Annotated in this window: 53 protein-coding genes (1 of these 53 only partly in view); 20 read left to right on the forward strand and 33 right to left on the reverse strand. The window is 43.5% G+C overall.

All coding sequences use genetic code 11. The annotated features are described in order from the left end of the window. The 17 genes from AB5123_RS03250 to AB5123_RS03330 form a co-directional block, all read right to left on the reverse strand. Positions 1-269, reverse strand: the 5' end (the start) of a protein-coding gene (locus AB5123_RS03250) for a hypothetical protein (protein ID WP_207732694.1). It extends 466 nt beyond the left edge of the window; only the first 269 of its 735 coding nucleotides appear in the window; it begins with the start codon at positions 267-269; the stop codon falls past the left edge of the window. A gap of 18 nt (positions 270-287) precedes the next feature. Further along, complete coding sequence (locus tag AB5123_RS03255) at positions 288-1,034, reverse strand: EAL domain-containing protein (RefSeq protein ID WP_118159030.1); 747 nt, start codon at positions 1,032-1,034, stop codon at positions 288-290. Positions 1,035-1,197: 163 nt separating this feature from the next. Then, on the reverse strand, positions 1,198-2,169 hold the full coding sequence (locus tag AB5123_RS03260) for a hypothetical protein (RefSeq protein WP_347512496.1): 972 nt from the start codon (positions 2,167-2,169) through the stop codon (positions 1,198-1,200). 396 nt (positions 2,170-2,565) lie between these two features. Then, positions 2,566-3,939 carry a thioether cross-link-forming SCIFF peptide maturase gene (gene scfB, locus AB5123_RS03265; RefSeq protein ID WP_117863730.1) on the reverse strand — a complete coding sequence of 458 codons (1,374 nt, stop codon included), beginning with the start codon at positions 3,937-3,939 and terminating at the stop codon, positions 2,566-2,568. Positions 3,940-4,057: 118 nt separating this feature from the next. Continuing rightward, the gene (scfA, locus tag AB5123_RS03270) at positions 4,058-4,201 is read right to left on the reverse strand and encodes a six-cysteine ranthipeptide SCIFF (protein WP_013498654.1); all 144 of its coding nucleotides are present in this window, start codon (positions 4,199-4,201) and stop codon (positions 4,058-4,060) included. A 98-nt stretch (positions 4,202-4,299) separates the two neighbouring features. Next, positions 4,300-4,704: a TIGR04086 family membrane protein gene (locus AB5123_RS03275; protein WP_117897578.1), complete on the reverse strand. Its 405-nt coding sequence runs from the start codon at positions 4,702-4,704 to the stop codon at positions 4,300-4,302. A gap of 108 nt (positions 4,705-4,812) precedes the next feature. Continuing rightward, the gene (gene yajC, locus AB5123_RS03280) at positions 4,813-5,145 is read right to left on the reverse strand and encodes a preprotein translocase subunit YajC (RefSeq protein ID WP_022287272.1); all 333 of its coding nucleotides are present in this window, start codon (positions 5,143-5,145) and stop codon (positions 4,813-4,815) included. Between the two features lie 94 nt (positions 5,146-5,239). Further along, the gene (gltA, locus tag AB5123_RS03285; protein WP_278649296.1) at positions 5,240-6,625 is read right to left on the reverse strand and encodes an NADPH-dependent glutamate synthase; all 1,386 of its coding nucleotides are present in this window, start codon (positions 6,623-6,625) and stop codon (positions 5,240-5,242) included. Next, entirely contained in the window at positions 6,625-7,458 is an 834-nt protein-coding gene (locus AB5123_RS03290) for a sulfide/dihydroorotate dehydrogenase-like FAD/NAD-binding protein (protein ID WP_046440370.1), read from the reverse strand. Before AB5123_RS03290 ends, gltA begins: the two co-directional genes overlap by 1 nt. Positions 7,459-7,662: 204 nt before the next feature. Beyond that, on the reverse strand, positions 7,663-8,910 hold the full coding sequence (locus tag AB5123_RS03295) for a glycoside hydrolase family 10 protein (protein WP_368364523.1): 1,248 nt from the start codon (positions 8,908-8,910) through the stop codon (positions 7,663-7,665). Between the two features lie 153 nt (positions 8,911-9,063). Next, positions 9,064-11,937: an Asp-tRNA(Asn)/Glu-tRNA(Gln) amidotransferase subunit GatB gene (gatB, locus tag AB5123_RS03300; RefSeq protein ID WP_368364524.1), complete on the reverse strand. Its 2,874-nt coding sequence runs from the start codon at positions 11,935-11,937 to the stop codon at positions 9,064-9,066. A 14-nt stretch (positions 11,938-11,951) separates the two neighbouring features. After that, positions 11,952-13,385 carry an Asp-tRNA(Asn)/Glu-tRNA(Gln) amidotransferase subunit GatA gene (gatA, locus tag AB5123_RS03305; protein ID WP_368364525.1) on the reverse strand — a complete coding sequence of 478 codons (1,434 nt, stop codon included), beginning with the start codon at positions 13,383-13,385 and terminating at the stop codon, positions 11,952-11,954. A 40-nt stretch (positions 13,386-13,425) separates the two neighbouring features. After that, the gene (gene gatC, locus AB5123_RS03310) at positions 13,426-13,704 is read right to left on the reverse strand and encodes an Asp-tRNA(Asn)/Glu-tRNA(Gln) amidotransferase subunit GatC (protein WP_038671608.1); all 279 of its coding nucleotides are present in this window, start codon (positions 13,702-13,704) and stop codon (positions 13,426-13,428) included. 197 nt (positions 13,705-13,901) lie between these two features. Next, the gene (locus AB5123_RS03315; RefSeq protein ID WP_038671606.1) at positions 13,902-15,176 is read right to left on the reverse strand and encodes a diaminopimelate decarboxylase; all 1,275 of its coding nucleotides are present in this window, start codon (positions 15,174-15,176) and stop codon (positions 13,902-13,904) included. A 220-nt stretch (positions 15,177-15,396) separates the two neighbouring features. Further along, positions 15,397-17,175 (reverse strand): ABC transporter ATP-binding protein, encoded by a 1,779-nt coding sequence (locus AB5123_RS03320; protein WP_368364526.1) that lies wholly within the window; start codon positions 17,173-17,175, stop codon positions 15,397-15,399. A 16-nt stretch (positions 17,176-17,191) separates the two neighbouring features. Next, on the reverse strand, positions 17,192-18,949 hold the full coding sequence (locus AB5123_RS03325) for an ABC transporter ATP-binding protein (protein WP_337812123.1): 1,758 nt from the start codon (positions 18,947-18,949) through the stop codon (positions 17,192-17,194). A gap of 15 nt (positions 18,950-18,964) precedes the next feature. Further along, positions 18,965-19,420, reverse strand: coding sequence for a MarR family transcriptional regulator (locus tag AB5123_RS03330; protein ID WP_270762025.1), 456 nt, complete (start codon positions 19,418-19,420; stop codon positions 18,965-18,967). Positions 19,421-19,693: 273 nt separating this feature from the next. Here AB5123_RS03330 and AB5123_RS03335 point away from each other — a divergent pair, with 273 nt between their 5' ends. From AB5123_RS03335 to sigE, 8 genes are all read left to right on the forward strand, one after another. Continuing rightward, complete coding sequence (locus AB5123_RS03335) at positions 19,694-19,882, forward strand: DUF951 domain-containing protein (protein WP_022287283.1); 189 nt, start codon at positions 19,694-19,696, stop codon at positions 19,880-19,882. 68 nt (positions 19,883-19,950) lie between these two features. Further along, positions 19,951-21,030: a peptide chain release factor 1 gene (gene prfA / locus AB5123_RS03340; RefSeq protein ID WP_368364527.1), complete on the forward strand. Its 1,080-nt coding sequence runs from the start codon at positions 19,951-19,953 to the stop codon at positions 21,028-21,030. A gap of 3 nt (positions 21,031-21,033) precedes the next feature. Continuing rightward, a complete protein-coding gene (locus AB5123_RS03345) occupies positions 21,034-22,053 on the forward strand; it encodes an L-threonylcarbamoyladenylate synthase (RefSeq protein WP_337812124.1) in 1,020 nt (339 codons plus the stop codon). Continuing rightward, positions 22,050-22,652, forward strand: coding sequence for a dephospho-CoA kinase (gene coaE, locus AB5123_RS03350; RefSeq protein ID WP_337812125.1), 603 nt, complete (start codon positions 22,050-22,052; stop codon positions 22,650-22,652). The genes AB5123_RS03345 and coaE overlap by 4 nt, the downstream gene beginning before the upstream one ends. Then, a complete protein-coding gene (locus AB5123_RS03355; protein ID WP_302839028.1) occupies positions 22,642-23,304 on the forward strand; it encodes a lytic transglycosylase domain-containing protein in 663 nt (220 codons plus the stop codon). The genes coaE and AB5123_RS03355 overlap by 11 nt, the downstream gene beginning before the upstream one ends. Before the next feature lie 82 nt (positions 23,305-23,386). Beyond that, on the forward strand, positions 23,387-24,799 hold the full coding sequence (locus AB5123_RS03360) for an aminopeptidase (RefSeq protein ID WP_046440354.1): 1,413 nt from the start codon (positions 23,387-23,389) through the stop codon (positions 24,797-24,799). A gap of 119 nt (positions 24,800-24,918) precedes the next feature. Continuing rightward, the gene (locus AB5123_RS03365; RefSeq protein ID WP_302839029.1) at positions 24,919-25,749 is read left to right on the forward strand and encodes a sigma-E processing peptidase SpoIIGA; all 831 of its coding nucleotides are present in this window, start codon (positions 24,919-24,921) and stop codon (positions 25,747-25,749) included. A gap of 16 nt (positions 25,750-25,765) precedes the next feature. Continuing rightward, a complete protein-coding gene (gene sigE / locus AB5123_RS03370) occupies positions 25,766-26,485 on the forward strand; it encodes an RNA polymerase sporulation sigma factor SigE (RefSeq protein WP_051706493.1) in 720 nt (239 codons plus the stop codon). A gap of 38 nt (positions 26,486-26,523) precedes the next feature. Here the strand turns inward: sigE and AB5123_RS03375 are convergent, their stop codons facing one another. Further along, the gene (locus tag AB5123_RS03375) at positions 26,524-27,300 is read right to left on the reverse strand and encodes a LytTR family DNA-binding domain-containing protein (RefSeq protein WP_330019265.1); all 777 of its coding nucleotides are present in this window, start codon (positions 27,298-27,300) and stop codon (positions 26,524-26,526) included. Between the two features lie 217 nt (positions 27,301-27,517). Here AB5123_RS03375 and AB5123_RS03380 point away from each other — a divergent pair, with 217 nt between their 5' ends. The 10 genes from AB5123_RS03380 (at position 27,518) to AB5123_RS03425 (ending at position 34,844) form a co-directional block, all read left to right on the forward strand. After that, the gene (locus AB5123_RS03380) at positions 27,518-28,564 is read left to right on the forward strand and encodes a bifunctional glycosyltransferase family 2/GtrA family protein (protein ID WP_242988902.1); all 1,047 of its coding nucleotides are present in this window, start codon (positions 27,518-27,520) and stop codon (positions 28,562-28,564) included. After that, positions 28,554-29,669, forward strand: coding sequence for a phosphodiester glycosidase family protein (locus AB5123_RS03385; RefSeq protein WP_337812584.1), 1,116 nt, complete (start codon positions 28,554-28,556; stop codon positions 29,667-29,669). The genes AB5123_RS03380 and AB5123_RS03385 overlap by 11 nt, the downstream gene beginning before the upstream one ends. 2 nt (positions 29,670-29,671) lie before the next feature. Beyond that, complete coding sequence (locus tag AB5123_RS03390) at positions 29,672-29,881, forward strand: hypothetical protein (protein ID WP_038671587.1); 210 nt, start codon at positions 29,672-29,674, stop codon at positions 29,879-29,881. A 138-nt stretch (positions 29,882-30,019) separates the two neighbouring features. After that, positions 30,020-30,790, forward strand: coding sequence for an RNA polymerase sporulation sigma factor SigG (gene sigG / locus AB5123_RS03395; RefSeq protein WP_337812585.1), 771 nt, complete (start codon positions 30,020-30,022; stop codon positions 30,788-30,790). Between the two features lie 181 nt (positions 30,791-30,971). Next, the gene (locus tag AB5123_RS03400; protein ID WP_337812586.1) at positions 30,972-31,757 is read left to right on the forward strand and encodes a sporulation initiation factor Spo0A C-terminal domain-containing protein; all 786 of its coding nucleotides are present in this window, start codon (positions 30,972-30,974) and stop codon (positions 31,755-31,757) included. Positions 31,758-31,821: 64 nt separating this feature from the next. Further along, entirely contained in the window at positions 31,822-32,112 is a 291-nt protein-coding gene (locus AB5123_RS03405) for a YlmC/YmxH family sporulation protein (RefSeq protein WP_278642979.1), read from the forward strand. 175 nt (positions 32,113-32,287) lie between these two features. Beyond that, a complete protein-coding gene (gene rpsB, locus AB5123_RS03410; RefSeq protein WP_038671579.1) occupies positions 32,288-33,031 on the forward strand; it encodes a 30S ribosomal protein S2 in 744 nt (247 codons plus the stop codon). 75 nt (positions 33,032-33,106) lie between these two features. After that, on the forward strand, positions 33,107-34,027 hold the full coding sequence (tsf, locus tag AB5123_RS03415) for a translation elongation factor Ts (protein ID WP_022287299.1): 921 nt from the start codon (positions 33,107-33,109) through the stop codon (positions 34,025-34,027). Positions 34,028-34,252: 225 nt separating this feature from the next. Next, positions 34,253-34,582, forward strand: coding sequence for a hypothetical protein (locus tag AB5123_RS03420; RefSeq protein ID WP_046440343.1), 330 nt, complete (start codon positions 34,253-34,255; stop codon positions 34,580-34,582). Between the two features lie 4 nt (positions 34,583-34,586). Continuing rightward, positions 34,587-34,844 (forward strand): hypothetical protein, encoded by a 258-nt coding sequence (locus AB5123_RS03425; RefSeq protein WP_038671575.1) that lies wholly within the window; start codon positions 34,587-34,589, stop codon positions 34,842-34,844. Between the two features lie 484 nt (positions 34,845-35,328). Here AB5123_RS03425 and AB5123_RS03430 read toward each other — a convergent pair whose 3' ends face one another. The 14 genes from AB5123_RS03430 to AB5123_RS03495 all read right to left on the reverse strand — a co-directional run bounded on the left by AB5123_RS03430 (position 35,329) and on the right by AB5123_RS03495 (position 51,999). After that, positions 35,329-35,988 (reverse strand): HAD family phosphatase, encoded by a 660-nt coding sequence (locus AB5123_RS03430; protein ID WP_278945900.1) that lies wholly within the window; start codon positions 35,986-35,988, stop codon positions 35,329-35,331. A 14-nt stretch (positions 35,989-36,002) separates the two neighbouring features. Then, positions 36,003-37,121 carry a class I SAM-dependent RNA methyltransferase gene (locus tag AB5123_RS03435; protein ID WP_117892865.1) on the reverse strand — a complete coding sequence of 373 codons (1,119 nt, stop codon included), beginning with the start codon at positions 37,119-37,121 and terminating at the stop codon, positions 36,003-36,005. A 49-nt stretch (positions 37,122-37,170) separates the two neighbouring features. After that, on the reverse strand, positions 37,171-39,393 hold the full coding sequence (locus AB5123_RS03440) for a transglycosylase domain-containing protein (RefSeq protein ID WP_337811942.1): 2,223 nt from the start codon (positions 39,391-39,393) through the stop codon (positions 37,171-37,173). Between the two features lie 179 nt (positions 39,394-39,572). Next, positions 39,573-41,531 carry a bifunctional 4-hydroxy-3-methylbut-2-enyl diphosphate reductase/30S ribosomal protein S1 gene (locus AB5123_RS03445; protein ID WP_022287303.1) on the reverse strand — a complete coding sequence of 653 codons (1,959 nt, stop codon included), beginning with the start codon at positions 41,529-41,531 and terminating at the stop codon, positions 39,573-39,575. Further along, positions 41,532-42,863, reverse strand: a complete 1,332-nt coding sequence (gene cmk / locus AB5123_RS03450; protein ID WP_368364528.1) for a (d)CMP kinase — start codon at positions 42,861-42,863, stop codon at positions 41,532-41,534. A gap of 12 nt (positions 42,864-42,875) precedes the next feature. Further along, on the reverse strand, positions 42,876-44,111 hold the full coding sequence (locus AB5123_RS03455) for an NAD(P)/FAD-dependent oxidoreductase (RefSeq protein ID WP_368364529.1): 1,236 nt from the start codon (positions 44,109-44,111) through the stop codon (positions 42,876-42,878). After that, complete coding sequence (locus AB5123_RS03460; protein ID WP_022287306.1) at positions 44,108-44,980, reverse strand: MurR/RpiR family transcriptional regulator; 873 nt, start codon at positions 44,978-44,980, stop codon at positions 44,108-44,110. Before AB5123_RS03460 ends, AB5123_RS03455 begins: the two co-directional genes overlap by 4 nt. Before the next feature lie 56 nt (positions 44,981-45,036). Then, positions 45,037-45,252 (reverse strand): DUF3006 domain-containing protein, encoded by a 216-nt coding sequence (locus AB5123_RS03465; protein WP_138337116.1) that lies wholly within the window; start codon positions 45,250-45,252, stop codon positions 45,037-45,039. A gap of 1 nt (position 45,253) precedes the next feature. Beyond that, positions 45,254-46,195, reverse strand: coding sequence for a ComEC/Rec2 family competence protein (locus AB5123_RS03470; protein WP_368364530.1), 942 nt, complete (start codon positions 46,193-46,195; stop codon positions 45,254-45,256). A gap of 20 nt (positions 46,196-46,215) precedes the next feature. Beyond that, positions 46,216-48,807 (reverse strand): DNA translocase FtsK, encoded by a 2,592-nt coding sequence (locus tag AB5123_RS03475; RefSeq protein ID WP_117957846.1) that lies wholly within the window; start codon positions 48,805-48,807, stop codon positions 46,216-46,218. A gap of 135 nt (positions 48,808-48,942) precedes the next feature. Further along, on the reverse strand, positions 48,943-49,809 hold the full coding sequence (locus tag AB5123_RS03480; protein ID WP_117856282.1) for an undecaprenyl-diphosphate phosphatase: 867 nt from the start codon (positions 49,807-49,809) through the stop codon (positions 48,943-48,945). 27 nt (positions 49,810-49,836) lie between these two features. Further along, on the reverse strand, positions 49,837-49,971 hold the full coding sequence (locus tag AB5123_RS03485) for a hypothetical protein (protein WP_272114507.1): 135 nt from the start codon (positions 49,969-49,971) through the stop codon (positions 49,837-49,839). Further along, positions 49,943-50,611, reverse strand: a complete 669-nt coding sequence (locus AB5123_RS03490) for a ClpP family protease (protein ID WP_081856029.1) — start codon at positions 50,609-50,611, stop codon at positions 49,943-49,945. Before AB5123_RS03490 ends, AB5123_RS03485 begins: the two co-directional genes overlap by 29 nt. Before the next feature lie 269 nt (positions 50,612-50,880). After that, positions 50,881-51,999, reverse strand: a complete 1,119-nt coding sequence (locus tag AB5123_RS03495; RefSeq protein ID WP_278340217.1) for a hypothetical protein — start codon at positions 51,997-51,999, stop codon at positions 50,881-50,883. Between the two features lie 272 nt (positions 52,000-52,271). Here AB5123_RS03495 and AB5123_RS03500 point away from each other — a divergent pair, with 272 nt between their 5' ends. Beyond that, positions 52,272-53,564: an adenylosuccinate synthase gene (locus AB5123_RS03500; RefSeq protein WP_347512657.1), complete on the forward strand. Its 1,293-nt coding sequence runs from the start codon at positions 52,272-52,274 to the stop codon at positions 53,562-53,564. A 181-nt stretch (positions 53,565-53,745) separates the two neighbouring features. Here AB5123_RS03500 and dprA read toward each other — a convergent pair whose 3' ends face one another. After that, the gene (gene dprA / locus AB5123_RS03505; protein ID WP_117865317.1) at positions 53,746-54,633 is read right to left on the reverse strand and encodes a DNA-processing protein DprA; all 888 of its coding nucleotides are present in this window, start codon (positions 54,631-54,633) and stop codon (positions 53,746-53,748) included. A gap of 175 nt (positions 54,634-54,808) precedes the next feature. Between dprA and AB5123_RS03510 the strand changes: the two genes are divergently transcribed. After that, a complete protein-coding gene (locus AB5123_RS03510) occupies positions 54,809-57,526 on the forward strand; it encodes a beta-glucuronidase (RefSeq protein WP_368364531.1) in 2,718 nt (905 codons plus the stop codon). Positions 57,527-57,671 lie beyond the last annotated feature (145 nt).

Below are 57,671 nucleotides of genomic sequence, written 5' to 3' on the forward strand. Positions count from 1 at the left end.
CTTGAATTGCTCGTGGTATAGTCAGGAGTTTCCGAAAGAGTAAGCCCCTGATTTATCATATCATACTTACTTATCTTAACTGTAAAGCTACCATACTTGTCGTAAAAATAAGACACCGCATAAGCCGCCGCCACGATAGCGATAAGTATAATGGCAAGTATTTTAAGCAATCTCATCAATACCACATAGCGTTTAGCTTCCTTGGCGGTCCTGCGAAGTGCAAGGGTATCGACTACTCTTGTATTTTTATCTATATTTTTACCGTCCAAAACCGTATCACCCGTTTATTACTCATTTCTATTGCGAACGTATCTTTCCGCAATATATTTTCCTGCATTTTCTCCCGAATAGTAAAGGCACTGCATACCGCTGAGCTGTTTCACCTGCTTATCATCAGTAATTCCGTCAGCTATGACCTCAGCATTAAGGTCAAAAACGAAATTAAGCAGAGAGTTCACGCAGGTATCATACCTGTCGCTCTTACCAAGAACCTGAGCCACTGAGCCGTCAAGCATGATATTATCTACCTTGAATTCAGCGGTCTTAAGCATTTTAAAGCCCTCAGTGCCGAAGCCTGTAAGCAGAAAATGAAAGCCCTGTCTTCTCATAAGAGCCACGTTATCTGCCGCTGTGCTGTCAGCTTCATCAAGCACATCAGGCGACAACTCAAAGCAGACACGCTCATACTTCACGCCAAACTTATCGCAATAATCTGCCACAACTCTCGGAGCTTCCGTCTGCCTTAAAAATCTTGCAGGCATGAACACGCTTGCCCAATCAACGTCCACTTCCCTTTCGTGAAACTTGCCCAAAGCCTGCAAAAGCTGAACGAAAGCAAGCTTGAATATGCTAACACATCGGTCGGAAAGCTGAGCCACAGGGAGATAATCCGCAGGCATGAGCGTACCCATAGCAGGAGAATTTAGCCTTGTTTGCGACTGCAAAAACGTGACCCTGCCGCTGTCGGTATTTTTTATAGGTCTATAGAAAAGCTCCACGGCACGAACGCCGTCAACTGTTGAATTACCGTTCAAAGCAAGTCACTTCCTTTCTGCTCCAATGTATTATTATAGCATATTTTCGACAAAAAACAAAGAAAAATCGGGAGATTTCCCCAAATATGGAAAATTATTTTTTATACCCATTTACCAAAAAACGCCGAATTTCTTCGGCGTCTTTTTTGTTATGTAATAGATTTTACTTGTTGCTCAAGTCATGGAATTTAAGGTTAATTACAAAGTCCTGACCTGCATTTGCATTCCAACAAGCCTCATCTTCTCCCTCAAGCCATACACGAATGTAATACTTAACAGCGCCACCATAGCCTGTTCCCGTAGAAGCTGTAACAGTTGCGACCTGAGTTGCAGCGTCAGGGTTAGTCACCTTTCCACCAGTAACAGTTGCTTCAGTTGCAGCTGATACGTCGCCATAAGAAGCAGCCAATGTTGCACCCGCTGTCGCAACCGCTTTTCCGTCTTTATAGTATTTTGCTCCTGTTTCAGAAAATACTTTCTGAGCACTCTTTGTTTCAGGAAGAATTGCAACTCGAGCAGCCTTATACAGCACGGACTTTGTATCATCATCACTACTGTTCTTGATTTCAACTTCAAGACCAAGGGTTACAGCGTCAGTACTTGTTGTTCTAAACCAAACAGGGATATCAAGATAATAGCCTGATCCATCGTTTTCAGCCGCATTTACAACGGCACCTGTTTCAGCGGATTTACCGCCCTCTTTAAATTCCCAGCCAACAGCAGTTTCTGCTTTTGTGAAAGGATTTGGAACATCTGAAACTTTCTTACCATTCTCTGTAGCCTTTTCTGTGTAGAACATATTAAAACCGTCAACAGAGGAAACAGGAATTAATTTACCAAAATCTTGGTATACAGAGCCTGTTGCCGCAGTGTGTGTCCACATATCGTCAGAGTTAGGAGCTGTAGCTTCAACGCCGTGTGTCAGTGTATTGCTCGTTGTAGCCTGACCCAAAGAAATTTCAATAGTCTGTGGAGTTGTAGCAGTGAGCTTAATGCCTGTTACTTCAACTTCTCTGCTCATCGTAAACCAAGCATAAGTAGCAGTAGAAAGCATTACAACGGAAGTTGTGAGCATTGCAACTGCAGGTATAAGTTTCTTCTTAGCAGAAGTATTCTTCTTTTCATTAGTTTTCATATCTCTTCGTCCTTTTCATAATAATTTGTCGTTTTATCCTGTCCGATACAGAGGGCGCTCGTTATAGCCGATTTGCGGTAACATGACCGCCAAGCACCTTTTGTTTATGTCAATCTTATACTAAATTCGACCCACTTTGTCAATAAGCTACCAGCTTAGTATACATTATATTTATCTTAATACTTATTAATATGACAGACACATTTTGCTATTTTTCGACATTATCATACTATGTAATAACAACAGAAAGCACGAAATAACGTCATTTGTTATTCCGTGCTTTTTAAACCGATTATTCAATAAATTTTTTTGTTAAACTTCAAACGTTTTTGTACATATTAAGTTTATATATGTACGCAAAAGTTACAATGCGTGAAATTTACAAAATATTTATATTCATTCTGCGCTGTCGAGCATTTTAACAGCCTTCATCATGATAGCGCATTCAAGACGCTTCTTCTGTATCTGACATGACAGCTTGTGCGCATTGTGGATATCACCTGCGTAAATGTAGTTGTTTGCATTGCAACCGCCACTGCAATAGAACTTTGCCCAGCACTTTTTGCACTCTGGCTTGTTGTAAACGTGTGCGTGAGCAAACATATCTTTCATTTCCTCGTTAAATGTGCCGTCATAGAGATTGCCCATTTTGAACTCGGTGATACCAACGAACTGATGACATGGGTAAATATCGCCGTCAGGAGTAACAGAAACATACTCGTTTCCGCTTCCACAGCCCCTAAGTCTCTTTATCGCACAAGGACCCTGATCGAGGTCTATCATAAAATGGAAGAAGTTTATGAACTTGCCCTCGTCTCTTATCTTCTGTATCTTCTCAGAAAGTATCTCATACTCCTTGAAGATCCTCGGCAGGTCAGCCTCAGTGATAGCATAAGGCTCGCTAGGGTCAGCCATAACAGGCTCAACGGATATCTGGTCGAATCCAAGGTCATAAAGGTGCATTACATCATTTGAGAAGTCAAGATTATACTTTGTGTAAGTGCCTCTTACATACCAATCCTTGTTCTTAGGACGCTTGTCCACAAGCTTCTTAAAGTTAGGGATAATCCTGTCATAGCTTCCCGAACCGTCAACACGCACTCTCATTCTGTCGTTGACTTCTTTTCTTCCGTCGATAGACAGAACAACGTTGTACATTTCCTTGTTGATGAAGTCTATCATCTCGTCAGTGAGGTGTACACCATTTGTTGTAACAGTAAATCTGAACTTTTTATTGTGAGGCTCCTCCTGTGAACGTGCATACTCAACAAGCTGCTCCACCACGCCAAAATTCAGTGAAGGCTCGCCACCGAAAAAGTCCACCTCAAGAAATTTTCTGTCTCCTGAACGCTCTATAAGAAAATCTATAGCACGCTTGCCTGTTTCATAGTCCATGAGCATTCTGCCCTGACCGAAATCGCCTGTTGAAGCAAAGCAATATTTACATCTCAGGTTACAGTCGTGAGCAATATGCAGACACATTGCCTTGATAGGCGAAGCCACAGCAGACAGGGCATACTTCTCGTAATCGTCCTCGCTGAACAATATCTTGTCATTGTAAAGAGAAACTATCTCCTCATAACAATCCTCGATATCCTTGCTGTCATACATCTTTGACAGCTTTCTTACAACGTCCTCAGGACATTTCTCCTCAAAAGGCGGCTCAACATTGTCTAACAAATCATATGTCAGATCGTCTATAATATGTACTCCGCCACTGTTCACGTCAAGCAGTGCATTAAAGCCGCCAAGCTTAAACTTGTGTATCATTTAAAAATCACCTTTCGCATTTATATTCATATACAAATTTATACAAAAATAAAGGGACATAAAAATGTCCCTTTAGCAAGGCGTGTGTACGCTCGCACGCCTCAGAAAGATCGGAATATTAAGCCTCTCTCTCGCACTTCTGGTTAGCAACTGTGCAGGAGGTCTTGCAAGCTGACTGACATGATGCCTGACACTTGCCGCAGCCACCCTTAGCAGCAGTCTTCTTGAGATTAGCCTTATTGATCGTCTTAATATGTTTCATAGGATTTTACCTCCAATAATTGATTTACACTAATTATACCACATATCCCACTATGTTTTATGAACGAATAGTTAATGCAGTATAAATATTTATCCTTATCAGAATCGGCTGCTTTTAGAATTTACCCCTACAACTCCGCCTACGCCTGCACACACAAGGGTAAGCACAAGCTTTGCAGGCACGGAAAAGCTTTCGGCTGCCTTAGAAAACAGTGCACTGAGAATGACAATGATAAGAAAAATGAACACTCCGCACAGCACACCTGACAGCAGACCGTTTCTACGTTGCCTTTTTCCGCAGACATATCCCCCTGCATACGCTCCGATACCAAGTGCCGCTGTTGACATCACCGACAGCATAAGATCGGTGGCATCTATCTTAGTAATAACATACGCAAAAGCAAGCACAGCAACAAATATCGCACCGCACCCCACGCAGGCAGAAATTGCCGTAGATGACAGCACAGAAAGCTTTCTGCCCCCAAAAAGTCTGTTGTTTTTCATATCCGCACCCCCGTATACAAAATTCCCTAGGAAAATTATATTCAAAGCCACAGACAATAAGAACACAAAAAGGGACGGATAAAACTACCCGTCCCTTAAAAGCGATATTTACTTTGCGTCACCGTCATGAATTGTTTCGTTCTTAGCGATAGCCCACTTTTTAACACGTATCTTGCTTCTGTCGCCGCCTGTTTCGATAACAACAGTGTCGTCCTTGATAGAGAACACGATACCAACGATTCCGCCGTTTGTAACGACCTCGTCACCTATCTCAAGGTTATCTCTCATCTCAGCGTCTTTCTTATCCTGCTTTTTCTGCGGACGGATAATAAAGAAATAGAAGAACACGATTATGAGTACCAGTGGGATAAAAGTCATGGCAAGTGATGCAGGTGAACTCTGCTCAGCAGCCAAAACTGAAATAATTGCTGACAAATTCATCAAAAGACCTCCAAATCTAATAATACTATATTAGTATATCAGATATTTGCACAAACTTCAAGCCTTTTAACAAATAATTTTCATTTACAAGAAATTATTTCTTGTTCTTGATATACTCGTCGATAGCAGCGGCAGCCTTTTTGCCTGCACCCATAGCGAGGATAACAGTAGCAGCGCCTGTAACAGCGTCACCGCCTGCGTAAACGCCTTCCTTAGTTGTTGACTCGTTCTCGTCAACGATAAGGCAGCCGTGATCGTTTGTTTCAAGACCAGGAGTTGTGCTTCTGATAAGTGGGTTAGGTGATGTACCGATAGACATGATAGCTGTATCAACGTCAAGAATGAAGTTTGAACCCTCGATAGGGATAGGACGTCTTCTGCCGCTTGCGTCAGGCTCGCCCAGCTCCATTTTGATGCACTCCATGCCTTTTACATGACCGTTCTCGTCGCCAACTATCTTAACAGGGTTGTTAAGAACGAGGAACTCAATGCCCTCTTCCTGAGCGTGATGAACCTCTTCCTTTCTTGCAGGAAGCTCGTCCATTGAACGTCTGTATACGATATAAACGTGCTCAGCGCCAAGTCTCATTGCAGAACGAGCAGCGTCCATAGCAACGTTACCGCCGCCGACAACAGCTACGTTCTTAGACTTCATGATAGGAGTCTCATAATCGTCCTTGTATGCCTTCATAAGGTTGATTCTTGTAAGGTACTCGTTAGCAGAGTAAACGCCTACAAGGCCTTCGCCCTCGATATCCATGAACCTTGGAAGACCTGCGCCTGAGCCTACAAATACAGCCTCATAACCCATGCCCATAAGCTCGTCAATAGAAAGAACTCTGCCGATAACCATGTTTGTCATGATATGTACGCCCATGTTTGTCAGATTGTCTATCTCGTGCTGAACGATAGCCTTTGGAAGTCTGAACTCAGGGATACCATACATAAGAACGCCGCCTGCTGTATGGAATGCCTCATAGATAGTTACGTCATAACCAAGCTTAGCAAGGTCGCCTGCAACTGTAAGGCTTGAAGGACCGCCGCCGACAACAGCTACCTTGTGACCGTTTGGTTCAGCCTTTTCTACGGCAACTGCCTTGTCCATCATATAGTCTGCACAGAATCTCTCAAGTCTGCCTATACCAACAGGCTCACCCTTGATACCTCTTACACACTTGCCCTCACACTGATGCTCCTGTGGACATACACGTCCGCAAACAGCCGGCAGAGCGTTTGTTGTCTTGATGATAGCATAAGCCTCTTCAAACTTGCCCTCTGCTACCTTTGCGATAAACTCAGGTATTCTAACGCTTACAGGACATCCTGTCATACAAGGCTTGTGCTTGCAGTTAAGACATCTCTGAGCTTCTTCTATAGCCTGCTCAGGGGTGTAACCCAAAGTAACTTCCTTGAAGTTTCTAGCTCTTACCTTTGGCTCCTGCTCTGCGATAGGAGTCTTTGTCAAACTCATATTAGCCATTATCTTACACCTCCAGTAAGTCTGCACAAGTGAGCCTTTTCCTGCTCCTTATAAGTTGAGTTTCTTCTCATAAGCTCGTCGAAATCTACCTTCTGACCGTCAAAGTCAGGGCCGTCAACGCAAGCATACTTGATCTTGCCGTCAACAGTTACACGACATCCGCCGCACATTCCTGTGCCGTCGATCATGATAGGGTTGAGTGAAACGAGAGTCTTGATGTCATAAGGCTTTGTTACCTTGCAAACGAACTTCATCATTGGAACAGGTCCGATAGCGATGACCTCGTCAAACTTAGCACCACCGTCAATAAGCTCCTGAAGCTTGTTTGTAACAAATCCGTGATAGCCGTATGAACCGTCGTCTGTACAGATGTGAAGATGTGAAGAAGCCTTGCCCATTTCGTCCTCGAGGATAACGATATCCTTGCTTCTGAAGCCTGCGATAAGGTCAACTTCAACGCCCATGCTGTGGAGTTTCTTAGCCTGTGGGTAAGCGATAGCACAGCCAACGCCTCCGCCTACTACTGCAACTCTCTTGATACCCTCGTCATACTCTGTAGCAACGCCGAGAGGACCAACAACGTCATGGATATAGTCGCCCTCATTAAGTCTTGCAAGCTCAGTTGTAGATGCACCTACTACCTGGAAAATAATTGTGATCGTGCCCTTTTCTCTGTCATAGTCAGCGATAGTGAGCGGAACACGCTCGCCCTTCTCATCAACTCTGTAGATGATGAACTGACCAGCCTCAGCCTTAGCGGCAATGTAAGGTGCGTCGATCTCCATAAGAACAACAGCGTCGTTGAGCTGTCTTCTTGTTACGATTTTGTACACTAAAATCCCTCCCTGAATAATTAGCAAAATAATATTGTTTTAGGCAAATAATACAAAAACATTTTCTATTATCGCCTTACAGCATATAACATTATACTATATTTAAAAAGAAATTTCAATAGTTTTTTGTTTACTTCCATAAATTTTATAATAATATATCACAATTTGTTTACATTTAACATACCATAATTTATATATCACATATCATTTTACAGATGTATTAAGTTTATCAAAAGCAATTTCGATACACTCCTGCTCCTGAACACCTCTATCACTGCCACCAAACAAGCTTGCATAGCCGTAGACTGCCGCTCCTGCGTAGTTATAACTAACTACAGCGTCATTTATCTGCCTGCCGATAATGCCGATATTTTCAGAAAATTCACTTTCGCTGTCTATCTTATATACTCCCAGACCTGCCACCAGCGTAACATCAGTTGTGCAGACATCAGCCCATTGCTGTAGGGTATCCTCATAAGGCTTGACAGAATTTTCATAACCGAAGTATATCTGCGGACAGATATAATCTATATACCCCTCCTCACTGCACCACTTTTTCACATCAGCGTACATATACTCATAGTTGTTCTCCATATTTCCCTGAGGCGAAACTCCCACCAGAATATCCTTATCCACTGCTTTTACCGCACTGTATATCTCCCCCACCATAAGGGAGATATTGTTCAGCCGCCATTTTGCTAGATCGTCAAACTCCGTCTGGGCAGAAAAGCACTGAGCGTCAAAATCCTCAGCCGTTGTGGGATAAAAATAATCGTCGAAGTGCAAGCCGTCAATATCATAATTTTCTGCAAGCTCCGCTGCACCCTCTGCTATAAGCTGTCTTACCTCATCATAAGCAGGATCAAGCCACAAATGGCTGTCGCCATCAACCTGTTCTAGGTAGCCGCCGTCCTCGTCATACCACTTTTTCAGAAGAAAGCTATCGTCATAATTCTGAAAACATTCCTCATTCTCACACCTGAGAGGATTTATCCATGCGTGAAAAGACAGCCCCTTATCATGTGCAGTCTGTATCATTATATCAAGCGGGTCAAAGCCGCCCTGCTCCCCTGCCACGCCTGTTATATATTTTGATGCAGGATAAAGTTCCGAATCATATATAGCATCCCCGAAAGGTCTGACGTGAACATACAGCGTATTACAACCTATGCTCAAAGCATTTTCACACGCCTGAGAAAAGTTCTCACGAAATTCCTCGGCACTTTTCCCTGTGAGCATATCAGCAAGGTCAATATAGGATATCCATATAGCTTTCTGCACAGTATAATTAAGCTTGTGTGACGTTTCCACATCAGTGTAGTTTTTCTCTCCGCACACAGGTATCACCGATGCTTTTTCCATAGTCACAAGCCTGTCCCTCTGGGAATTTACCTCACCTCCGCAGGAGCAAAGGGTCAAAAAACAAATAAGTAAAATAAGAATTTTTTTCAAGAATATCAGTCCTCCGAATCAGTATCATTGAATTATACTATTCTTATTGGACAAATATTCTGCTTTTATACAGCCCCGACGTACCGCCTTTTTGCCTTATCATAAAAAAAGAACGGACAGACCTGCCCGTTCTTTGATAAACATATTTGCAGACTATGGAAGAAGTCTGTTGATATCTCTTGGGAACAGTGATGTTTCCCTGATGTTGTTCTTGTTAAGAAGCTTCATGAGAAGTCTTTCAAGACCGATACCAAGTCCACCGTGAGGTGGCAGACCATACTTGTGAGCCTCAAGATAGTTCTTGAAGTCAGCAGGGTCAAGTCCCTGAGCCTTCATCTTCTCTACCTGCTCGTTGTAATCGTGTATTCTCTGACCGCCCGAAGTAATTTCAAGTCCTCTGAACAACAGATCGAACTTGTATGCTTCTCTTGGGTCTTCTCTGGAGTTCATTGCATAGAACGGAGGCTTTGATGACGGGAAGTGTGTAACAAAGATAAAGTCTGAATCGTACTTTTCCTTGGCATACTTGCCGAGGTTTACCTCGTCCTCCGGGTCAAGATCGAACTTCTTGCCGCTTCCCTCGCCGCCTCTCAGCAGTTCGATAGCGTCAGCGAACTTGATAGACGGAACTTCCTTTATCTCAGGAACGTCAGCCTCAAGTATCTTCAACTCGTTCTGATAGTTTTCCTTGATATACTCGAAAATGGACTTGAGCATTGCAATCTCCATTTTCATAACGTCATACATACTGTCGATATAGCCCATTTCAAAGTCAAGACCGATATACTCGTTGATATGACGTGAAGTAGCGTGCTTTTCAGCTCTGTATACAGGTGCTATCTCATAAACTCTGTCAAAGAATGCCACAGCCATTTGCTTATAGAACTGCGGTGACTGGTTAAGGAACGCAGACTTGCCGAAATAGTCAAGACGGAAGATGTTAGCGCCGCCCTCAGCACCCTGAGCAACTATCTTTGGCGAGTGTATCTCAGTGAAGTTGTTTGCCTGCATGAACTTGTGCATACCCTGAACAAGACCCTCCTGGAGCTTGAATATAGCTCTCTCATATGGGTTTCTCAGTGAAGCCGCACGGTTGTCAAGGTTTACTTCTATTGTGCAGTTAAGTCTGCCCTGTGATATCTTCAAAGGAAGCTCAGCGGCGTTCGTTGAGATAAGCTTGATAGAATCAAGTTCTATTTCAAGACCGTTGAAATCCTTAGGATTTTCCTTAACGATACCCTTTACGTTTACAAAGAATCCCTCTCTCAGACCCTCGATAGAATCCTTGCAGTTGTCGGCAGAGTAAACTGTCTGTATAACATCTCTTGAAGTTCTTACAACGATAAAGGCAATGCTTCCCATGTTCTTTATTCTGTGAACACAGCCTGAAAACTCAACTTCCTTGCCCATGTTAGCCTTAGCGTCAGCAAGCATAAACTCTTTCTTTACGTCAGCCGTATCTATCATAAGCATTTTGCCGTCATTTTCAGGTACATACTTATCAGCGTTCTCATACTTTGTGAGCTTTGAAGCGTCGATAACGTTGTCCTTTACGTCCTCTTTCTTCTCATTGTCAGAAGCGGCACTTGCGGCGGCAGCTTTCAGCTTGCTTTCAAGAATTTCCTTGATTATCTTAGGTGTAGCAACGCCCTTGAGAGCCTTTGTACACTGACCCATGATAAAGCCGAATACCTTTGTTTCGCCGTTCTTATACTGCTCTACCTGTGCGGCATTTGCGGCGAGTATCTCGTCAACGCCTGCCTCGACCTTTGCAGTATCTACAGTGATTATCATACCCTTGCTCTTTGCAATGTCCATAGGCTTGCCGCCCTCTTCTACCATTGCTCTGAACACGGTCTTAGCGTCGTTCTTTGATACCTTTTCTGTATCAGCCATTTCAACAAGCTCAGCGAACTCCTCAGGTGTGAAGCTGATATTGTTTATATCTATCTCGCCCAAATTTACTCTTCTCATAAACTCGCCGAGAATGAAAACAGCCACGCTCTTAGGATTGTTATATCTCTTAAGTGCATTCTCAAAGAAATCTGAGATTATCTTTGTTTGGATAAGCGTTTTTGCGTCTATCTCAGAAATACCGTATTCCTCAGTGTATCTCTTGAATCTGCTGCTTGGCATTTCAGGCAGCTTAGCCTTTATCTCATCAAGCTGAGCGTCTGTAAGGTTTACCTGAAGAATATCAGGCTCTGGGAAATAACGATAATCGTTAGCGTTTTCCTTTGTACGCATTGAAGTTGTCTTATCTCTGTTTGCGTTGTAACGTCTTGTTTCCTGAACGACCTTTTTGCCAGCTTCAAGAAGAAGCGCCTGTCTTTTTTCCTCATACTTGATAGCTCTGCCAACAGACTTGATAGAGTTGATGTTCTTTATCTCTGCACGAGTACCGAACTCAGTAGCGTCAGGTCTCATAAGAGAGATATTAACGTCACATCTCAGTGAGCCTTGCTCCATTTTACAGTCGCAAACGCCTGCATACTGCAAAAGCAGAGATATCTGCTCAACGAAAGCCATAGCTTCTTCAGCTGACGCTATATCAGGCTCAGTAACTATCTCGATAAGCGGGATACCGCATCTGTTATAGTCAGCCATTGAGATTCCGTTGAAAGCGTCATGAACGAGCTTACCGGCGTCTTCCTCAAGGTGGATATGGTTTATTCTGATATTCTTTTTCTGACCGTTCACCTCGATAGGCACATATCCAGGACCTACGATAGGTCTGTAAAGCTGTGATATCTGATATGCCTTTGGCAGGTCAGGATAGAAGTAGTTCTTTCTGTCGAATACTGAAAACTTGTTGATACCGCAGTTGAGTGCATAGCCTGCCTTTACAGCATACTCTACAGCCTGCTGATTGATGATAGGCAGAGTACCGGGCATACCTGTACATACAGGGCAGCATCTTGTATTTGGCGCACCTCCGAACTCAGCGGAGCAGTTACAAAAGATCTTAGTTTTGGTAAGCAGCTCGGCGTGGATCTCAAGGCCGATGACCGTTCTCCATTTTTCCATTTGTCTTACCTCCCTTAAAGCTTTGGCGCAACAGGCTTGAAGCCCTTTTCGTATGCGTCGGCAGTCTTGATGATAGTTGCCTCGTCGAACTTTCTGCCTATAACAGACATACCGATAGGCATACCCTTGCTGTCATAGCCGCAAGGAGTTGATATAGCAGGCAGACCTGCGATATTTACTGTAACTGTGCATATATCAGCCTGATACATCTGAACAGGGTCGGAAGTCATCTCAGGGCTGTATGCAACAGCAGGAGTTGTCGGAGTAAGAATAACGTCGCACTTCTCGAATATATCGTTGTATTCTTTTCTTATAAGCTGTCTGAGAGCCATTGCTTTTCTATAGTAAGCGTCATAATATCCGCTTGACAGGCAGTAGTTTCCAAGAAGTATTCTTCTCTTTACTTCCTCGCCGAAGCCCTCTGAACGTGACTTGATTATAAGCTCCTCATAGCTGTCGGCTGTAAGCGTTCTGTGACCGTACTTGATACCGTCATATCTTGACAGGTTTGAAGCCGCCTCAGCACAGGCAAGAAGATAATAACAAGGAACAGCATACTTAAGCGACGGCATAGAACACTCGATAAGCTCAGCGCCCATTGCCTTATATTCCTCAGCAGCCTTTAAAACGGCAGCCTTTACCTCATCATTGATGCCCTCTGCATAGAACTCCTTAGGGAGTGCTATCTTCATGCCCTTCATTGACTCGCCTATCTTTGCGGTGAAGTCAGGCACTTCAAGCTTTGAGCTTGTGCCGTCATGGAAGTCATAGCCGCATATCTCATTAAGAAGGATAGCACAGTCATGAGCGTCAAGACCGATAGAACCTATCTGGTCAAGAGATGAAGCGAAAGCCACAAGACCGAATCTTGAAACTCTGCTGTATGTTGGCTTGATACCTGTTACGCCGCAGAAAGCAGCAGGCTGTCTGATAGATCCGCCTGTATCAGTACCAAGAGCAACAGGTGCAAGTCCCGCAGCAACTGCCGCAACAGATCCGCCTGATGAGCCTCCAGGTACACGGTCAAGATCATAAGGATTCTTTGTCTTTGCAAAAGCGGAGGTCTGCGTAGAGCCTCCCATTGCGAACTCGTCCATAGAAGTCTTGCCGAGCATTACGATATTCTCAGCGTCGAGCTTTTCCATAACGGTCGCATTATAAGGCGGAACAAAGTTTTCAAGCATTTTTGACGCACAGGTGGTCTTTACGCCCTCTGTACAAATATTGTCCTTTACTGCCACAGGTATTCCTGTGAGAGCCTTTGCTTCGCCCTTATCGATAACGCCCTGAGCCTTTTCAGCCTGCTCCAGAGCCTTTTCCTCAGTAACAGTGATAAAGCTCTTTACCTTATCGTCATATTTCTTTATTCTCTCAAAATATGTCTGTGCAAGCTCTTTAGCGGAAATTTCCTTACTGTCAAGAGCCTTACGCATATCACGGATTTTCATTGAAGAAACGTCCAAATTTCACACTACCTTCCTGTTAAATTTACTCTACGACCTTAGGCACTACAAAGCAGTTGTTTGTATTCACTGCATTTGAAAGGACCTTTGAAGTAGGCATAGATTCGATGACCTCGTCTTTTCTCAGATCGTTGAGGTAAACATCATGATTGTCCTTGAGATCGTCATAGGTAATGTCGATTTCCTTTACGGTATCCATAAGATCAATAATATCAGTCATCTGCTCGGCTGTGGCTGCAAGCTCTTTATCGGAATATTCCAGCTTGCTAAGCTCTGCCAGATACTTGACCATGTTCAAATCCATATATAATCCCTGACCTTTCTTAATATTAAGGCAACGCCTTAGGTGCAAAAATACACCAATTCAATTTAATATTATACTACATCTCATACTATTTTGCAAGCAAAAATCACATAAATTCCGATTTTTTTAATATTTGCTCACCAAACGCCCAAAAACAGCAAGACCCACAGAGAAATTCCCTGTGGATCTAAGCGTCATTACTTATTATTCTTTGTATATTTATCGAAAATATCAGTGAAATCAAATGTTGCGAAATAGTCAGCAGGAGTTTCGGCACGTCTGATCATGTCGAAAGAGCCGTCCTCGTGGAGAAGTATCTCTGCTGAACGGAGCTTTCCGTTGTAGTTATAACCCATTGAGAAACCGTGTGCGCCTGTATCGTGGATAACGATTATATCGCCAGTGTCTATCTCAGGCAACATTCTGTCGATCGCAAACTTATCGTTGTTCTCGCAAAGACCGCCAGTTACGTCATACTTGTGGTCGCACGGAGCGTTCTCCTTGCCAAGAACTGTAATGTGATGATATGAACCGTACATAGCAGGACGCATAAGGTTGCAGGCACAAGCATCAAGTCCAACATACTCCTTATAAGTATGCTTATGATGTGTGCAGGTAGCAACGAGATGACCGAATGGAGCGAGCATATATCTGCCAAGTTCTGTGAAGATAGCAACGTCACCAAGACCAGCAGGAACCATTATATCCTCAAATGCCTTGCGAACGCCCTCGCCGATAGCGAAGATATCGTTCTGTGGCTTGTCAGGCTCATATGCTATACCAACACCGCCTGAAAGGTTTACGAACTTGATGTCTGCACCCGTCTTTTCATGAAGCTCAACAGCAAGCTCGAAAAGTATTCTTGCAAGCTTTGGATAATAAGCGTTTGAAACAGTGTTTGAAGCAAGGAAAGCGTGAAGTCCGAAATGCTTTGCGCCTTTCTGCTGAAGTACCTTGAAGCCCTCAAAAAGCTGCTCTCTTGTGAAGCCGTACTTAGCCTCACCAGGGTTGTCCATTATCTGAGTTTCTATCTCGAAATGTCCGCCCGGATTGAAACGGCAACAGATAGTTTCAGGAATACCGCAAAGGTCGTCAAGATAATCTATGTGTGTGAAATCGTCAAGGTTGATATAAGCGCCAAGCTCTCTTGCCTTGAGAAAATCCGCCTTTGGAGTTACGTTTGAAGAAAACATGATGTCGCTTCCGCTGAATCCGCAGCAGTCGCTCATCATAAGCTCAGTAAGAGAAGAACAGTCAACGCCGCAGCCCTCTTCCTTGAGTATTTTCAAAATGAATGGGTTAGGAGTAGCCTTTACAGCGAAATACTCTTTGAAGCCTTTGTTCCAGCTAAATGCCTTGTAAAGATCTCTGGCTCTCTGTCTGATACCCTTTTCGTCGTAGATATGAAAAGGTGTAGGATACTGCTTGATTATCTCCTCAGCCTTTTCCTTGGTTATAAATGGTGTTTTCATTATATATCAATCCTTCTGCAAATAATATATTTTATAAAAATACATATTTATCATACCATTTTAATACGGATTAGTCAAGTGAATTATCTGATTTTAAGAAATAAAATACACTTTATTGTCATTTTTCAATACAGCCACACCACTGTCACACCCATTTTAGTAAAAAAAGCACAAAGCACACAGCCGTAAAAGCCGTGTGCTTTGCATATAAAAGCCTGCTTTATGAAGCCTGATCGAACTGGCTGTTATAAAGCTCGGCATAAAATCCACCCTTTGCCATAAGGGTTTCATGGTTTCCGCTTTCGATAACGTCGCCGTCACGCATAACAAGTATCAGGTCTGCGTTTTTGATAGTCGAAAGTCTGTGTGCGATAACAAAGCTCGTTCTGCCCTTTGTGAGCTTATCCATTGCCCTTTGGATAAGAAGCTCCGTTCTCGTATCGACAGAAGATGTTGCTTCATCAAGTATGAGCATAGGCGCATTCTGGAGCATTGCCCTTGCGATAGTGAGAAGCTGCTTCTGTCCTGCGGATATTGCCACGCTTTCAGAAAGCACTGTATCAAAGCCCTCAGGGAGCGTATGAACGAACTTATCAAGACCGCAGGCTTTGCACACTCTTTCAAGGGACTCATCGCTTATGCCCTCCATGTTGTAAACAAGGTTTTCTCTCACAGTGCCCTCAAAAAGCCATGTGTCCTGCAAAACCATGCTGAACATATTGTGAACAGTTTCACGGCTCAGCTGTGAGATAGGCGTGCCATCTATGGAGATACTTCCACTGTTTATCTCGAAAAATCTCATAAGCAGATTTACCATTGTGGTCTTACCTGCACCAGTCGGTCCAACGATAGCCACCTTCTGACCTGCCTTTACCTCTGCGGAGAAGTTCTTTATTATCACCTTGTCAGGAGTATCAGGATAGCTGAAACGAACATTTTCAAAGCTTACGTTGCCCTTTACCTCAGGCATTTCACTGCTCTTGTCGCTCTCGTCTGGAAGTTCCTCGCTTTCGATAAAGTCAAATATTCTCTGAGCTGACGCAGAGGCTGTCTGCATATTCGTCATGCCCTGAGCTATCTGACCAAGAGGCGATGTGAAAAGTCTTACATAAAGAATGAACGATATTATTACGCCGAATGTGATAGTGCCGTTAAGGGCGAGCATTGAGCCGAAAACGCATACTGCAACGTATGCAAGATTGCCGATAACGTTCATAAGCGGCTGCATGATACCTGACAGAAACTGTGACTTCCAGTTTGCGTTGTATACAGCCTCGTTAAGTCCGCCAAAATGTTTCTTTACATTATCTGCTCCACGGGATATCCTTACTACCTCGTGACCTGAATACATCTCCTCAACATAGCCGTTAAGCTTACCAAGGCTTTCCTGTCTGTCGAGGAAGAACTTCTGTGATTTTGACATTATGAAAACTATCAGGAAAAGTCCGAAGAATGTGATGAACAGTGAGATGAGTGCAAGTCGCCATTCTGTAACGAACATCATTATAAGACAGCCCACAAACTGTGCCGCTGCACTGATTATGGTCGGAAGACTATTTGTAAGACCCTGTTGTAAAGTTGATACATCATTTGTGATACGGCTGAGTATATCGCCCTGTGAATGTGAGTTGAAATACTTCTGTGGAACGCAGTTTATCTTTCTTGAAAGGTCGCTTCTCATTCTGTATGACATTTTCAGCGTGACAGTTGCCATTATATACTGCTGAATAAAGGTAAAAAGCGAGCTTGAAATATATATCGCTCCAAGGAATATTCCTACCCTTGCCACCGCTTTAAGGTCAATGCCTGTCATAAGTCCGTCTGCTATAAGGTCGGTTATCTCGCCCACCTTGTCAGGCCCTATGATAGTCAGCACCGCACCAAGCGCCGCAAGAACCAATGCCACGGCAACGATACCTACACTGCCTTTCATATACTCTATTATTTTTTTCATAGCGGACGCCATTTCGCCCTTACTAGACTTCTCGTATTTTCTCATTATGTAGTCCCCCTTTCTATGCAAGTTCTGCCGCACTTAGCTGTGAAAGTGCTATCTCTTTGTATACGTCGCAGTTTTTCATAAGCTCATCATGAGTACCCATGCCCACGGCTTCGCCACGGTCAAGGACTATTATCTTGTCTGCATGACGGATAGTGCTTATTCTCTGTGCAACGATTATCTTTGTTGTGTCCCCAAGCTTCTCGTTAAGACCCTCTCTGAGCTTTGCGTCTGTCTTGTAATCAAGGGCTGAGAAAGAATCATCAAATACAAGTATCTCAGGCTTTCTTGAAAGCGCTCTTGCAATAGACAAACGCTGCTTCTGTCCGCCTGAAACGTTTCTGCCCATTTGAGATATCATATGCTCTGTGCCGTCAGGAAGCTTATCCACAAACTCCTCCGCCTGAGAAAGCTCGATAGCGTTTTTAAGCTCCTCGTCAGTTTCAGGAGCGGCACTCTCGCCAAAGAAAACATTTTCTCTTATACTTCCTGCAAAAAGCACAGCCTTCTGTGTTACATATCCAAGCTTGTCATAAAGGGTATCGAACTTGTAGTTTTTTACGTTTACGCCGTCCACGAGGACTTCGCCCTCTGTTGCGTCATAAAATCTTGGTATAAGGCTTATAAGCGTTGTCTTGCCGCTTCCTGTTGCGCCGATTATGGCAAGGGTCTGACCCTTTTCTATCTTGAAACTTATGTTGCTCAGCTCGTCCTCAGAGGCATGAGGATATCTGAAAGAAACGTTTTTGAACTCAACAGTACCCTGCTCTCTTCCCTCGCCGACGCTTCCCTCTTTTATGTTCACGTCACGCTCAAGCACTTCGTTGATACGCTCTGCAGATACCTGAGCCGCAGGGAGCATCATGAATATCATAACGAGCATCATAAATGACATTACAACGTATGTGGCATATGTGCTGAATACCACCACGTTGCTGAAAAACGTTATCCTGTCCTGAACAGCCGTCAGGGCTATCTGCTGGATAAGCACTGCTCCAAGCCAGTAGATAGCAAGGGTCAGACCATTCATTCCGATATTCATAACTGGCATCATAAGTGCGAACATTCTCTGGTTTTTGAGCTGTGTGTTCATCATATCCTTGCTTGGAACATCGAACTTGTCGTTCTGATATTTCTCAGCATTAAAAGCATGGACAACGTTTATGCCTGTGAGATTTTCTCTTGCCACACGGTTTATTTTATCAGTTAGCTTCTGAACAATACGGAATCTCGGTATGCAGGTAGCCATAACTGCAAGAACGAATACGCATATCACCACAACGAACGCCGCAGTCACCGCTGAAAGCTCCCAGCTCTTGCCCAGTATCTTTATAACAGCCCAAACCGCCATGATAGGAGATTTTATTATCATCTGAAGTCCCATTGACACTATCATCTGTATCTGTGTGATGTCGTTTGTTGTCCTTGTTATAAGGCTAGGTATGGAAAAGTCCTGCATCTCCTCGCTGCCCATATCCATAACATGGTTGAACAGCTTTTCTCTTATTGTGTAGCTGAATCCTGAGGCAGTCTTTGCGGAAAGATAGCCGCAGACGATAGCAAGAGCGGCACTTGCAAGGGTACAGCCAAGCATTTTAAGTCCGACGTTCAGGATATCGGAAGTTTCACTGCCTGCCGTGTTGAGCATCATGGTCAGGTCAGTCATATAGTCAGGCAGCGTCAGGTCAAAATACACCTGTCCCAGCACCAGAAGTGCACAGAGAACAGCCATAAGCACCTCACGCTTGCCCATCTTTTTAAGCAGTTTTATCATAGTTGTTACCTCCTTCTACATACATTCTTTAAGAATGCTGTCTATATTGTCGCTAACGATATGCAGGCATTTTTTGAAATGTGCCATGTCATCGTCCGAAAAGCCAGCGATAAGCTTGTGTGCGAACTTTTTCTGCAGCTCTCTGCCCTCTTTTATAACAGGCTGGGCCTTTTCTGTGCAGACCAGACGGCATTTTCTTCTGTCGCCCTTTACCGCCTGCCTTTCAACAAAGCCTGCTTCCACAAGCTTTTCTACATGGAAAGACACAAGCGCCGCCTTGATATTCCTATATCTACACACATCACCCGCTGTGTTGAACTCAGGATTGTTCGCAAGAAACATGAGTACGTCAAGCGCCGTCTTTGGCATATCGAGCTTTTTACAAAGGGGCTGCATGACTTTTTCATATGCTTCTGCAAGCTTCTTTGAATGATCAAACATATGAGTTGCTGTTGTCATATTATCGTTCATTGTCAAACCTCCAATATTAGATATTTCAAATTTGAACAATCTAATATTAACACTTTTTCAAAAGCTATTCAATGAACATTTTGTAAATTCAGCTTCTTATAATGTCATTTTTGTAACAATGCAACAAAAATCAAATATATGGACTATAATATTTGTACAGCAATAAAACCGCCCTCTCCGCTATTGCAATAAAGGGAGAAATGTGTTATAATAACGATGTATGGGCAGAGTATTCGCTCTGCTTCACCTTTTAAGAAAGGAAAGTGGTGCAAAATGGATATTGTAAAAGGCGATATTCTTGTAATGAAGAAAAGTCACCCCTGCGGCAGTAACAGAATGATAGTTCTGCGCTCAGGCATGGATTTCAAGCTGCGCTGCGAGGGCTGCGGACGAGAGTTCATGATAGTACGCAGCAAAGCCGAAAAGAACGTAAAAACTATTATCAGAGAGGCTGAGTCATAGCTATTCTCGCAATTTATGATATATAACAAATGTATGATATGAAATAAAAATGACAGGAGAATATAACTATGTTTGAAAAGCTCAAAGCACTCGAAGATAAATTCAATGAAATAAACGAAAAGCTCATGCAGCCTGAAACTATAAACAACACTTCACTGTATACGAGCCTTATGAAAGAATACAAGACACTTACGCCGATAGTTGAAAAGTTCGGCGAATACAAAAAGGCAAAGGCTGCCAATGACGAAGCCATCGAGCTTCTTGACGCAGGCGGAATGGATAAGGACTTCAAGGAAATGGTGCAGATGCAGCTTGAGGAATCCAAGGAAGATATGGCTAAGCTTGAAGAAGAGCTTAAGCTTCTCCTGCTGCCGAAAGACCCTAACGATGAGCGTAACGTTATCATAGAGATAAGAGGCGGAGCAGGCGGTGAGGAAGCTGCGCTGTTTGCAGGCTCTCTTTATAGAATGTATTCAATGTATGCCGCTTCAAAGGGCTGGACCATAGAAGTCATGAACGCCAACGAAACAGAGCTTGACGGCTATAAGGAAATAACTTTCAGCGTGTCAGGCGAGGGAGCATATTCAAGACTTAAATACGAAAGCGGAGTACACAGAGTTCAGCGTGTACCTGAAACTGAGTCACAGGGCAGAGTTCACACGTCTACTGTTACAGTTGCCGTGCTTCCAGAGGCTGACGAAGTGGAGCTTGACCTTAACGAAGAAAAAGATCTGAAAATAGACGTGTTCCGTTCATCAGGAGCAGGCGGACAGCACATCAACAAGACATCTTCCGCTATCAGAATAACTCATCTGCCTACAGGTATGGTAGTTGAGTGTCAGGACGAGCGTTCACAGTTCAAGAACAAGGAAAAGGCTCTGAAAGTTCTCCGTTCAAGACTTCTTGACCAAAAAGTTCAGGCTCAGAACAAGGAGATCGCAGACAACAGACGTTCACAGGTGGGAACAGGTGACCGTTCCGAAAGAATAAGAACTTACAACTATCCTGAGGGAAGAATTTCCGACCACAGAATCGGTCTTACTATCTACAGACTTGAACAGGTGCTTAACGGCGCACTTGATGAAATAATCGACGCACTTGCAACAGCCGATCAGGCTGCCAAGCTTGCAAGTCAGGAAGAAGAATAAAAAATGTTTGACACAAAAATACTTGGCACTGACGAGGACAGCATAGCATATGCCGCAAAGCTGCTCTCACAGGGTGAAGTCGTTGGTATGCCGACGGAAACTGTATATGGTCTTGCGGCGAACGCTTTTGATGAAGCGGCTGTAAGAAAAATATTCGCCGCAAAGGGCAGACCTGCCGACAATCCTCTAATAGTGCATATATCTGACATTTCTCAGCTTGAGGGACTTGTGGATAAGATACCGCCCCTTGCTGTAAAGTGCGCAGAAAAATTTTGGGCAGGACCTCTCACAATGATAATGCCAAAGTCTGAAAAGATACCAATGGTAACGAGCGGAGGACTTGACACAGTGGGCATAAGAATGCCGTCACATAAGGTGGCAAGAGCGCTTATCTCAGCCTGCGGCTTCCCTATCGCCGCACCGTCGGCAAACCTTTCAGGAAGCCCGTCACCTACAACAGCACAGCACGTCCTTAACGATATGCACGGCAGGATACCTGCCATAATAGACGGCGGAGCTTGCGGAGTGGGCGTTGAATCAACTGTTATAAGCTTTGAAGGCGAGGACGGAATAAGACTTCTCAGACCGGGATTTATCTCAGCCGAGGATCTTATGGAGATCACCCCGAACGTTCTTATCGACAAGGGCGTTTTGGAAAAGCTGGGTGAGAACGTAAAAGTTCGCTCACCTGGTATGAAATACAAGCACTATGCCCCAAAGGCTGATGTGACTATCATTGACAGCAGTCTTGAAGCTTTCAGAGAATATGTGAAAACTCACGCTGACAATGACACCACACTTATGGTGTTCACTGACAGCGATTGCGAGGGGCTTGATATACCCCACATCTGCTATGGCGCAAATGACGAGGAACAGGCAAAAGAGCTTTTTGACGTTCTCAGAGGACTTGATGATATAGGTGCAAAGAAAGTTTTTGCACGCTGTCCTAACAAAGACGGCGTGGGGCTTGCAGTGTATAACCGACTTTTAAGAGCCGCAGGCTTTCAGGTGGTGAAACTGTGAAAAAAACAGTAGTAGGGCTTACAGGTCAAAGCGGTGCAGGCAAGACAACTATATCGGACGCTTTCAGAGAAAGTGGCTTTGAGATAATAAACTGCGATATAGTTGCAAGAGAAGTCACAAACGCTGATAGCGAATGCTGTAAAGAGCTTGCAAAGCTTTTCCCAAGCTGCTTTGACGAGAACTGTTCTCTTGACAGACAGAAGCTCGGGGAGATAGTTTTTTCAGATAAGAATAAGCTTCAAATGCTCAATGATACCATATACCCTTTTATAAACAAGCTTATTGACGAAAAGATAAACGCCGCACCAAGCAGGTTCATACTTCTTGACGCACCGACCCTTTTTGAAGCAGGTGCGGATAAGCTTTGCAGTGTTATCGTAAGCGTTGTGGCAGACTTTGGCATAAGGCTTGAAAGGATAACCAAAAGGGACGGCATTTCGGCGGAGCTTGCAAAAAAGCGTTTTTCTTCTCAGCATACTATGGAATTTTTCAAGGCTCACAGCGATTTCGTCATTGAGAACAACGGCTCTGTGAATGACACATTCCAAAAGACCTGTGAGGTCATAGAAACAATAAAGGAAAGATATAATGGCGGCTAATGGAAAAAACAGCAGGCGTAAAAAGAAAAAGCACATAAAAAAAGGTCCCGTACTCATAGCAGTCATACTTCTGCTGTGCGGTATAGGCTGGCTCACATATCTTTATCACGAGCAGATAATCAACAAGGCAAAGGATATTCCGAACTCTTTTTCATATCCTACAGATTATGAGGAGTATGTAATAAGATACAGCACCAAGTACAAGTGCGACCCTGTGCTTGTGTTCTCTGTGATAAAAGTGGAAAGCGGCTTTAATAAGGACGCTGTTTCATCAGTGGGTGCCAGAGGTCTTATGCAGCTTATGGAGGACGCATACGATTGGATAAAATATCGCCTTGACGATCAGCGTGACAACACCTATGATGATATGTTCGACCCTGAACTTAATATCCAATATGGCACATACTATCTCAGCTATCTTATGGAAAAGTATGACGGCTCTGTAGAGCTGACAGCGGCAGCATATCACTGCGGAATGAATCTTGTTGACAGTTGGATAGAAAACGGCACTGTTGACCCTGACAATTTCAAAGTCAGCGACATACCTGACGAAAATGACCAGACTTCAAACTATGTGCGCAAGATACGCAAAGCCTATGACAATTATAAGGATATACTCAGCAGTCATGGGGATATTACAGAAAGCAGTTAAGCAAAACCATGCGCAGGGGCGAACAGTGTCCGCCCATTGTAACGCAGTTTCAATAAGAATACATTAAAAGGAGGACTTTACAATGGATAACAAGAAGAAAGAAAAGTCCGAGGGCGAAAAGCTTGCAGAAAAGCTTCTTTCGGATAAGAAAAACGGTGGACTTCGCCTTAGCGAAGAAAAAATCAAAAAGGCAGACAAGTTCTGCGAGGGCTATAAAAGCTTTCTGAACACTGCAAAGACAGAGCGTGAGGCTGTTATCGAGGCAGTGGCTCAGGCTGAAAAAGCAGGCTTCAAGCCTTATGAAAAGGGCAAGAAGTATGACGCCGGCGACAAGTTCTATTTTGTAAACAGAGGAAAGGCTATCATACTTACAGTTATGGGCAAGGACGGTCTTGAAAAAGGTATCAGACTTGCTGCTGCTCATATCGACTCACCACGTCTTGACCTTAAGCAGAACCCACTTTACGAGGACAAGGAACTTTGCCTGTTCAAGACACACTATTACGGCGGCATAAAAAAATATCAGTGGACAACTGTTCCAATGTCACTTCATGGCGTTGTTATAAAGGCTGACGGCGAAAGCGTTACAGTAAATATCGGCGAGGACAAGGACGACCCTGTTTTCTGCGTAACTGATATCCTGCCACACCTTGCAGACGCTCAGATGAAAAGACCTGCTCCACAGCTCATCAAGGGCGAGGAGCTTAATCTGCTCATAGGCTCCAGACCATTCAGAGATGACGCTGTTTCAAACAAGGTAAAACTCAACATAATGGCTATTCTTAACGAGAAATACGGCATCGTAGAGGACGATTTCGTTTCCGCAGAGCTTGAAGCTGTTCCTGCATTCAAGGCACAGGACGTTGGCTTTGACAGAAGCATGGTAGGCTCTTATGGTCAGGACGACAGAGTTTGTGCATACACAGCTTTGCAGGCTATCCTCAAATGCAAAGACCCTAAAAAGACCTGCATGACCATACTCACAGACAAGGAAGAAACAGGAAGTGACGGCAACACAGGACTTAACAGCTCATATCTGCCATACTTCATTGCTGACCTTGCAAAGGTATACGGACTTGAGGGCAGAAATGTTATCTCTGCTTCTGAGTGCCTTTCAGCAGACGTAAATGCGGCATATGACCCAACATTCTCAGAGCCGTTCGAGATAAGAAACTCATCACAGATAAACTACGGCGTTGTTGCCACAAAGTTCACAGGCGCAAGAGGCAAGTCAGGCACTTCCGATGCTTCTGCTGAATTTGTGGGCAGAGTAAGAAAGCTCTTTGACGAACACAACATCGTTTGGCAGACAGGCGAGCTTGGCAAGGTCGACGGCGGCGGTGGAGGAACTGTCGCACAGTATATCGCAAACCTTGACATGAACGTTATCGACGTTGGCGTACCAGTGCTTTCAATGCACGCACCATTTGAGATAACCTCGAAGATAGACACTTATATGGCATATAAGGCTTTCTCAGTTTTCTTTGCTGACTAATTTGATATCAAATAAGCATATCCGCTTTCCCATTTGGGGAGGGCGGATCTTTTTTTGTCCCCATTGCGACAATTTTTCCATCCAAGCAGTGCTATCATAATATCAAAGGGAGGAACGCCATGAAAATTTACATAGATATACTCCTTGTGACAAACGCCATTATGACGCTTATCATGCTGGAAGCGGCAGGCAGGATATGTCACAAGGTCATAAGTCCGCTGCGGCTGTTGACAGCTTGCTCGGTGGGAGGACTTTCGTCGCTTGTTATGGCTATAGACAGCAGAGGATATTTCACTGCAGTTCTTATTGTGGTGATAAAGCTTGTCAGTGCGGTATTCTCAGTGCTTATAGCCTTTGGGTGTAAAGACCCTTGGCAACTACTTCGATACTTTATAATATACTGTGCAGTGGACGCAGTTTTCACGGGTATAGTGGTGACCCTTTGGCAGATATCAGGTAGCAAGGTGATTTTTTTCAGAAACCTCACTGTGTATTTTGACATCTCTCTATTTAAGCTTGCCCTTGCCTGCGGTATAGCATATGGTCTGCTCTGTCTTTATGAGAACATCACACGCAGGTGTTTCAACAAGGTCGCAAAATACGAAGCCATATACGAAAATGGTGGCTGTATAGTGAAAGTCCCTGCCATATGCGACAGCGGGAACAGGCTTTGCGACAGCTTCACAGGAACGCCAGTGGTGGTTTTCTGCTGTGACAGGCTTTTCTATCACTACGACCTTGACCGTGACGAGCCTGACCCTCTAAGCGGTTTCAGGCTTATCCCCTGCTCTACTGTCAGCGGTGAGGGAATTATCCACATAACCGCCGCAGGGAGCGTAAAGATAATCGACGATAAAGACCGTGTACACAACGTCAGATGCTATGTGGGCATAAAGCCCTCGCTAAACGGAAAATCACGGGCTATATTCAACCCCGCATTGCTGGGATAATACAGGAGGAATACAAATGACCACACTTAAAACACTCGCTCTAGGGCTGAACAGATTTTTGAGCCGTTTGTTTTCAGACGACCCCGAAACTATAGATTACCTAAATGGTGCAGATTCGTTACCGCCGCCTCTAAACAAAGAGGAAGAGAAAAAAGCCTTTGAGCTTCTTGAAACAGACCCCAAAAAAGCCCGAGAACTGCTTATCGTGCATAATCTCAGGCTTGTGGTATATATAGCAAAGAAGTTTGAGTCAACAGGCACAGGCATAGAGGATCTTATCTCAATAGGCTCTATAGGGCTGATCAAGGCGGTGAACACCTTCTGTCCTGATAAAAACATCAAGCTCGCGACCTATGCTTCACGGTGCATAGAAAACGAGATACTTATGTTTCTGAGAAAATCAAATCAGTATAAAAATGAAATATCCATAGACGAACCGCTGAATGTTGACTGGGACGGCAACGAACTGCTTTTATCTGATATTCTAGGCACCGATGACGACACCGTGAACAAGGGCATAGAAAGCGAAGTTGAGAAACAGCTTCTTCTGGAGGAGATCGAAAAGCTCTGCCCTCGTGAAAAGCAGATAATGAAAATGCGATTTGGGCTTTCAGGCAAAAAAGAAATGACCCAGAAGCAGGTCGCTGATGAAGTCGGTATATCTCAATCCTACATATCAAGACTTGAAAAGCGGATAATAAAATCCATACGGCGAAATTTAGAAAAAATATGCTGATTAAAAAACTGGCGAACACGCAAAATGTTCACCAGTTTTTATGTTATATGGGATAATTTTGTTTTCACAGCAGTGTAATTCTTCTCAGAAATAGGGATCACCTTGCCATATGTAAGTTCTATTCTGTAACGGCTTATACGGCTTACATATTCAGGATTTACAAGATAATTTTCATGACAGCGCACAAACATATCCCTATATCGTCTTTCAAACACCTTAAGGCTCTGCACTGATTCAAATGAGCCGTCAATGGTATATATGACGCAGTGACTGCCACTGCTTTCCACATAAGCTATCCATGACCTATCCAGAAAAACAAGCGACCTGTCTACGCCATTTACTATCACTCTCTTTGTACGCCTTTCACCTGAACAGACATTTTTCTTGTATATTTCTTCATAATGTACAGGATATATCCTGTCACGTTCATCATATTTAATGGCATTGGAAATGTGACAAAGCCTTATTTTTTCCTCACCGTTCTCGCTCACCCATGTAAACTGCATCCTTTGATCTGCTCTCCCAACACTGCTGTCAGGCCAAATCGTATCCAAAATGAAAAACATTATGACCTCGCAGGAACATTCCGTAAGACCTATGGAAAACACCTTTAGGTCGCTGAGCACAAATTCAAGCTTGTGTTCTTCTTGCGAAAAAGCATCAACAAGCGCCTTTCTGGTGCGTATCACATGCTTCTCAGCAGGACCTATCCACAGAATGTCTTCATGACAGGCATTAAGAAAGCTGTCTATCTCGTTATTGTAGTACTTAGTGAGAATATCGGCTGAACGTGTTTCAAGAACTCTATATTCCATGAAATCAAATCCTCCGTTTGCTGAATTAATTTGTACATTTTTTATTGTTTCTTCTATTATACGACATTTTTATTATTTTGTCAATAATACTGACACAATTTCATTTTCGCAAAATTTCGACAGATAAACTATGTATAAATTCTTCAGAAGTTTTATTGTAATTTTAAAGCATATGTGATATACTTAGACCATACGATAAATGAAAGGAGAAGATATCTTGGCGATAGATAGATTTTATGCGGTGATACCCGCTTATGAGCCTGATGAAAAAATGCTGGCTGTTATTGACGATATATCTTCATTGACCGATTTTCATATAATTGTCATTAATGACGGCAGCGGCAAGGATAAGCTGCCGATTTTTGCCGAAGCCGCAAAAAAAGCCATAGTTCTCACCCATGAGGTAAACAAAGGCAAGGGGCGTGGCATAAAAACCGCACTTGAATACATAAAAGAACATGAAGCCGATACTGTGGGCATCGTCATTGCGGACGCAGACGGACAACACAAGGTGGAGGATATAATAAGGGTGTCGGAAGCCCTGAAAAGCTCCCCCGACAAGCTTATTATGGGTTGTCGCAGATTTTCGGGAAAGATACCACTGCGAAGCAAATTCGGCAACAACATCACAAAATTCGTTTTCTCATTTGCCGCAGGAGTAAAGGTAAGCGACACGCAGACGGGCTTGCGTGGCTTTTCCTCAAAGCTCATACCTTTTATGCTGTCGGTAAACGGTGACAGATATGAGTTTGAGATGAATATGCTACTTGAATGTGCAAGAGAAGGCATAAGATTCTATGAAGTGCCTATCGAAACAGTTTACCTTGGCAAAAACGAGTCATCACATTTTAATCCTATCAAAGACTCATGGAGAATATACAAGGATATACTGAAATTCTCATGCTCATCACTTCTTAGCTTCTGCGTGGACTATATTTGCTACAGCATTTTCGCAATGATAAGCGGGAACGTAGCGTTTTCTAACATATGTGCAAGAGTGATAAGCTCCATTTTCAACTTTTCCATGAATAAAAAATTCGTCTTTAAAAATAAGGAAGGCATTGCAAAGACAGCTGCAAAATACTTTCTGCTTGCCGCATTCATACTAGCTGCAAACACAATAATGCTAGAGCTATGTGTGAAATATCTCATACACAACAAATATATCAGCAAAATACTTATAGAAGTGCTGCTTTTCTTTATAAGCTGGGCGGCGCAAAAAAGTTTCGTTTTCAGAAAGAGGGAAAGAAAAATTGACGAATAAGACAAAAAAGCCAATGCCTGTCTGGGCAATGATCATAACGGACGTTGTGCTTACAGCGGCAGCGATAGGCGTGTTCATGCTTTTTGACTACGTTATGCCGCAAAGTTCAGGAATAAAGGGAGAAGTGATCGCAACAGTTGACAGCTCCGCAGAGGGTAGCTTCACCCTGCCAAATGCGGCTGACAACTCGCAGGCAGAAAGCACTGCGCAGGACGACAGCGAGCCTGCAGTTACCACAACAGCTCCGCAGGCAGAAAAGGCTACAACCACACTGCGTACTGAGCAGACGAACCGCAGAAACTGGGGCAATCAGGACACTGCCGACTATCGTTCAGACCAGAACGCTATAAGCAGTATAACAAACGGTGCCATAACCTCTGAGGAGCTTGGCTCGGCTTCAACTGACAATGCTCAGGTGACATTATACAAAAAATCTATCGGTGAGGGAAGCAACAAGATAACCTATTTTGTGGCTGATGTTTATGTCACAAGCGCAAGCGAGATAAAAGCCGCCTTTGCAGACGGAGAATTCGGTAAGAACATCAAGGACTCAGTATTCAGTATGGCGGTGGAAAACAAAGCTCTTTTCGCCATAAACGGTGATTTCTATGGTAATTCAGAACGCAGTATCGTTATAAGAAACGGTATAAAATACCGTGATGATGTCAACGACGCAGACGTGTGCGTGCTGTTCACAGACGGCACAATGCAGACCTACTCCCCGTCTGAATATGACAGCGACGCTGTTATAGCAAAAGGTGCATGGCAGGCTTGGAACTTTGGTCCTGCACTTCTTGACGGAAGTGGCAACGTTCTTGAAACGTTCAACACAACAAAATATCTCAACAGTGCAAATCCACGTTCAGCTATCGGCTGTGTGTCGGCAGGCCACTATATTTTCGTGACAGTTGACGGCAGAAACGAAGGCTACTCAAAGGGCGCAACTCTCAGCGAGCTTGCGGCTATCATGAGCGATGAGGGCTGTATGTCTGCGTTCAATCTTGACGGTGGAAAGTCCGCTATGATGTACTTCAACAAAAGCATTGTGAACGCTCCTGACGGCGGTGGACGTGACCTCAGTGACATTATCTATATAGGAGGATAAAAATGAAAAGACTAAGCAAAATTCTCCCACATATCACGATAATACTTGCGGGAATGTTCATTGTATTCTGGATATTGGATATACTCAACCCTACAATGAATTTCATAAACAGAAAAATATCCAACAAGCTTCTGCTGGCGTTTTGCATATCAGCCATAATAACAGCGATACTAGCGGTCTACTATCAGCGCAAGAGCGACAGAAAAGAATAGAACTAATGCAGAGTCACACGGCTCTGCATTTTTTTATGGTCAGATTTTCCTGAAAAATATCTGTATAGTTCCTGATTGAAAGGTAATAATTATATTATCACAGCAGCATAAAATGCTGCTTTTTAACAGGAGCGTGCGATGCAGTACAATAAAGTTGAGATAAGCGGAGTGAACACCAATGAGCTTAAAACGCTGAAAGAGTCGGAAAAGCTGGAGCTTTTGAAAAAAGCCCATTCAGGTGACAAGAAAGCCCGTGAGGAGCTTATAAACGGCAATCTCAGGCTCGTGCTGAGCGTTTTGCAGAAGTTTGTGAGCCGAAGCGACTCCCCTGACGACCTTTTTCAGGTGGGAGTTGTGGGGCTTATCAAGGCGATAGATAATTTCGATACCTCTCTTGATGTGAAGTTTTCTACCTACGCTGTGCCTATGATAGCAGGAGAGCTTAGAAGATTTCTTCGTGATTTTCAACCCATGAGGGTGAGCCGTTCTCTCCGTGACCTTGCTTATAAAGCAATGCAGGCGAAAGAACAGCTCATATGTGAAAACCAGAAAGAGCCTACTGTTGAGCAGATAGCAGACACTATCACCGAAAAGCCTAGTCAGGTGGTCATTGCCCTTGAAGCCATAACCGACCCGGTCTCACTCTATGAGCCTGTGTATTCTGACAACGGCGACGCTCTTTATGTATTGGATCAGGTGAGCGACTCCTATGACGATAAAAGCTGGCTTGAAGAGCTTTCATTGAAGCAAGCCATGAGCGAGCTTCAGCCTCGTGAACGTAATATACTCTTCCTGCGCTTTTTCAAAGGACAAACTCAGGTGGAGGTAGCAAAAAATATTGGCATCTCTCAGGCACAGGTATCACGGCTTGAAAAAGGTGCATTGGAACACATCAAGAAAAGTATCTAACGTCTGTCGCAATACGCTAAATCGACATTTGTGAATATTTTTGTTATATGCAATTACAATAAGGTCACGTTTTTGAAACAATTTGATTAATAATGTGCCATTAAAGTTGCTTGTAGTCAAAAAATTTGATATAATAATATAGGAGTTATTATGTTAAATCGTCATAAGGGAGTTGAAGTGTATGCTGACTGATTATTCGGTCCTTATTTCCGAGTCATATGACGGCCAGCATAAACTGTTGACCGAGGAACTGAAACGCAAGGGTACAAAGGTCCATATATGCGGTGATACTGAAATAGAGCTTGAGATAGGTGCTGTAAAATATACTCCTGACGTTATCGTTATTGACTGCTGTAAGCTGGGATATAAAAAGCTTCTGCATTTTCGTGAGATACTTCACGAAAATGACATTTATCCCATAATATATAACATCTACACTTATGATGACACAGAAACGATCCGTATTCTTCTCGATTATGATGATATTCTGCACATACTTATGCCATACGACGCTAAGAACGTATGCCACTATATGCTTGACAAGTTAAAAAGGATACCTGTCGATCCTGATATCCTTAGACAGAATATTTCAAAGGAGATACATAGGATCATAACATCAACGGGCATAAACCGCAAGCATTCAGGATATGACCATATCTACTACATGATATTCCTTCTTATATTCAAATATAACGGTAATAGAGTACAAATAGGCGAACTTTATAAGGACATTGAAAAACAATACGGAAAAAGCACTGCGGCTATTGAACGCTCAACAAGAAGTGCTATAGTTTCAGGCTGGGAAAAAATGAAGCCTGTGGATAAGCAAATGCTTTTTGAAAGTTGCCTTGCTAACGGAACAAAGCCTACAAATGCAATGTACATAAACACTATAGCTTTATATATAAAGCATTTGTATAACGATCAGTTGGAGATGTATTACAAAAACAAAAACGATCATACATAGGACGATCCCCAAAGTGCATACCTATTATAAAGGGTATGCACTTTTTTTGAAAGGGGAAAGTTTCATGATATGTAGTTTTTCAAGCTTGCGAAATAAAGAGGTCGTCAATATGCGAACAGGACTGAAAATAGGCTATGTTGATGATATAGAAATGGATACTCAGGGAGCGAATATAGTTTCACTGATCGTCTATGGCAAACCAAGGGCTTTCGGTATCATGGGCAGAGATGAGGATATTATCATAAAATGCTCGGATATCGAACTTATCGGCGAAGATACCATACTTGTAAAATTCAATGATAGTGCAGTATGCACAAAGAACAGAACTGTAAAAGTCGAAAATTTGTTAAAATAAATTGTCGAAAGCTCTTGAAATGAAATAGAAAATATGATATAATATTAAAGCAATTCGCACGGACAGGTTTTTGCCGTTGGTCCTGCCGTAAGACAGGTGAAAGCAAGTAAAGCCGTCCGGAGGATAAAAACATCTGCATAAGCAGAAATCTAAAACCAAACAGGAGGTTACTACAATGGGAGTAGTATCAATGAAGCAGCTTCTTGAAGCTGGTGTACACTTTGGTCACCAGACAAGAAGATGGAACCCTAAAATGGCTCCATACATTTTCACAGAAAGAAACGGAATTTACATCATCGATCTTCAGAAGACCGTTAAGAAGCTTGAAGAAGCTTATATGTTTATCCGTGACATCTCAGCTAATGGCGAAGAGGTACTTTTCGTAGGTACAAAGAAGCAGGCTGGAGATTCTATCAAGGAAGAGGCACTGAGAGCTAATGCACATTATGTAAATGCAAGATGGCTCGGCGGTATGATGACAAACTACAAGACGATCCAGCAGAGAATCAAGAGACTTGAGCAGCTCCACACAATGGAAGAGGACGGCACATTCGACCTTCTCCCTAAGAAGGAAGTTGTTAAGCTGAAGCTTGAGATAGAAAAGCTTGAAAAGTTCATGGGCGGTATCAAGAACATGAAGAAGCTTCCAGGCGCACTTTTCGTTGTTGACCCAAGAAAGGAAAAGATCGCTGTAGCAGAGGCTAAGAAGCTTGGCATACCTGTAGTAGCTATCGTTGACACAAACTGCGATCCTGACGATGTTGATTATGTTATCCCAGGTAACGATGACGCTATCAGAGCAGTTAAGCTTATCGCTGGTTGCATGGCTAACGCTATAATCGAAGGCAGACAGGGTGAGGACGCTGAGTCCGCTGAAGAGGCAGATAAGGTGGAAGAAGCTGACGAGGCTGCTGAATAAGAGCTGAAATTTCAGGCAGGCATTTATAGTATATTTGTCTGCCTATTTCGATATAAAACACTAGGAGGAATAATAATGGGTAAGGTATCCGTAGCAGAGATCAAAGAACTTATGACAGCAACAGGCGTTGGCATGATGGACTGCAAGAAGGCTCTTGTAGAAGCTGACGGCGATATGGAAAAGGCAGTAACACTTCTCCGTGAAAAGGGACTTGCTACACAGGCTAAGAAGAGCGGCAGAGTTGCAGCAGAGGGTATCTGCACAGCTGTAGTTAAGGGCAACGTAGGCTGCGTTCTTGAAGTAAACATCGAAACAGACTTTGCTGCTAACAATGATGAGTTCAAGGCTTTCGTTGCAGCAGTTGCTGATACAGTAATCGAGACAAACCCTGCTGACGTTGACGCACTTAAGGCAACAAAGATCAGCGGTGGTGACAAGACAGTTGAAGAGACACTTCAGGATCTGTTCATCAAGATCAGAGAGAACATGGTAATCAGAAGATTCAAGAGAATGGAAGGCATTCTTGTTCCTTACGTTCACGGTGCAGGCAGCATCGGCGTTATGGTAAAGCTTGATTCTGACATTGCAGCTGACAATGCTGAGCTCCTTGCTGCTGGTAAGGACTGTGCACTTCAGGTTGCAGCTATGAATCCTGCATACCTGAACAGAGAGGCTGTTCCTGCTGACGCTCTTGACAAGGAGAGAGAGATCATGCTGGCTCAGATGGCTGAGGATCCTAAGATGGCTAACAAGCCTGAGCAGGTAAAGCACAAGATCATCGACGGTAAGATCGGCAAATACTATTCTGAGAACTGCCTCCTTGAGCAGGCATTCGTTAAGGATGATAAGGTATCTGTTGGCAAGTACGTTGAATCTGTAGCTAAGAAGCTTGGCGGCAAGATCGACGTTGTTGAGTACGTTCGTTTCGAGAGAGGCGAAGGCGTAGAGAAGAAGGAAGAGAACTTTGCTGACGAAGTTGCAGCAATGACAAAGTAATCTTTCTGACATAAATGAAAGTCCCTCGGTGGTTAGCCGAGGGACTTTTTTTATGGGCTTTTGATTGTAACTTGTCAAGTTTAATTATACTGCGTCATTCGGCTATGCGATATAATATAAGTAGAAGTTAATATGTCTTCAGTAGAGAGTGTCTTAAATATAATATGCTCTCTTTTTTGTTGACCTTTTTCTTTTGTTGAGGTCAGCAACAGAGGGAAAATAGACTTGACAGAATCCTCTGAAAAGAGGTATAATGACAGAAAGGTAGTTGAAAATATAATGATAAATTCAATAAAAAAACCTATTAAATTGCCTATTGAGCAGAAACATACAGGTAAGGGCAATCCAAACGCTGTTTTTGGTATTGAGCTTAATAATCGCCAAAAGGATCTACTCGAAAAGCTTTCTGAGTTTGACAGCAAAGTAATAGTCGATAAGAAAAGCGTTAATATGGCTGATCTTTCGGCGTTGACTGCTCACACAGGTGATGAGTTCGCATTGTTCACAAAGGGCAAGAATAGGCTCATAATTCGTGGTAATTCCTCAAAGGAGTGATATTATGTGCAAGCTTTTTGATGAATGGAGAAACGAAATTAAAGATTATTGTAGGCAGCAGGGTCTTAACTTTGATACGGCTGAAAAGTTGTCACAATCCTGGAATAAGAATACGGTGGCGTTGTCTTACCGTGATCCAAGCAAAGGTTCAAATGGACTTCTTGATGATACTCCGTGTCCGTTGGTTTTGCTGATACGCCGTGAAAAGAATGGCAAGCTCGTTTTTGAGCAGACAGAACACACTAAAAAATATCTTGCGTAGTGTAGCTTTTTTAGTAGCGAAACTGAAAAACTATCTAAAAATGTATTGGAACGAAAAATAAGATAAGAAGCGGCATCCTCTGAACTTATAGCTCTTGACTTTTTATTAGCATTGTGATATAATAAAAATGACAAAAGGGTACTGCATAAGCCTATTGGCTAAGCGGTTTCTCCCAAAGATTTAGTGAAAAGAAACACCGTTACTTGTGAGATTATTGGCGGTGTTTCTTTTCGTGAGGGTTTGCCAAAGAAAAGTCTATTTTGTCAAGTAAAAGCGAAACGAAAAGCCCACTCAGTTTTGTAACTGAGTGGGTGTTTCTTTTCGTAAGCGTTTGCCAAAGAAAAGTCTATTCGCTCCTGCTGGGATGGAAATTCCTTGCATGGTCTGTTTTTTAGAGTAGGGTGCGGAGGATTTGACGAGTACATTGCATTTATTTCATCACACTTAAAACAAAGCCCCTCGGTGATAAGCCGAGGGGCTTTGTTTATGCTTTAAAATATTCAAGGACAGCGTCCAAACTGTCCATTTTCTTGTACACCATTGACAATATCTCATCTGTCGGTGCAATAAGATCTGGCACCATTATTGGTATCATCTTCGCATTATAAGCCGCCTTTATGCCATTGTAAGAGTCCTCTACAGCAACAGTTTTCTCAGGCCTTACTCCCAGCTTCTCACAGGCAAGTAAATATATCTCAGGCTGTGGCTTTGAATGTTTTATCATATCTCCGCCAATAACCACATGGAAATAATCAAGCAGACCTGCTCCCTTTAGATTTTTGATAACCCCTTTGTAAGACGTTGATGAAGCAAGTCCTACCTTTATATCACGCTCTTTAAGATAAGAAAGCAACTCCCTTGCTCCGCTTTTCAGAGGCAAACCACGCTCAGCGATAATATCTGCACAAATGGCTTTTGCTTCGTCATAAAGTTCGGGTATTGACACTTTGTCACCATATGCGGCTTCTAGGATAGCCATTGTGTCAACAGTGCTTCTGCCAATGCACTTCATAGCATTTTCGTGAACGTTGGTCAGACCATATTTCTTCCCAAGGCGCTCCCAGCTTTCAAGACCTATTACTTCGCTGTCGAAAATAACGCCGTCCATATCGAATACGATTCCGTCAAGTTCTGATAATTTCAAACCCACCACGCACCTCACTTGAAATACATATACAGATTACATTTTATCATGCCGTTGTAAAGCTTGCGCTTTTTGTCAGCCTTTTTGCCGAAAAACACCTCAAACTCCTCATGTGGGGAGATTATATAGCATGGGTTCTCCTTTGACGGGCAAAGTCTTTGTCCCATTTTCTTATAAAGCTCCTCAGCTTCCTTTATTTCAAGCATACGCTCGCCATATGGGGGATTGACAATTGTTATCGAACCCTCTATCTGGCTGTATTTTGAGATATCCTGCTGTTTTACTGTAAGCTTTGAGCCTACTCCTGCCTTTTTAGCGTTGTTTCTTGTAAGCTCTACCGCTATATCATCAACATCAAAGCCAAATGCCTTGAATGCACCTTGCCTGTCGATAGCGTCCATAGCCTCGGCTCTTGCATTGCGCCACGCTGTTTCAGGTATCTGTGACCACTGCTCTGCCGCAAAATTTCTTCTCAGACCAGGTGCAACTTTCAGTGCCTTGTATGCCGACTCAATAAGAAATGTACCTGAACCGCACATAGGATCCACCACAACTGAGTCCGCACGAACTCTTGCAAGGTCAACTATACCTGCGGCAAGTGTTTCCTTGATAGGTGCGTCGTTGGAATTTCTTCTGTAGCCACGCTTGTGAAGTCCTACACCTGATGTATCAAGATAGATAGTCGCAATGTCCTTATGAATAGCAAACTGTATCTGATGTTTCGCTGCAGTTTCCTCAAAATAGCTTATGCCATAGGCTTTTTCAAGTCTTTTAACGCAGGCTTTTTTGATTATCTTCTGACAATCAGGGATAGAATGAAGCTTTGAATTAAGGGCATGACCCTTAACAGGGAAAGCGTCTTCCCTGCCGATAAAGTTCTCCAGCGGAAGATTCATAACACCGTCAAAAAGCTGTTCAAAGCTTTCTGATCTAAAGCTGCCAAGCTCGATAAGAACACGCTCTCCTGTGGCGATCCAAAGATTTGCCTTTGCAAGCACGTCAAAGCCACCTTCAAAGCTTATCTTGCCGTCAGTTGTGGTAAGATTTTCACCGCCTATCTTTTTTATCTCATATGCAAGCACGCTTTCAAGCCCAAAATGGCATGGAACGCACATTCGCAGTTTATTTTCCATAATGATTTCCTTTCAAAAAAGCCTCCATAGAGTTATGGAGGCTTTAATTTTAATGATTTCCGCTACAATACTCAGGCTCGTTGGATTTCTTGTAATATCCAGTTGCCGTGCTATAGCATGAATTTGACGCAAGCTTACCTGTCTTTGTGCAGTAGGTGAGCTTTTCAACTGTATCAGGCATTTTGAAAGTCTTGTCAAATGACTTATGCTTCTCATTCTCAGCGATATCACCAAAAACGTTCTTCCAAATCGCACCGATATTCTGATACTCGTTCGTAGGGATAGTGGCAGGGTTTTCATAACCTATCCAGATACCTGAAACGTAGTCAGGAGTACAGCCTACAAATGAGAGGTCAAACCAGTCAGATGAAGTACCTGTCTTACCGACAAGGTCAGTATTGTTTAGCTTAGCATATCTACCAGTACCGTCCTGCTGAGTTATAACATTCTGCATCATTCTGTTCATAACGTAAGCTGTAGACTCGCTGATAGCCTGCTTGTATCCGTCGCTCTTTTCATAGATAGCGTTTCCGTCAGCGTCCTCTACCTTTGAAACGTAGGTAACGTCATACTTCTTACCGCCATTGCCGAATATCATATAAGCGCCTACAAGCTCCTCAAGCTTAGTACCATTTGTAAGACCGCCGACAGTTACTGGTGAATAGTCAGCGTCGGAGTCTGCAAGCGTAGTGATGTCAAGCTTTTCCTTAAGGAAGTTATAGGAGTAAACAGGCTTCATTTTCTTTATCAACTGTGCAGGAAGCGTATTAAGCGACCTTGTGAGCATTTCTACAGTTGTAAGCTGCTGATAAGACCAGTTTGCACTGTCGCCTGTTTCAGAATAGTTTACAGGCCACTTTTTGTCCTTGCCCTTTACCTTAATAGTGATAGGCTCATCAGTGAACAGGGTTGACCATGTCATAAGATCCTGATCCAGCGCAGGAGCGTATGAAGCTATAGGCTTGATACAAGAACCTGGCGAACGTTTGGCATCAGTAGCAATATTATAAACTCTCGACTCCTCTTTCTTATCACGTCCGCCAACGATAGCCTTAACGTTGCCCTGGTAGTCCATAGCGATAAAGCCTGACCACAGATTATCATCCTTTTTGTTCATTTCATAGGTGGTGAAATTACTTTGCTTCTGCATTTCCTTCTCGACCTTCTTCTGCATACTTCTGTCAACAGTGGTATATGCAGTAAATCCGCCGTCATAAAGTCTTGCGGAAGCGTCCTCCCATGAAATGCCATAATAGTCAGCGATTATCTGTATAGTCTGATTGATAGCAGCGTCCATGAAATAAGATGTCGGACCCTGATCTTTTGTTTCGTCCTCATAGATAGTTGAGCTTGTGTAGGTTATATCGCCTGTTATTTTAAGCTCATAGTTGAGGGCTTCGTTATATTCCTGCTCAGAAATTGCACCGTTATCGAGCATATGATCAAGCGTATACTTCTGTCTGAGCTTGTTGTTTTTCATATTATCATATGGGTTGTTTGCAGCAGGCCAGCTTGTCATACCCGCAAGTGAAGCTGCCTCAGCAAGGTTAAGATCCTTTACGTCCTTGCCAAAATAGAAGTTTGCAGCAGCCTGAACTCCGATGATATCATACTCCTGAGTTGTCAGTGGCACAAGGTTAAGATAGCTTTGGAGGATATCTTCCTTTGTGTAGGTCTTTTCCACGTTGATAGAACGGAAGATCTCTCGTATCTTACGCTCGATACCATGGATAGAATCTCTGGAGTCATCACCCGTGATGTTCTTGATAGTCTGCTGAGTGATAGTCGAACCACCTATCTGTCTGCCGCCGTATATCGGAATGAATACATTGACAAATGAAGCGAACGTTCTCTTGAAGTCAACGCCGTCATGAGAATAAAATCTCTCGTCCTCGGTGTACACAAAAGCGTCCTGAACATACTGAGGGATATCCTCAAGATCAGCCCATACAACGTGCTTATTGCTGTTTTTCAGAGCATAATAAAGGTCATACTCCTGTGAATCCTCATCATCTTCATCATAGTCAGGGTTGACAGACAAAAATCTCGAAATGTTGCTTGTTTCCGTCTTGTCAAGGCTGATAGTTGTTGTGGTATCTGCAAAGTTAAGGACGTAAATAGTCAGAACTGTTGCAAATATAGAACAGGTGATAATGAGTATCAGGAATATCGACAGCAAAGCTGTGCCTAATATTTTGAGAACTCTGACAGCAGGATTAGTGGATCTTTTCTTTTTGCGTTTTTTCACTGCCGTGTTTTTTATTTCATCCATAAATTTAACCTTTCGTCTTTATTTGATCTGATATTATTATACCACATACGAATCAAAAAGTTAAGTCTTTTCGGTAAATCTTTAGTTTTTTCTAAGGATTTTTTGACAGAACAAAGCTGCCGTTATTTCATTGAAAATAAAAAACGAGGGCGATCACTCGCCCCCATGAATTTTATTGCTTATTCAGCGTCCTCAGAAGCCTCGTCATCAGCAGGAAGCAAAGCTCTCATAGACAGGCTGATCCTCTTCTTGTCGAGATCAATCTCTGTGATCTGGCAATCAACTACCTGACCTACAGAAAGGATATCTGCAACATTGTTTACTCTCTGGTTAGCGATCTGAGAGATATGGATAAGACCGTCGATACCATCAATGATCTGTGCAAAAGCACCAAAGCTTGTGATAGAAACAACAGTAGCCTTAACTACCTGACCTACCTCATAGTTAGCCTTGAAGATCTCCCATGGATTCTCAGAAGCCTTCTTATATGTCAATGAAACCTTCTTTGTTTCGCTGTCGATATCCTTGATAGTAACAGTGATCTTATCGCCAACAGAAACAACGTCTGAAGGGTGCTTGATCCTGTTCCAAGAAAGATCCATTCTTCTGATAAGACCGTCAACACCACCGAGATCTACGAATACGCCGTAATCTGTGATAGACTTAACTGTACCCTCTACCTCAGAACCGATCTGAGCTGTCTCAAAGAACTTAGCCTGAGCTGCTGCTCTTTCCTCTCTTGCTACTGCACGGATAGAACCAACTGCTCTCTGCTTAGCCTCGTTTACCTCAAGGATCTTGAAGCTTACTGACTGCTTGAGCAGATCGTTAAGATCGAAATCTCTTCTTGGAGCTGCCTGTGAAGCAGGGATAAATACCTTAACACCGTTAGCTGATACGAGTACACCGCCCTTAACAACGTTTGTAACTGTACCTGTAAGTGTAGCGTCAGCTTCCTTAGCCTCAACTATCTTCTGGAAACCAAGAACTGCGTCAACCTTCTTCTTAGAAAGTGTAACGATACCCTCCTGGTCATTTGTCTTAAGAACGATCAGATCGATCTTGTCGCCTACCTTTACGATATCCTCTGGCTTCTTAGTAGGATCATCTGTAAGTTCAGATGCAGGAATATAGCCTGTGTGCTTTGTTCCGATATCTACGGCTACTTCACCGTTATTGATATCGGTGACAACGCCCTCAACCTTCATTCCCGTATGTATTTTTTTCAGAGTCTTTTCCAGTTCCTCCTCAAAATTAAATTCTTCGTCAACATTGTTCAACATTTCACTCATGGTCTGTTGTACCTCCTTGATTATATAAGCCGGCGTCGATGCACCAGCAGAAATCCCGATAAATTTTGCACCTGATAAGTCAATATCACATGCCCTCAGTCCTTCGGCGTCCTCCACAAGCCAACATTTGCAATATTCATCGCATATGGCTTTAAGCTTGTGAGTATTGGAGCTGTGCAGCCCTCCGACTATTATCATTATGTCGGCAGCCTTCGCAAGCTCCGCCGCCTCCTTCTGTCTTTCAGAAGTGGCACTGCATATGGTGTTATACACCACAGCCTCAGGCAGATACCTCTCAAAAAGCTCTTCGCACTTTCTCCACATATTCTTATTATACGTTGTCTGAGCCAGAATTGCAACCTTTTTTGACGAAAAATCTTTCTCTTTCACCAAATTTTCAAAATCGTCACATGAACTGAACACATAACTCTCTCCGCTGCAATGACCTCTTATACCCATTATTTCCGGGTGAGCCTCATCACCTGCGATAAGAATAACGTATCCCTCGCCCGATTTTTCGGCTGCTATCTTGTGTATCCTTGCCACAAAGGGACAGGTAGCGTCAATTACTTCCGCACCTACCTTTGCAAGCTTTTCATACACGTCCAGTCCAACTCCGTGGGATCTGATAACAACTGTCTGGTCTTTCGTGACCTTATCCACATCGGTGGAGTAAACTCCTTTTGCTTCAAGGTCAGAAACTACGTTTGGATTGTGAATGATTGGGCCTAACGTTACAACATTATTTCGGTTATCTAATTCATTATACACTATTTTTACGGCTCTGTCTACTCCAAAACAGAAACCTGCGGTCTTTGCAACGCAAATTTTACACTTTGTTAACATTTAATGTACCAGCTCCGTGATATTTTTCATGATCTCGTTCTTGATAGTCCTAAGAGAATGAGGGTCGGTGGCTGTAACGCCTATCTCGCAAGGCACTATAGGCTTTCCAAATCTTACAACTACACGCTTTCTGAATTTGAGCTTGCCCTCGAAATTGATACCAACAGGGACCACAGGCACCTGAGCCACAGCCGCCACCAATGCAACGCCGGTTTTGCCCGTTCCTACCTTGCCGTCCTTTGAACGTGTTCCCTCAGGGAAGATGACAAGGTTTCTGCCCTTTTCAAGCTTCTCTATAGATGTGTCTATTACCTGAGTGTCGCCCTTTCCTCTTGTAACAGGGAATGCTCCGAACGCTTTTATAAGCAGAGTGAAGAACACATTCTGATGAAAAAGCTCCTCCTTAGCCATATAAGACAGCGGCACTTTTGTTGGCAGTGCGATAAAAACAGGGTCCTGATAGCTTCTGTGGTTTGAAGCGAATATATTCCCGCCGTCCTTTGGGATATTTTCCGTACCCTCGAAAGTGATGTTAAAATACAGATGATAAAGTCCGATAACGATATATCTCAGCACTGTGTACCAAAACATATGGAAATGACCAAGCCTGTGTTCTTTTTTCACAGGTCTGACAGGCATTATCTCTTTTATCTTACGCTCTTTTTTTTTAGTCTTGTCGGTTATTACATTGTAGATAGCCTCAACAGACTCTTCAAGAGTCAACTCAGTAGAGTCCACCTCAACAGCGTCATCAGCCTTTTTCAGCGGTGCTATCTCTCTGTGTGTATCGTTATAGTCACGCTGGATTATATCCTGTAATACCTCGTCATATGTAGACTTGTCGCCCTTTTCCTGAAGCTCCTTGAAACGTCTTTCTGCTCTTGCCTCTGGAGCGGCTGTGAGGAATATCTTCACGTCAGCGTTTGGCAAAACCACAGTGCCGATATCTCTGCCGTCCATGATGATGTTGTTTTCCTTTGCGATATTCTTCTGAAGTTCAAGCAGAAATTCTCTTACCTCAGGTATAGCAGACACCTTTGACGCACCCATGGATATCTCAGGCGTTCTTATTTTGTCTGAAACGTCCTCGTCATTGAGCATTACTCTTTGCCCTGCTTCTGTGTAGCAAAGCTTTATGGATATCTCACCAAGAAGGGGTTTTATCTGCTCAGGGTCAGAAAGGTCTGCACCCTTGCTTATAACATAATAAGCTATAGAGCGGTACATCGCACCTGTGTCTACATATACATATTCAAGCTTTTTCGCTACCGCCTTTGCGATAGTGGACTTTCCTGCTCCGGAAGGTCCGTCGAGAGCCACGTTTATTCCCATATCAAAATCTCCTTATCCTATTTTATCCGCACAGCTATACGCCGTGGAAAACGCTGTCTGCAAATTAAAACCGCCTGTATAAGCGTCAACGTCAAGCACCTCACCGATAAAGTAAAGTCCTTTACACAGCTTTGACTCCATTGACCGTGGGTCTATCTGCGAAACATCAACTCCTCCACGAGTGATTATAGCCTCCTCCACAGGACGCATACACTTCACTGTGAACGTTAGCTTTTTCACTGTGGAAACAAGCCTTTCACGCTCCTCACGGGTTATCTGATTGACCTTTTTCTCAGGGTCGATGCCGCACCTTTTTATTATAAGTGGTATTATCTTTGAAGGCAGCAACTTACCCAGTGAATTCTGAAAATCTCTGTTTGGAAAATCACCGAAATCACGAAGTATCCTGCTGTCAAGCTGTTCATGGCTCAGTGCAGGTTTAAGGTCGATATCCATATAATACCGTGACTTGTTCATATCACCAAGGTGAGCCGAAGCCGAAAGCACAAGCGGTCCGCTCAGACCAAAGTGTGTGAAAAGCATTTCCCCAAGCTCGTGGAAAAGTGGTTTATCTCTGTCCTCTTCACGAAGCGTCAAGGTGCAGTTTCTAAGGGAAAGCCCCATTGCAGAAGCACATTCCTCACGCTCATAAGTGACTACAGGGCAAAGTGACGGAGTTATTGCCGTGACCTTATGCCCCACAGACTTCGCAAGCCTATAGCCGTCGCCTGTTGAGCCTGTCCGTGGATAGGACTTTCCGCCAGTTGCAACGATAACGCTGTCTGCGTAATAATCCCCATGCTCGCATTTAAAGCCCTCTGCTCTGCCATCCTTTATGATAAGCTCTTTTACCTCATCGTCGATAAACTGCACACCACTGTCCTCACAGGCTTTCACAAGTGCTTTTACGATATCCTTTGCGTTGTCGCTCACAGGGAACACCCTGTTGCCACGCTCAGTTTTAAGCTCCACACCAAGACACTCAAAAAAGCTCATAACGTCCTCTGGAGCAAATCTGCTCAGAGCTGAATACATGAACTTGCTGTTGCGTGGGATATTTTTCATAACAGTGTCAGCGGTACAGTTGTTTGTGACGTTACACCTGCCCTTGCCTGTTATCATGAGTTTTCTGCCCTGACAGCCGCTATGCTCGATAACAGCAACGCTCTTTCCACGCCAGCCAAGCTGAACTGCGCAGAACATTCCTGCCGCACCTGCGCCTGCTATAACTGCGTCAAATCTTCTCACTGTGTATCTTCCTCGCTTTTTGCGTAAACGTCATACTCAGCCCAAACCTTTTCAAGACGTTCAAAGGTCTGGGACACTCTGTCGATATTTCTTATTGATACCGCAACGATAAGTGCATTTATAAGGCTCAGCGGTGCAACGAGAGAGTCAACAAATGAAGCCATATCACTTCTTGCAAGAAGCAGGCTGTCTGCATACTTTGCGATAGGCGAAGCCTTTGAGTCTGTTATCGCTATAACGTTCGCACCGTTGCTCTTTGCATACTTCAAAGCCTTAACAGTCTGCTTTGAATATCTTGGGAAAGATATACCTATCATGGCGTCCTTTTCGTCTATTCTCATTATCTTTTCAAAAAGCTCGGAAGTAGTCGTACTCTGAACGAGCTTTACATGGGGGAAAATAAGTCCCAGATAATAAGCAAGGAACGAAGCGATAGAAGCTGCACTTCTTGTACCCATTATGTAAAGGGTATTGCAGGATACGATAGTGTCAACGGCATTGTTAAAGTCCTCCTTTGAGGTTTCCTCCAAAGTACGCCTTATCTTGTCGATGTCGAGATTGAGTACCCTTTCAAGCACGTTGTCACTGCTCATAAGGTCGGAAGTGACCTCTATTCTCTGAACAGTTGTAAGCTTGTTTCTCATAAGCTCCTGCAAGCCTTTTTGAAGGGCAGGATAGCCGTCATAGCCAAGCTCTGAGGCAAATCTTACCACCGTTGATTCGCTGACGCCCACAGTTTTTCCAAGCTTCTGAGCCGTCATAAAAGCCGCTTTGTCATAGTGGGAGAGAATGTAGTTCGCAATAAGCTTGTGTCCCTTTGATAAGCCTGAAAGCTTTTCATTGATAAGCGTAAATAAATCTTTTTCCATTTCTATCTATACCTTTCAGCATATTTTTTAGGCATATCGCATCATACGGTGTTGCCTTAAGCCCACAGATCCTCCTGTAGGGCGAGTATCCTTTTTCTTCTTTCTTCCGTCTTGTCCTTGTCCGGGATATAAACGCCGTCCTTTAAGATAAGCACGTCACCCTCGTGAACGTCTTTTGTTCCAGAAAGCGGTATATCCTTTTTTTCTCCCTGCTCAGTTTCGCACACGGCATAGCCGTTTTCTATCCTGTCAACTATAAAAATCTCTTCCATATCACTTTTCTCCCTTTTCAGCAGAAACGCTCAACCCCTCGCCATCTGAGCTGAAAACTATCGTTCCCACATCTGCAGTGACATACAAATGGGAAGCATATTTTTTCAGCCTTGTGACAGTTTCCTCGTGTGGGTGACCATACTTGTTGCCCTTACCGCAGGATATAACAGCATATCTCGGCATGACCTTGTTAAGAAAATCGACCCCCGAAGAAGTGGAACTGCCATGATGACCTGCTTTAAGCACCTTTGCAGAAACGTCATAACCCTGAGAAAGTATATCTTTCTCCTCAGTGGTCTCGCAATCCCCCGTGATAAGAAAGCTGTTCTCACCGTCTGTTATCTTCACAAGTGTGGAATAGTTATTAAGATCATCATAATCCTTTTTGGGTGTGAAAAGCTTCACCTTACAGCTTCCAAGCTCAAATTCCATAGGCTTTACCTGTGTTATCTTCAAGCCCTTTGCCTTTATGCTTTTGAGCATTTTCTCATATATCGTTGTGGTGGGCGTCATATCAGCCTTGACTTTCGGCATAATGAATTTATCCACCTGAAACTGGTCAATTATCTCGCTCATTTCACCAATATGGTCAGCGTGAGGGTGGGTGGCAATGAGGTATTTTAACTCTGTCACTCCCTGCTTTTCAAGATATTTTTCTATTTTATTGCTGTCATCTTTATCGCCACTGTCAATGAGCATAGCCTCCCCTTGTGATATCACAAGGGTGCTGTCGCCCTGACCAACGTCGATAAAATGCACCTCTGTCTGAGCGTGTTCCGCCGGCTTGTCCTCAACGCCTGCCTTGATAAGCAAGCTGTCGAAAGAAACTAACCCTGTCAGGTCAAGCACTGTAAAAAGCAGCACCACAAAAACCGCTATGAGCGTTACCGCCTTTTTAAGCGGTGCTGTCGAATTTTTCTTTTTTGCAGATCTGCCTGCCATGTTATCCCTTTCCGCCTGAGCTATCTTCTTGCCTGCATTTCAGCCCATTCTTCTTTTGTTATGTTTATCTTTCGTGCCTTAGAGCCTTCCTGTGGTCCTATTATGCCCATTTCCTCTATCTCGTCCATAATACGGGCGGCTCTAGGGAAACCAAGTTTCAGCTTTCTCTGCAAGAACGCAGTAGAGGCGTTATTTGTCTGCACGATTATGGATATTGCCTGATTTACAAGGTCATCATCAGGATTTACGGAAACATTATCGCTGCCTGCCGAACCGCTGTCCTTTGGCTGCGGAGTATTCTCCTCCACCTCTGCGATAACTTCGTCGCTGTATTCTGCGGTATGCTCGTTCTTGAGGAAGTTTACAACCTCTCTTATCTCAGAAGTCGCTGCATAACCGCTCTGCATTCTTATAGGCTTTTTAACGCCAACAGGCTTATAAAGCAGGTCACCGTTTCCAAGAAGCTTCTCTGCACCGCTTTCATCAAGTATAACTCGTGAGTCAACGTTGCTGGATACACTAAGAGAAACTCTCGATGGGATATTTGACTTGATAAGTCCTGTCAACACGTCCGCCCTAGGGGACTGTGTTGCGATTATCATATGTATTCCTGCCGCACGAGCGAGCTGTGCAAGTCTTAAAACTGAGTCCTCTACCTCGCTTCTCGCAGCCATCATAAGATCGGCGAACTCATCGACCACAATAACTATCTGTGGCAGCAGGTCGATCTTTGCACGGACTTCGTCCTGCTCCTCGGCAGGCTTATTGCGTTCTTCAAGAACCATGTCGTTAAACTCCTGCAAGTTCTTTACATTGTTCGCCTCGAACATAAGATAACGCTTGTTCATTTCATTTACCGCCCATCCAAGCGCACCAGCCGCCTTTAAAGGCTCGGTAACAACAGGGATAAGCAAATGAGGTATCTTATTATAAATAGGAAACTCGACTTTCTTAGGGTCGATAAGAATAAGCTTTACTTCGTCAGGCGACGCATGGTAAAGTATAGAAAGTATGATAGAGTTTGTAAAAACAGATTTACCTGAACCTGTTGTACCTGCAACGAGCATATGCGGCATTTTGGCGATATCGCCGATAATGATATTACCCTCGATATCCTTGCCCACTGCAAAGGTAAGCTTGCCCTTTGCCTTTCTGTATTCCTCGCTGTCGATAAGCTCACGGAGAGAAACCGTATCTCTATGATCGTTCGGCACTTCTATGCCTATGCACGCCTTGCCCGGCACAGGAGCTTCGATACGAACGCTCATTGCCGCGAGGTTAAGTGCGATATCGTCTGCAAGACCCGTTATCTTCGACACTCTCACGCCTGCTGCAGGCTGAAGCTCATATCTTGTAACGGACGGACCTCTGTGTATGCCCACGATCCTTGTTTTAGCGCCATATGTTTCAAGCGTTTCCACAAGCTTCGCAGATTTCTCTTGTATCTCCTGCTGGACTATCTCGGAAGCCACAGGATTTTTAGCATATTTGAGTATATCCACAGGCGGATAAACGTAAGCAGATATTTTATTATCTTTCTCAAAGAACGTTGTCTGACCGTTCTTATCAACATTCACTACTGGTGGCTTAACAGGCTCATCCTTGGACTTCTTTTCTTCTCTGCTGTCGCCTATGGCGTTTTCTATTATCTTTTTAAGCTCCTCATTATCGGTAGTCTTAGCCGTTTCTTCAAGCTTTTCATGTGTTATCACAGGAGCTTTTACAGGGTGGACCGGCATATCTATCTTTGAAGCGTCCACCTTGTCGGTAGCTTCTTCCGCCTCTGCAACAGGCACAAAGGCTTCCGCCGCAGTGTCAGGGCCATCATCAGGATAGAACTTTGCAATATCAACCCTACCATTACGCCTTGGCTCTTTCTTCTCTCTTGGAGGCTTCGGAGGCTGAGCCGCACGCTCGATACGCTCCTCGTTCACCGCTTCATAGCTCTTTATAAAAGGCTTTGAAACTGCCTTTAGAAGCTGCGGAAGCGTAACATTTGTAAGCAGCATTATAAAAGTGAACGCCACAAGCACGATAACGATACCTGCGCCAACTCTCTTGAAAAGCGAAAGCAAAGGCCAGCCAAGCAATGCGCTTGCAAGTCCGCCGCCACGGAGCTGTTTTCCATCATTGAAAAGCCCCACAAGTTTGAGCCAGAACGAACTTCCGTCCACAGAGCCCACTTGGATTATCTGAGCCATGCCGCTTATAAGAAGCATAAGAACGCTTCCCTCCACCACCTTCGCTATGACCTTGTTGTGGGTCACATCTGAAGCTATCATAAGGGCAACATAGATGATCATAGGTGCAAACAGAAATACTGTCACGCCGAAAAGTCCTCGGTTCAGCTCATGGAGCCATTTCCACAAGCCGTCCCCTTCCACGAACGTGATAAGAAGTTCAAGTATGCCGAAAAAGAAAAGTATGTAAGACCAGAAGCGTCTGTTCTCTCTTTCTCTCACTGCTGTCATGGAATTTGACTGTGGCAGCTTGCTCTGAGGCTTTTGCTGTTTTGTATTCTTTTTTGCAGCTTGCGCAGGCTTTTGTGCGGGCTTTTTCTTTGCCGCTGTCTGCTTTGGCGCAGGCTTTGAGCCTTTCTTTTGAGCTGCCATTTATTTTACCATTCCTTTCGGTATTTGTCTTATTTAAGCAAATAAAGGCAAAATGTTATTTGCCTTTATAACCCACAAAAAAGCCTGAAAACAGAATTTCAAGCTTTTTCACAGAAACTGTATTATCTTATGTCATTACTTTGCAAAGGATATAGGGTGACCCATGCACATCTCGATAAATGAGATAACAAGGACTATGACGCCAAGCACAAGGGTATAATAAGCAAACACCTTGAACTTATCCGTTTTAACGAGCCAGTTTACAAGCTTGATAGCACAAAGTCCCACAAATGCGGCAACTACAAATCCAACTGCACAGCTAACCCAATCTATATCAGCATGTGTTGAAACTGCGTCCTTGACTTCAAGCAGACAGCTCATAAGTATAACAGGTATGCCCAGAATGAAAGAATACTTTACCGATGTTTCTCTGGTCATGCCTGAGAAAAGTCCCGCTGAGATAGTCGAGCCTGATCTTGAAACGCCAGGCAACAGTGCAACTCCCTGAAAAAGTCCGACCGTTATTGCGTCCTTATAAGCTATATTGCCCTGAGTCTTTTTACCCTTTACACAGCGGTCTGACATAAAAAGTATTGCCGATGTATAAAGGAAACAAAGACCCTCTGCGAAAATGCTTGAATCCTCTGCAATGCCCTCAAACCAGCCCTTAAATGGCAGGAACGGTACAAGGCAGAAGCAGGAAACTATTATCATAACTATCATACGTCTTGGAGGATTCATATTTTTAAGAGTGAACTTGCCTGTAAAAATATCCTTTATCATAACGCCAAGCTCTTTTATCATATCCCATATTGTCTTCCTGAAAGCCACAAATACTGCTACCAGCGTGCCAAGGTGAAGTATCGCCGAGAAAAACAAAGCTCCCTCTCCGCTGTTTCCTGTAAAATGCTGATACAGTGAAAGATGTCCTGAACTTGAAACTGGAAGAAACTCCGTCAAGCCCTGAATTATAGCCTGAAAAATCGCATTGATGATACCCATTGCTGTCCTCCGAAATTTTGTTATTTGTCAGAGATAAAAGCCGTCATGGCTGAGATAATGTGCCGGATCTGTGTCCAAAGCAGTATCATCACCCTCAAACTCTTCTCCGATATCTACGTCAGTCCTGAACACGTCATAAAGGTCGATTATTGTCTGAAACATTTTCAGCTTTCTCCTTTTCAGAACTGTTTTCTATCATATCATAAAGGCAGTCTATCGCCTCGGAAAGCCCTCCGAGCCTGTCGATAAGCCCCTCTTTTACAGCCTGCTCCCCGTCGATAACAGAACCAACGTCCATTACAAGCTCGCCCGTTGACATCATAAGCTCACGGAAACGCTCAGGCTTTATGGCTGAATTATCGCACACAAAGCGAACTATCCTTTCCTGCATTTTGTCAAAATAAGAAAGCGTCTGAGGTACTCCCAGCACAAGCCCGTTCATTCTAACAGGGTGTATGGTCATTGTGGCGCTTGGCACTATAAATGACTTTTTCGCACACACCGCCAGCGGCACGCCTATGGAGTGACCTCCGCCCACAACCATTGACACAGTAGGCGTTTTCATACTAGCAATAAGCTCTGCAATGGCAAGTCCTGCTTCCACATCTCCGCCCACAGTGTTGAGGATTATCACAAGCCCCTCTATGCTCCTATCCTGCTCGATAGCAACAAGGGCAGGTATGATATGCTCATACTTGGTGGTCTTGTTTTGTGCAGGCAAAATATAATGCCCCTCCACCTGACCGATAATGTTCAGGCAGTGTATAACGTGCTTTGCGTCTGGCAATGTGACAGAACCCATTTCCTTTATCTGCCTTATATCCTCAGCAAGCTTTTCGCTCTCTACATTTTCTTCTTGTTCAGACACTCAGATACCTCCCGTTCTTCATTAGTAACTTTCGTCACAAGAGAAGTATTTGCAGTGTTCATTAAAAATATGCAGGAAAACCGCCACACCTTTAATATAATAGCACAAGTTCTACCTAATGTCAACAACTTGCAAGAGCTAAAAAAAACAATTTTTGCAGGAAATTTACGCTATCCTGCAAATTATTTATAAAAAGTTTAAATCTATTTTTGATACTCCTCAGCAAGCACCTGTTCACACCAAAGTATAAGATCTGCGAAATCTTCCTTGTCAAGATAGGAGAAATACTTGTTCACAGCCTCACCCTCAGCAGCTTCTATGGTGTCCGTCAGGCAATAGCCGTCAGAGGAAATAGTTATCTCTGTTTTGGTGTTCTCTTTAAGTCCTAAAGTTATCTGTATAAAATCAAGTCCCGGATCTTTAGACGGCGCCGTCCTGTATGAAGCGTTGCCGAAGCTGTCTATCATTTTCACAAGCTCGTTGTAATCATCATGATCGGCAAGATAGCATTCTCCGTATTCTCCGCCTACTTTCACACAAACCTTTGCATATGCGCCCTCGTAGATATCATAATTATAAAAGTCATCAAAGCAAGCATAGTATATGCCGCCATTCTTTGTGAGCTTATAAAAGCCTTTGTACGCCTTATTTGTATCTATGCTGTCGGCTGATATCTTCTCAACAAAATCCCACTTATCCGAGCCGTCTGATGACACAACATTTTTACCGTCAGGAAACATAAGTGAATAAACAGCGTCCGTGCCGCTGTCATCAGCCTGCGACTCATATGTATAAAGGCTGTCAGCGGAGAATTTCTTATGCTTATAGTCACTTAAATTTCCGTCGCTGTCATATTTCATATACTGCATAGGAGCGTTGCGCTCTTTATCATAAGAAAGCTGTAAAATACCATTGCTCACCACAGTTATTTCAGTGTACTCATCAGCTTCAAGCACAACGTTTCCGGACTTGTCAAGAAGTCCCACTGCTCTGCCGTCACGATAAGTGAAGAAAAGATCTGCAAGAAGCTTTTCACATTTATATCCCTCAAAAGGCTGCTCCTCAACCTCGGCAACATACTGAGTGCTGTCAAAGCTTGTATAAAGCTTTCGTGAAAGCTCGTCAAGGCTTTTTATTTTATTCAGAAACTCCGGAAATTTGTATTCCTTGACCTTCACATTGCTTGGTTGAGCTGAGTCGCTTGTCTTTATCTGCGACACCGCAGACGACTGTGTTGTTTCTTTGTCTTTTTCACAGCCAAACATAGAAATTGTCAGCGTCAATGCAAGCGCAAGAGCCGCACATTGTTTTCTTTTTGTCATCGTTATCCCCTCGTATTTTATTTTGTTATCTCACAGCACGAGCCGTTACACTATATTATAATACACAAATCTGATTTTTGCAAGATATATTAAAACTTTTTATTCTTTATCATAGCAGTATGGTAATACGCTAAATGTTATAAAAGTGTTAAATGTTTAAAAGTGCCTTTACATATAGAATGTTTTGTGCTATAATATTCTAGTGGCAGTATTGATTTTAATAAATATCTGCTACTAATTTTGCTGTTTTATGGCAAGGAGGATAAAATTAAATGGTTAGAGCGATTGTCGGCGCAAACTGGGGCGACGAGGGTAAGGGCAAGCTTACCGATATGCTTGCTGAAAAGTCTGATATAGTAGTAAGATTTCAGGGCGGTGCTAACGCAGGACATACTATTGTAAATCACTACGGAAAGTTCGCTTTGCACACTTTGCCTTCCGGCGTATTCTATGATCACACAACAAATATTATCGGCAACGGTGTTGCACTTAATATCCCTGTATTTTTCAATGAGCTTAAAAAGGTAACTTCCGAAGGCGTTCCAATGCCTAAGATACTTATTTCCGACAGAGCGCAGATGGTAATGCCATATCACGTTCTGTTTGACCAGTACGAAGAGGAAAGACTTGGAAAGGCAAGCTTCGGCTCAACAAAATCGGGTATCGCACCTTTCTATTCTGATAAATATGCAAAGATAGGTTTCCAGGTACAGGAGCTGTTTGACGAAGAGGCTCTCAAGGTAAAGATAAAGAGAGTTCTTGAAACAAAGAACATTCTTCTTGAACATCTCTATCACAAGCCTCCTATCGACGCTGATGAGCTTTTCAATACTCTTATGGAGTATAAGGAAATGGTAGCACCATACGTTTGCGACGTATCTGCATTCCTTTGGAACGCTATCAAAGAAGGCAAGAACGTTCTTCTCGAGGGTCAGCTTGGTTCACTGAAAGACCCTGACCACGGTATCTATCCAATGGTAACATCTTCATCTACACTGGCAGCATACGGTGCTATCGGTGCAGGTATACCTCCTTATGAGATAAAGACTATCGTAACTGTTGTTAAGGCTTATTCTTCCGCAGTTGGTGCAGGTGCATTCATTTCTGAGATATTCGGCGATGAGGCTGACGAGCTGAGAAAGAGAGGCGGCGACGGTGGAGAGTTTGGTGCAACAACAGGCAGACCTAGAAGAATGGGTTGGTTCGACTGCGTTGCAACTAAGTATGGTTGCCGTATCCAGGGCACAACAGATGTTGCTTTCACAGTAGTTGACGTTCTGGGCTATCTTGACAAGATACCTGTATGCGTAGGCTATGAGATAGACGGCGAGGTAACAACAGACTTCCCTACAACAAGAAAGCTTGAAAAGGCAAAGCCTGTTTTCGAAGTTCTCGACGGCTGGAAGTCAGACATCAGGGGCATCAAGAAGTATGAAGATCTTCCTGAAAACTGCAAGAAGTATATCGACTTCGTCGAAAAGCATATCGGCTTCCCTATCACAATGGTTTCAAACGGACCAAAGAGAGAGGACATCATCTACAGAGAAAGCCCACTTTCAAAGTAAATTCAGATATCACAAAAGGCTGCGGCAAAAAGTCGCAGCCTTTTTTTCATTTAGAGTGTAAAAAACGAATGATCGGCACGCCGCATTTCTGCGAAACAGAAATTGAGCCGCTCCCCTACAAATAACGTAGATATCGTTGATTTGGTACAGGTATGATATTAAACACTAACTAAGTGTAGTTCTACATTTTGGCTTTATTGAGAAAATAGAGGATATCTTTTGGAGAATAAGCTTCTACCGCTCCGTCACGGAGAAGCGCACACTGTCCTGCGTATTTCTCGCTGAAAATGTCATGAGGCGGTATAACAAAAACGTCTTTATTCTGGGATAAAGCATGATTTACAGTATTCAGCGTGCCGCTGCGTATTCCTGCTTCAACCACAAGAACGCAATGTGAAAGTGCCGAAACTATGCGATTTCTTATACGAAAATTCTCAGGAACAGGTCTTGCCTGCGGGAAAAATTCTGAGATAGCTACCCCATGTGTTGCTATCTCACGCTTGAAGCCCGTCCTGCCACGAGGATAATCATATTCTAGCCCACAGCCCATAACAGCTACAGTGCTTCCTCCTGCACGCATCGCACTGCGGTGTGCGGCAGTGTCGATACCCATAGCAAATCCGCTTATGATATTTACTCCTCGCTCTGCAAGAAAACTTGAAAACTCCTCCGCCACGGCTACAGAATAATCGCTTGGTTCTCTAGTGCCAATAATGGCAACGCTCTTTTCAATAGACAGACAGCTTACATCGCCACGGCAGAAAAGCACAGCAGGTGGACATTCTATCTGTTTCAACCGTTCAGGATAAAGAGGATCGTCAGGGGTGAGGATATATATACCCTTTTTCTCGCAGTATTCAGCCACCTGTTTCGCCTGAAAGAACGTACAGCAGGCTATCTTTTCAGCCTCCTGCTGAGTAACATATCCACAGCGCAGTGACAATAGATCATCGCACATTTCTTCAACGCTGTCATAATATGACATAACGTCCCACAAGCGCTTGTCCGCAGGTCCGAACGCAACATCGAGCCACAGCCACAACAGCTTTCTGTCTGTATTTTCAAGCATTTTTCCTGCACCTCCAGTTGGCAGATTTCTTTTAATCTTATTGTATCATATTTTATTGTTAAAAACAACAAAATTTTATAGCATTTTGGTTAAATCAAAAGATTACTGTTGAAATGGGCAAGACCATATGTTATAATGGATATTGAAAATTTGAACTTGAAAGGATCGTTGCTTAATGATAAACAAGCTTGACCTCAGCGGCGAGTGGCTGCTGTGTCTTGATAAGGAATGTAAGGGTACTGACCTTGTTTTTGATGATACAATAAACCTTCCAAACACCACTTCCAACGCTAAAAAAGGCGAATACAATTCTGAGAGAGAAACAGGCTTTCTTACAGACACATATAAATTTGAGGGCTTTGCATGGTTCAGAAAAAACGTTGACTTCTCTGCTCTGCAATGTGAAAATCTTAAACTTTATCTTGAAAGAACAAGAATAACTGAACTTTATATAGACGGCAAAAAGATAGGCAGGCAGGAGAGCCTTTGCACTCCGCACATCTATGACCTGAACGAGTATATCGGTACTGGCGTGCATGAAATGACTATCTGCGTTTCAAATGTTGGCTACAAGACCAAGGGCGGACACCTGACTTCACCTGACACTCAGACCAACTGGAATGGTATCACAGGACGCATCGAGCTTATAGGCTACAAAAACGCCCACGCTGAAAATGTTATGCTTTGGTGCGATATCCACAGCAAGACAGTAAGAGTAACAGCCAACATAACAGGCGGAAAAAGCGGAAAAGCTGTCATAAGCGCTGAGAGTTTCAACAGCGAAAAAAGCCACACTCCTGAGGTGCAGAGCTTTGAATACACCGACGGCAAGCTTGACGCTTTATACAAAATGGGCAACGATTGCCTGCTTTGGAGTGAGCATGAGCCTAATCTCTACAAGCTGAGAATAGATATCGACGGCGACGTGAGCGAGCATATCATCGGTATGCGTGAGTTCAGGACTGAGGGTGGAAAGTTCACCATAAACGGCGAAAAAACCTTTCTCAGAGGAAAACATGACGGCATGATATTCCCTAAGACAGCCTTTGCCACTACCAACCTTGACGAGTGGCTGAGAGTAATGAAGATATCAAAGTCATACGGCATGAACCACTATCGTTATCACACTTGCTGTCCCCCTGAGTCTGCGTTTGTCGCTGCGGATATGCTTGGAATTTATATGGAGCCACAGCTTCCTTTCTGGGGAACTATCACAGAAGAGGGCGAGGAAAACCACAATCAGGAGGAGCAGGATTTTCTAGTTGAAGAGGGCTTCAATATGCTGAAATTCTTCGGCAATCACCCCTCCTACTGCATGATGTCAATGGGCAACGAGCTTTGGGGCTCAAAGAAGATACTCAACGATATCATAGGCGGTTATAAGAAGTTCGACAGCAGACACCTTTATACACAAGGCTCAAACAATTTCCAGTGGTTCCCTAACGTTATAGAAAATGACGATTTCTTTGTTGGCGTAAGACTTGCAAATGACAGGCTTATAAGAGGCTCATACGCAATGTGTGATGCTCCTCTCGGTCATATTCAGACTGACAAGCCTGCGGCAAATCACGATTATGACAGCATTATAAGACCTAAGAAGCAGGCAAGCTCCACAGAAGTTTCTGAGGACGGCACTGTTCAGATACAGTACGGCACGACCATGAAAACTGTCAAGGCAAGCGAAGCTGACGCAGATTTTATCCCTGAAGTGCCTATCGTTACTCACGAAATAGGTCAGTATGAAACTTATCCGAACTTCAAGGAGATAGAGAAATACACAGGCTCCCTTAAAGCCAGAAACTTTGAGGTATTCAGAGAAAGACTTGATGAAAAGGGTCTGCTTCCGCTGGCTGAGGATTATTTCAAATGCTCAGGCAAGCTTGCTGTGCAGTGCTATAAGGAAGAAATGGAGGCTGTTTTCCGTTCAAGACTTCTTGGCGGTTTCCAGATACTCGATATTCAGGATTTCAGCGGTCAGGGTACTGCCCTTGTGGGTGTACTTGACGCATTCATGGACAGCAAGGGACTTATCACAGACAGCGAGTGGAGAGAGTTCTGCAATGACGCTGTTGTAATGGCGCGTTTTGACAGCTATGTTTTCGAGGCAGACAGCAGTTTCAAGGCGCACACAGAGCTTTGCAATTACAGACCTGACCTTAAAGAAGGCAAGCTTATTTGCACTCTCACTCTTGAAAACGGTGATGTCATTGGCAAGGTCGAAAAGAATTTTGTTGCAGAAGGCAACTACACTGACATTTGCGATGTAGAGTTTACTCTCCCACAGGTAACAAAGAACACAAAGGCTGTGCTTGCACTTGAAATTGAGGGTACTGACATACACAATCACTATGACCTTTGGATGATACCGACAGTTGAAAAGACAGATATAAGCGGCGCATACATTTTTAACGAGGTAAATGACGAAGCTGAAAGTCTGCTGAAACAGGGCAAGACAGTGCTTATCGTCCCTGACCTTTCAAGGCTTGAAAATTCTATTGAGGGCTTCTACTGTCAGGACTTCTGGTGCTATCATATGTTCTGTATCATCTCACAGATGATGAAAAAACCTGACCCTGTTGGCACAATGGGACTTCTTATCGACACCGAACACCCTGCTCTTGCAGGCTTTGCAGGGGAAAAATACTCAACGCCACAGTGGTGGGAGATAGTTCAGAACTCACGCTCGGTTATTCTTGACGACTTTAAGGGCGAGAAAAATGTTATCGTGAGAACTATCGACAACTTTGACCGCAACCATGATCTTTCACTCCTCTACGAGTATGAAAAGAACGGCGGCAAGGTGGTAGTTTGCTCATGCGATTTTGATAAGCTTTCCAAGTCACCTGAGGGACGTGCGTTCATAAAGTCTGTTGTTGACTATGTAAGAAACTAACAGAATATTTATTGCTAAGGGCTGTACTGTTTTGCGGTACAGCCCTTATTATGTTTGTGCTTGTTGCATAAAACGCCCGCAAAACATTTGTCTGATATAACAAAAGTGCCGACACTACAGTGGCATATGGTTCACTTATTACGAA

Origin of the sequence: Ruminococcus sp. RTP21204st1_B2_RTP21204_210225, from assembly GCF_040914135.1 — a bacterium.
Classification (GTDB): domain Bacteria; phylum Bacillota; class Clostridia; order Oscillospirales; family Ruminococcaceae; genus Hominimerdicola; species Hominimerdicola aceti.

Coding starts and splice junctions, on each gene's coding strand:
- AB5123_RS03260 (WP_347512496.1), bottom strand. CDS start 2,169: ATGAAAACTAATGAAAAGAAGAATACTTCTGCTAAGAAGAAACTTATA.
- scfB (WP_117863730.1), bottom strand. CDS start 3,939: ATGATACACAAGTTTAAGCTTGGCGGCTTTAATGCACTGCTTGACGTG.
- scfA (WP_013498654.1), bottom strand. CDS start 4,201: ATGAAACATATTAAGACGATCAATAAGGCTAATCTCAAGAAGACTGCT.
- AB5123_RS03275 (WP_117897578.1), bottom strand. CDS start 4,704: ATGAAAAACAACAGACTTTTTGGGGGCAGAAAGCTTTCTGTGCTGTCA.
- yajC (WP_022287272.1), bottom strand. CDS start 5,145: ATGAATTTGTCAGCAATTATTTCAGTTTTGGCTGCTGAGCAGAGTTCA.
- gltA (WP_278649296.1), bottom strand. CDS start 6,625: ATGGCTAATATGAGTTTGACAAAGACTCCTATCGCAGAGCAGGAGCCA.
- gatB (WP_368364524.1), bottom strand. CDS start 11,937: ATGGAAAAATGGAGAACGGTCATCGGCCTTGAGATCCACGCCGAGCTG.
- gatA (WP_368364525.1), bottom strand. CDS start 13,385: ATGAAAATCCGTGATATGCGTAAGGCTCTTGACAGTAAGGAAATTTCC.
- gatC (WP_038671608.1), bottom strand. CDS start 13,704: ATGGATTTGAACATGGTCAAGTATCTGGCAGAGCTTAGCAAGCTGGAA.
- AB5123_RS03315 (WP_038671606.1), bottom strand. CDS start 15,176: ATGAAAACACCATTTATAACCAAGGAAAAGGCTGAGGAGATAATCAAG.
- AB5123_RS03320 (WP_368364526.1), bottom strand. CDS start 17,175: ATGAGAAAATACGAGAAGTCTAGTAAGGGCGAAATGGCGTCCGCTATG.
- AB5123_RS03325 (WP_337812123.1), bottom strand. CDS start 18,949: ATGATAAAACTGCTTAAAAAGATGGGCAAGCGTGAGGTGCTTATGGCT.
- AB5123_RS03330 (WP_270762025.1), bottom strand. CDS start 19,420: ATGAACGATAATATGACAACAGCAACTCATATGTTTGATCATTCAAAG.
- AB5123_RS03335 (WP_022287283.1), top strand. CDS start 19,694: ATGGATATTGTAAAAGGCGATATTCTTGTAATGAAGAAAAGTCACCCC.
- prfA (WP_368364527.1), top strand. CDS start 19,951: ATGTTTGAAAAGCTCAAAGCACTCGAAGATAAATTCAATGAAATAAAC.
- AB5123_RS03345 (WP_337812124.1), top strand. CDS start 21,034: ATGTTTGACACAAAAATACTTGGCACTGACGAGGACAGCATAGCATAT.
- AB5123_RS03355 (WP_302839028.1), top strand. CDS start 22,642: ATGGCGGCTAATGGAAAAAACAGCAGGCGTAAAAAGAAAAAGCACATA.
- AB5123_RS03360 (WP_046440354.1), top strand. CDS start 23,387: ATGGATAACAAGAAGAAAGAAAAGTCCGAGGGCGAAAAGCTTGCAGAA.
- AB5123_RS03365 (WP_302839029.1), top strand. CDS start 24,919: ATGAAAATTTACATAGATATACTCCTTGTGACAAACGCCATTATGACG.
- sigE (WP_051706493.1), top strand. CDS start 25,766: ATGACCACACTTAAAACACTCGCTCTAGGGCTGAACAGATTTTTGAGC.
- AB5123_RS03375 (WP_330019265.1), bottom strand. CDS start 27,300: ATGGAATATAGAGTTCTTGAAACACGTTCAGCCGATATTCTCACTAAG.
- AB5123_RS03390 (WP_038671587.1), top strand. CDS start 29,672: ATGAAAAGACTAAGCAAAATTCTCCCACATATCACGATAATACTTGCG.
- sigG (WP_337812585.1), top strand. CDS start 30,020: ATGCAGTACAATAAAGTTGAGATAAGCGGAGTGAACACCAATGAGCTT.
- AB5123_RS03400 (WP_337812586.1), top strand. CDS start 30,972: ATGCTGACTGATTATTCGGTCCTTATTTCCGAGTCATATGACGGCCAG.
- AB5123_RS03405 (WP_278642979.1), top strand. CDS start 31,822: ATGATATGTAGTTTTTCAAGCTTGCGAAATAAAGAGGTCGTCAATATG.
- rpsB (WP_038671579.1), top strand. CDS start 32,288: ATGGGAGTAGTATCAATGAAGCAGCTTCTTGAAGCTGGTGTACACTTT.
- tsf (WP_022287299.1), top strand. CDS start 33,107: ATGGGTAAGGTATCCGTAGCAGAGATCAAAGAACTTATGACAGCAACA.
- AB5123_RS03425 (WP_038671575.1), top strand. CDS start 34,587: ATGTGCAAGCTTTTTGATGAATGGAGAAACGAAATTAAAGATTATTGT.
- AB5123_RS03435 (WP_117892865.1), bottom strand. CDS start 37,121: ATGGAAAATAAACTGCGAATGTGCGTTCCATGCCATTTTGGGCTTGAA.
- AB5123_RS03440 (WP_337811942.1), bottom strand. CDS start 39,393: ATGGATGAAATAAAAAACACGGCAGTGAAAAAACGCAAAAAGAAAAGA.
- AB5123_RS03445 (WP_022287303.1), bottom strand. CDS start 41,531: ATGTTAACAAAGTGTAAAATTTGCGTTGCAAAGACCGCAGGTTTCTGT.
- cmk (WP_368364528.1), bottom strand. CDS start 42,863: ATGGGAATAAACGTGGCTCTCGACGGACCTTCCGGAGCAGGAAAGTCC.
- AB5123_RS03460 (WP_022287306.1), bottom strand. CDS start 44,980: ATGGAAAAAGATTTATTTACGCTTATCAATGAAAAGCTTTCAGGCTTA.
- AB5123_RS03465 (WP_138337116.1), bottom strand. CDS start 45,252: ATGGAAGAGATTTTTATAGTTGACAGGATAGAAAACGGCTATGCCGTG.
- AB5123_RS03470 (WP_368364530.1), bottom strand. CDS start 46,195: ATGGCAGGCAGATCTGCAAAAAAGAAAAATTCGACAGCACCGCTTAAA.
- AB5123_RS03475 (WP_117957846.1), bottom strand. CDS start 48,807: ATGGCAGCTCAAAAGAAAGGCTCAAAGCCTGCGCCAAAGCAGACAGCG.
- AB5123_RS03480 (WP_117856282.1), bottom strand. CDS start 49,809: ATGGGTATCATCAATGCGATTTTTCAGGCTATAATTCAGGGCTTGACG.
- AB5123_RS03485 (WP_272114507.1), bottom strand. CDS start 49,971: ATGTTTCAGACAATAATCGACCTTTATGACGTGTTCAGGACTGACGTA.
- AB5123_RS03490 (WP_081856029.1), bottom strand. CDS start 50,611: ATGGGTTCTGTCACATTGCCAGACGCAAAGCACGTTATACACTGCCTG.
- AB5123_RS03495 (WP_278340217.1), bottom strand. CDS start 51,999: ATGACAAAAAGAAAACAATGTGCGGCTCTTGCGCTTGCATTGACGCTG.
- AB5123_RS03500 (WP_347512657.1), top strand. CDS start 52,272: ATGGTTAGAGCGATTGTCGGCGCAAACTGGGGCGACGAGGGTAAGGGC.
- dprA (WP_117865317.1), bottom strand. CDS start 54,633: ATGCTTGAAAATACAGACAGAAAGCTGTTGTGGCTGTGGCTCGATGTT.
- AB5123_RS03510 (WP_368364531.1), top strand. CDS start 54,809: ATGATAAACAAGCTTGACCTCAGCGGCGAGTGGCTGCTGTGTCTTGAT.